Annotated in this window: 55 protein-coding genes; 33 read left to right on the top strand and 22 right to left on the bottom strand. The window is 67.6% G+C overall.

What is annotated here, in order from left to right; all coding sequences use genetic code 11:
* Positions 1 to 157 precede the first annotated feature (157 nt).
* Positions 158 to 2,854, bottom strand: coding sequence for an aconitate hydratase AcnA (gene acnA, locus AB5S17_RS18550; RefSeq protein WP_369242142.1), 2,697 nt, complete (start codon positions 2,852 to 2,854; stop codon positions 158 to 160).
* Between the two features lie 369 nt (positions 2,855 to 3,223).
* Here acnA and ccmA point away from each other — a divergent pair, with 369 nt between their 5' ends.
* The 7 genes from ccmA to AB5S17_RS18515 all read left to right on the top strand — a co-directional run bounded on the left by ccmA (position 3,224) and on the right by AB5S17_RS18515 (position 8,166).
* Positions 3,224 to 3,922, top strand: a complete 699-nt coding sequence (gene ccmA / locus AB5S17_RS18545) for a heme ABC exporter ATP-binding protein CcmA (protein WP_369242140.1) — start codon at positions 3,224 to 3,226, stop codon at positions 3,920 to 3,922.
* Entirely contained in the window at positions 3,919 to 4,578 is a 660-nt protein-coding gene (gene ccmB, locus AB5S17_RS18540) for a heme exporter protein CcmB (RefSeq protein WP_369242138.1), read from the top strand. Before ccmA ends, ccmB begins: the two co-directional genes overlap by 4 nt.
* A gap of 226 nt (positions 4,579 to 4,804) precedes the next feature.
* Positions 4,805 to 5,146 (top strand): ArsR/SmtB family transcription factor, encoded by a 342-nt coding sequence (locus AB5S17_RS18535; protein WP_369242136.1) that lies wholly within the window; start codon positions 4,805 to 4,807, stop codon positions 5,144 to 5,146.
* Positions 5,143 to 5,619 (top strand): SRPBCC family protein, encoded by a 477-nt coding sequence (locus AB5S17_RS18530; RefSeq protein ID WP_369242134.1) that lies wholly within the window; start codon positions 5,143 to 5,145, stop codon positions 5,617 to 5,619. Before AB5S17_RS18535 ends, AB5S17_RS18530 begins: the two co-directional genes overlap by 4 nt.
* Positions 5,616 to 6,491 carry an SRPBCC domain-containing protein gene (locus tag AB5S17_RS18525; protein ID WP_369242132.1) on the top strand — a complete coding sequence of 292 codons (876 nt, stop codon included), beginning with the start codon at positions 5,616 to 5,618 and terminating at the stop codon, positions 6,489 to 6,491. The genes AB5S17_RS18530 and AB5S17_RS18525 overlap by 4 nt, the downstream gene beginning before the upstream one ends.
* A 154-nt stretch (positions 6,492 to 6,645) precedes the next feature.
* On the top strand, positions 6,646 to 7,416 hold the full coding sequence (tam, locus tag AB5S17_RS18520; RefSeq protein ID WP_369242130.1) for a trans-aconitate 2-methyltransferase: 771 nt from the start codon (positions 6,646 to 6,648) through the stop codon (positions 7,414 to 7,416).
* Between the two features lie 42 nt (positions 7,417 to 7,458).
* Positions 7,459 to 8,166: an HAD family hydrolase gene (locus AB5S17_RS18515; RefSeq protein ID WP_369242128.1), complete on the top strand. Its 708-nt coding sequence runs from the start codon at positions 7,459 to 7,461 to the stop codon at positions 8,164 to 8,166.
* Positions 8,167 to 8,242: 76 nt separating this feature from the next.
* Here the strand turns inward: AB5S17_RS18515 and AB5S17_RS18510 are convergent, their stop codons facing one another.
* The 3 genes from AB5S17_RS18510 to AB5S17_RS18500 are packed head-to-tail and all read right to left on the bottom strand — an operon-like array spanning position 8,243 to position 10,743.
* A complete protein-coding gene (locus tag AB5S17_RS18510; protein ID WP_369242126.1) occupies positions 8,243 to 8,857 on the bottom strand; it encodes an alpha-ketoglutarate-dependent dioxygenase AlkB in 615 nt (204 codons plus the stop codon).
* Positions 8,858 to 8,908: 51 nt separating this feature from the next.
* Positions 8,909 to 9,892: a bifunctional riboflavin kinase/FAD synthetase gene (locus AB5S17_RS18505; protein WP_369242124.1), complete on the bottom strand. Its 984-nt coding sequence runs from the start codon at positions 9,890 to 9,892 to the stop codon at positions 8,909 to 8,911.
* Positions 9,889 to 10,743 (bottom strand): TIGR01459 family HAD-type hydrolase, encoded by an 855-nt coding sequence (locus AB5S17_RS18500; RefSeq protein ID WP_369242122.1) that lies wholly within the window; start codon positions 10,741 to 10,743, stop codon positions 9,889 to 9,891. Before AB5S17_RS18500 ends, AB5S17_RS18505 begins: the two co-directional genes overlap by 4 nt.
* 297 nt (positions 10,744 to 11,040) lie before the next feature.
* Between AB5S17_RS18500 and groES the strand changes: the two genes are divergently transcribed.
* From groES to AB5S17_RS18470, 6 genes are all read left to right on the top strand, one after another.
* On the top strand, positions 11,041 to 11,337 hold the full coding sequence (gene groES / locus AB5S17_RS18495) for a co-chaperone GroES (RefSeq protein ID WP_369242120.1): 297 nt from the start codon (positions 11,041 to 11,043) through the stop codon (positions 11,335 to 11,337).
* Positions 11,338 to 11,425: 88 nt separating this feature from the next.
* A complete protein-coding gene (groL, locus tag AB5S17_RS18490; RefSeq protein WP_369242118.1) occupies positions 11,426 to 13,078 on the top strand; it encodes a chaperonin GroEL in 1,653 nt (550 codons plus the stop codon).
* A gap of 205 nt (positions 13,079 to 13,283) precedes the next feature.
* Positions 13,284 to 13,466 carry a CsbD family protein gene (locus tag AB5S17_RS18485; RefSeq protein WP_369242116.1) on the top strand — a complete coding sequence of 61 codons (183 nt, stop codon included), beginning with the start codon at positions 13,284 to 13,286 and terminating at the stop codon, positions 13,464 to 13,466.
* Positions 13,467 to 13,751: 285 nt separating this feature from the next.
* On the top strand, positions 13,752 to 14,210 hold the full coding sequence (locus tag AB5S17_RS18480; RefSeq protein WP_369242114.1) for a (2Fe-2S)-binding protein: 459 nt from the start codon (positions 13,752 to 13,754) through the stop codon (positions 14,208 to 14,210).
* Between the two features lie 4 nt (positions 14,211 to 14,214).
* Complete coding sequence (locus AB5S17_RS18475; RefSeq protein ID WP_369242112.1) at positions 14,215 to 16,374, top strand: molybdopterin cofactor-binding domain-containing protein; 2,160 nt, start codon at positions 14,215 to 14,217, stop codon at positions 16,372 to 16,374.
* 20 nt (positions 16,375 to 16,394) lie between these two features.
* Positions 16,395 to 17,093, top strand: coding sequence for an Isoquinoline 1-oxidoreductase subunit (locus AB5S17_RS18470; RefSeq protein ID WP_369242110.1), 699 nt, complete (start codon positions 16,395 to 16,397; stop codon positions 17,091 to 17,093).
* A gap of 152 nt (positions 17,094 to 17,245) precedes the next feature.
* Here the strand turns inward: AB5S17_RS18470 and AB5S17_RS18465 are convergent, their stop codons facing one another.
* From AB5S17_RS18465 to AB5S17_RS18450, 4 genes are all read right to left on the bottom strand, one after another.
* A complete protein-coding gene (locus tag AB5S17_RS18465) occupies positions 17,246 to 17,500 on the bottom strand; it encodes a DUF1150 family protein (protein ID WP_369242108.1) in 255 nt (84 codons plus the stop codon).
* 36 nt (positions 17,501 to 17,536) lie between these two features.
* Positions 17,537 to 17,971 carry an Hsp20 family protein gene (locus tag AB5S17_RS18460; RefSeq protein ID WP_369242364.1) on the bottom strand — a complete coding sequence of 145 codons (435 nt, stop codon included), beginning with the start codon at positions 17,969 to 17,971 and terminating at the stop codon, positions 17,537 to 17,539.
* A 276-nt stretch (positions 17,972 to 18,247) separates the two neighbouring features.
* Entirely contained in the window at positions 18,248 to 18,760 is a 513-nt protein-coding gene (gene msrB, locus AB5S17_RS18455) for a peptide-methionine (R)-S-oxide reductase MsrB (protein WP_369242106.1), read from the bottom strand.
* A 260-nt stretch (positions 18,761 to 19,020) separates the two neighbouring features.
* Positions 19,021 to 19,542, bottom strand: a complete 522-nt coding sequence (locus tag AB5S17_RS18450; protein WP_369242362.1) for a fasciclin domain-containing protein — start codon at positions 19,540 to 19,542, stop codon at positions 19,021 to 19,023.
* A gap of 433 nt (positions 19,543 to 19,975) precedes the next feature.
* Here AB5S17_RS18450 and AB5S17_RS18445 point away from each other — a divergent pair, with 433 nt between their 5' ends.
* A complete protein-coding gene (locus AB5S17_RS18445; RefSeq protein ID WP_369242104.1) occupies positions 19,976 to 21,961 on the top strand; it encodes an MDR family MFS transporter in 1,986 nt (661 codons plus the stop codon).
* 42 nt (positions 21,962 to 22,003) lie between these two features.
* Here the strand turns inward: AB5S17_RS18445 and sbmA are convergent, their stop codons facing one another.
* The 7 genes from sbmA to AB5S17_RS18410 all read right to left on the bottom strand — a co-directional run bounded on the left by sbmA (position 22,004) and on the right by AB5S17_RS18410 (position 27,781).
* Positions 22,004 to 23,260 (bottom strand): peptide antibiotic transporter SbmA, encoded by a 1,257-nt coding sequence (gene sbmA / locus AB5S17_RS18440; RefSeq protein WP_369242102.1) that lies wholly within the window; start codon positions 23,258 to 23,260, stop codon positions 22,004 to 22,006.
* A gap of 144 nt (positions 23,261 to 23,404) precedes the next feature.
* Positions 23,405 to 24,376 carry a type I pantothenate kinase gene (coaA, locus tag AB5S17_RS18435; RefSeq protein WP_369242100.1) on the bottom strand — a complete coding sequence of 324 codons (972 nt, stop codon included), beginning with the start codon at positions 24,374 to 24,376 and terminating at the stop codon, positions 23,405 to 23,407.
* A complete protein-coding gene (locus AB5S17_RS18430) occupies positions 24,373 to 24,696 on the bottom strand; it encodes a phosphoribosyl-ATP diphosphatase (protein ID WP_369242098.1) in 324 nt (107 codons plus the stop codon). Before AB5S17_RS18430 ends, coaA begins: the two co-directional genes overlap by 4 nt.
* Positions 24,697 to 24,746: 50 nt before the next feature.
* Positions 24,747 to 25,535 carry an imidazole glycerol phosphate synthase subunit HisF gene (hisF, locus tag AB5S17_RS18425; protein WP_369242096.1) on the bottom strand — a complete coding sequence of 263 codons (789 nt, stop codon included), beginning with the start codon at positions 25,533 to 25,535 and terminating at the stop codon, positions 24,747 to 24,749.
* A gap of 472 nt (positions 25,536 to 26,007) precedes the next feature.
* Positions 26,008 to 26,568: a Uma2 family endonuclease gene (locus AB5S17_RS18420; RefSeq protein ID WP_369242094.1), complete on the bottom strand. Its 561-nt coding sequence runs from the start codon at positions 26,566 to 26,568 to the stop codon at positions 26,008 to 26,010.
* Positions 26,569 to 26,623: 55 nt separating this feature from the next.
* Positions 26,624 to 27,184: a Uma2 family endonuclease gene (locus AB5S17_RS18415; RefSeq protein WP_369242092.1), complete on the bottom strand. Its 561-nt coding sequence runs from the start codon at positions 27,182 to 27,184 to the stop codon at positions 26,624 to 26,626.
* A gap of 39 nt (positions 27,185 to 27,223) precedes the next feature.
* Complete coding sequence (locus AB5S17_RS18410; RefSeq protein WP_369242090.1) at positions 27,224 to 27,781, bottom strand: Uma2 family endonuclease; 558 nt, start codon at positions 27,779 to 27,781, stop codon at positions 27,224 to 27,226.
* A 188-nt stretch (positions 27,782 to 27,969) separates the two neighbouring features.
* On the opposite strand from AB5S17_RS18410, the gene dnaQ reads away from it, so the two are divergent.
* Positions 27,970 to 28,701, top strand: a complete 732-nt coding sequence (gene dnaQ / locus AB5S17_RS18405; RefSeq protein WP_369242088.1) for a DNA polymerase III subunit epsilon — start codon at positions 27,970 to 27,972, stop codon at positions 28,699 to 28,701.
* Between the two features lie 49 nt (positions 28,702 to 28,750).
* Here the strand turns inward: dnaQ and AB5S17_RS18400 are convergent, their stop codons facing one another.
* The 4 genes from AB5S17_RS18400 to AB5S17_RS18385 form a co-directional block, all read right to left on the bottom strand.
* A complete protein-coding gene (locus AB5S17_RS18400) occupies positions 28,751 to 30,142 on the bottom strand; it encodes a cytochrome c peroxidase (RefSeq protein WP_369242086.1) in 1,392 nt (463 codons plus the stop codon).
* 20 nt (positions 30,143 to 30,162) lie between these two features.
* Positions 30,163 to 31,794, bottom strand: coding sequence for a phospholipase C (locus AB5S17_RS18395; RefSeq protein WP_369242084.1), 1,632 nt, complete (start codon positions 31,792 to 31,794; stop codon positions 30,163 to 30,165).
* A gap of 261 nt (positions 31,795 to 32,055) precedes the next feature.
* The gene (gene secB / locus AB5S17_RS18390; protein ID WP_369242082.1) at positions 32,056 to 32,565 is read right to left on the bottom strand and encodes a protein-export chaperone SecB; all 510 of its coding nucleotides are present in this window, start codon (positions 32,563 to 32,565) and stop codon (positions 32,056 to 32,058) included.
* Positions 32,566 to 32,759: 194 nt separating this feature from the next.
* Complete coding sequence (locus AB5S17_RS18385; protein ID WP_369242080.1) at positions 32,760 to 33,299, bottom strand: FxsA family protein; 540 nt, start codon at positions 33,297 to 33,299, stop codon at positions 32,760 to 32,762.
* Between the two features lie 213 nt (positions 33,300 to 33,512).
* Here AB5S17_RS18385 and AB5S17_RS18380 point away from each other — a divergent pair, with 213 nt between their 5' ends.
* The 16 genes from AB5S17_RS18380 to lpdA all read left to right on the top strand — a co-directional run bounded on the left by AB5S17_RS18380 (position 33,513) and on the right by lpdA (position 49,571).
* Positions 33,513 to 34,229 carry a Tim44/TimA family putative adaptor protein gene (locus AB5S17_RS18380; protein ID WP_369242078.1) on the top strand — a complete coding sequence of 239 codons (717 nt, stop codon included), beginning with the start codon at positions 33,513 to 33,515 and terminating at the stop codon, positions 34,227 to 34,229.
* A 19-nt stretch (positions 34,230 to 34,248) separates the two neighbouring features.
* Positions 34,249 to 35,352, top strand: a complete 1,104-nt coding sequence (locus tag AB5S17_RS18375) for a murein transglycosylase A (RefSeq protein WP_369242076.1) — start codon at positions 34,249 to 34,251, stop codon at positions 35,350 to 35,352.
* Positions 35,349 to 35,891, top strand: a complete 543-nt coding sequence (locus AB5S17_RS18370) for a Smr/MutS family protein (protein WP_369242074.1) — start codon at positions 35,349 to 35,351, stop codon at positions 35,889 to 35,891. Before AB5S17_RS18375 ends, AB5S17_RS18370 begins: the two co-directional genes overlap by 4 nt.
* Positions 35,888 to 36,292: a helix-turn-helix domain-containing protein gene (locus AB5S17_RS18365; protein WP_369242072.1), complete on the top strand. Its 405-nt coding sequence runs from the start codon at positions 35,888 to 35,890 to the stop codon at positions 36,290 to 36,292. Before AB5S17_RS18370 ends, AB5S17_RS18365 begins: the two co-directional genes overlap by 4 nt.
* Before the next feature lie 347 nt (positions 36,293 to 36,639).
* Positions 36,640 to 37,602, top strand: a complete 963-nt coding sequence (gene mdh / locus AB5S17_RS18360) for a malate dehydrogenase (protein WP_369242070.1) — start codon at positions 36,640 to 36,642, stop codon at positions 37,600 to 37,602.
* 68 nt (positions 37,603 to 37,670) lie between these two features.
* Positions 37,671 to 38,861 carry an ADP-forming succinate--CoA ligase subunit beta gene (gene sucC, locus AB5S17_RS18355; RefSeq protein ID WP_369242068.1) on the top strand — a complete coding sequence of 397 codons (1,191 nt, stop codon included), beginning with the start codon at positions 37,671 to 37,673 and terminating at the stop codon, positions 38,859 to 38,861.
* Between the two features lie 54 nt (positions 38,862 to 38,915).
* Entirely contained in the window at positions 38,916 to 39,209 is a 294-nt protein-coding gene (locus tag AB5S17_RS18350; RefSeq protein WP_369242066.1) for a hypothetical protein, read from the top strand.
* Positions 39,160 to 39,552, top strand: a complete 393-nt coding sequence (locus AB5S17_RS18345) for a PIN domain-containing protein (protein ID WP_369242064.1) — start codon at positions 39,160 to 39,162, stop codon at positions 39,550 to 39,552. Before AB5S17_RS18350 ends, AB5S17_RS18345 begins: the two co-directional genes overlap by 50 nt.
* 32 nt (positions 39,553 to 39,584) lie before the next feature.
* Positions 39,585 to 40,496: a succinate--CoA ligase subunit alpha gene (sucD, locus tag AB5S17_RS18340; RefSeq protein WP_369242062.1), complete on the top strand. Its 912-nt coding sequence runs from the start codon at positions 39,585 to 39,587 to the stop codon at positions 40,494 to 40,496.
* 269 nt (positions 40,497 to 40,765) lie between these two features.
* Positions 40,766 to 43,750, top strand: a complete 2,985-nt coding sequence (locus AB5S17_RS18335) for a 2-oxoglutarate dehydrogenase E1 component (RefSeq protein ID WP_369242060.1) — start codon at positions 40,766 to 40,768, stop codon at positions 43,748 to 43,750.
* A gap of 52 nt (positions 43,751 to 43,802) precedes the next feature.
* Positions 43,803 to 45,413 carry a 2-oxoglutarate dehydrogenase complex dihydrolipoyllysine-residue succinyltransferase gene (gene odhB / locus AB5S17_RS18330; RefSeq protein WP_369242058.1) on the top strand — a complete coding sequence of 537 codons (1,611 nt, stop codon included), beginning with the start codon at positions 43,803 to 43,805 and terminating at the stop codon, positions 45,411 to 45,413.
* Between the two features lie 151 nt (positions 45,414 to 45,564).
* A complete protein-coding gene (locus tag AB5S17_RS18325; protein WP_369242056.1) occupies positions 45,565 to 46,323 on the top strand; it encodes an SDR family oxidoreductase in 759 nt (252 codons plus the stop codon).
* The gene (locus AB5S17_RS18320) at positions 46,320 to 46,826 is read left to right on the top strand and encodes a hypothetical protein (RefSeq protein ID WP_369242054.1); all 507 of its coding nucleotides are present in this window, start codon (positions 46,320 to 46,322) and stop codon (positions 46,824 to 46,826) included. The genes AB5S17_RS18325 and AB5S17_RS18320 overlap by 4 nt, the downstream gene beginning before the upstream one ends.
* Positions 46,823 to 47,521, top strand: a complete 699-nt coding sequence (locus AB5S17_RS18315; protein ID WP_369242052.1) for a DUF4241 domain-containing protein — start codon at positions 46,823 to 46,825, stop codon at positions 47,519 to 47,521. Before AB5S17_RS18320 ends, AB5S17_RS18315 begins: the two co-directional genes overlap by 4 nt.
* A gap of 170 nt (positions 47,522 to 47,691) precedes the next feature.
* On the top strand, positions 47,692 to 48,117 hold the full coding sequence (locus AB5S17_RS18310) for an MAPEG family protein (RefSeq protein WP_369242050.1): 426 nt from the start codon (positions 47,692 to 47,694) through the stop codon (positions 48,115 to 48,117).
* Between the two features lie 44 nt (positions 48,118 to 48,161).
* Positions 48,162 to 49,571, top strand: coding sequence for a dihydrolipoyl dehydrogenase (lpdA, locus tag AB5S17_RS18305; RefSeq protein WP_369242048.1), 1,410 nt, complete (start codon positions 48,162 to 48,164; stop codon positions 49,569 to 49,571).
* A 186-nt stretch (positions 49,572 to 49,757) separates the two neighbouring features.
* On the opposite strand, the gene AB5S17_RS18300 is transcribed toward lpdA, so the two are convergent.
* From AB5S17_RS18300 to AB5S17_RS18290, 3 genes are all read right to left on the bottom strand, one after another.
* Positions 49,758 to 49,967 carry a hypothetical protein gene (locus tag AB5S17_RS18300; protein ID WP_369242046.1) on the bottom strand — a complete coding sequence of 70 codons (210 nt, stop codon included), beginning with the start codon at positions 49,965 to 49,967 and terminating at the stop codon, positions 49,758 to 49,760.
* A 159-nt stretch (positions 49,968 to 50,126) separates the two neighbouring features.
* Complete coding sequence (locus AB5S17_RS18295) at positions 50,127 to 51,203, bottom strand: TraB/GumN family protein (protein ID WP_369242044.1); 1,077 nt, start codon at positions 51,201 to 51,203, stop codon at positions 50,127 to 50,129.
* 107 nt (positions 51,204 to 51,310) lie between these two features.
* Entirely contained in the window at positions 51,311 to 52,276 is a 966-nt protein-coding gene (locus AB5S17_RS18290) for a tyrosine recombinase XerC (protein WP_369242042.1), read from the bottom strand.
* Between the two features lie 229 nt (positions 52,277 to 52,505).
* Between AB5S17_RS18290 and AB5S17_RS18285 the strand changes: the two genes are divergently transcribed.
* Together AB5S17_RS18285 and AB5S17_RS18280 are read left to right on the top strand one after the other, a co-directional pair.
* On the top strand, positions 52,506 to 52,940 hold the full coding sequence (locus AB5S17_RS18285) for an OsmC family protein (RefSeq protein WP_369242040.1): 435 nt from the start codon (positions 52,506 to 52,508) through the stop codon (positions 52,938 to 52,940).
* 151 nt (positions 52,941 to 53,091) lie between these two features.
* The gene (locus AB5S17_RS18280; protein ID WP_369242038.1) at positions 53,092 to 54,444 is read left to right on the top strand and encodes an Nramp family divalent metal transporter; all 1,353 of its coding nucleotides are present in this window, start codon (positions 53,092 to 53,094) and stop codon (positions 54,442 to 54,444) included.
* The last annotated feature ends 476 nt before the right edge of the window (positions 54,445 to 54,920 follow it).

Here is a 54,920-nt window from a genome sequence, read left to right as displayed (position 1 = left end):
GGGACCGTAGTGATGGCATCGGACACCGACCACTCAATTGGAGGTGAAAGCACGCTTGTTCGGACGGCAAGATCGGGCGGGCGGGCAGAGTTAAAACGCGAAGGCCGCCGGAATGCAATCCGGCGGCCCTCCCAAGCGATTGAAATCGCGTTTCTTCTCAGGCGGCGAGGCGGCGCAGCACGTAGTGCAGGATGCCGCCGTTCCGGTAGTATTCCAGTTCGTCCAGCGTATCGATGCGGGCCTGGACCTTCACCGTCGAGACCGAACCGTCCGGCTTCTCGATCTTGGCGTCGAGGATCTGCCGCGGTTTCAGGTCGGCGAGGCCCTCGATCGTGACCTTCTCGTCGCCCTTGATGCCGAGCTTCTGCCAGGTCGTGCCTTCCTCGGCGAAGACGAAGGGCACGACGCCCATGCCGACGAGGTTGGAGCGGTGGATGCGCTCGAAGCTCTCGGCGATGACCGCCTTGACGCCGAGGAGCACGGTGCCCTTCGCCGCCCAGTCGCGCGAGGAGCCGGTGCCGTATTCCTTGCCGGCGATGACGACCAGCGGAACGCCCTCGTCCTTGTACTTCATCGCCGCGTCGTAGATCGGCATCTCCGCGCCGTCCGGCTGGTGCCGCGTGACGCCGCCCTCGACGCCCGGCACCATCTGGTTCTTGATGCGGATGTTGGCGAAGGTGCCGCGCATCATGACCTGGTGGTTGCCGCGCCGCGCGCCGTAGGAGTTGAAGTCGACCGGGCGCACCTGGTGGCTGACGAGATATTCGCCGGCCGGGCCCGACGCCTTGATCGAGCCGGCGGGCGAGATGTGGTCCGTGGTGATCGAATCGAGGAAGAGGCCGAGGATGCGGGCGCCCTTGATGTCCTCGACGGGCTTCGGCTCCTGGCCCATGCCCTCGAAGTAAGGCGGGTTCTGGACGTAGGTGGAGCGGTCGTCCCAGTCGTAGGTGAGCCCGCCGGAGACGGCGATCTTCTGCCAGTGCTCGTCGCCCTTGAAGACGTCGGCATAGCGGGTCTCGAACATCTCGCGCGTCACCGTCTGGCGGACGATCTCGGCGATCTCCTGCGTCGTCGGCCAGATGTCCTTCAGGTAGACGTCGTTGCCGTCCTTGTCCTTGCCGAGCGCGTCCTTGGTGATGTCCTTGAACAGCGAGCCGGCGATCGCATAGGCGACGACCAGCGGCGGCGAGGCGAGGTAGTTCGCGCGCACGTCCGGATTGACGCGGCCCTCGAAGTTGCGGTTGCCGGACAGCACCGAGCAGGCGACGAGGTCGTTCTTGTTCACCGCCTCGGAGATCGCCTCCGGCAGCGGGCCGGAATTGCCGATGCAGGTCGTGCAGCCATAGCCGACGAGGTTGAAGCCCATGGCGTCCAGGTCCTTCTGGAGCCCGGCCTTCTCGAGATATTCGGTGACCACCTGCGATCCCGGCGCGAGCGAGGTCTTCACCCACGGCTTCACCGTCAGGCCCTTCTCATGCGCCTTGCGGGCGAGGAGGCCGGCGGCCACGAGGACGTTCGGGTTGGACGTGTTGGTGCAGGACGTGATCGCCGCGATGACGACGTCGCCATGGCCGAGGTCGAAGTCTTCGCCCTCGACGGGGAAGCGGACGGTCTCGGCATCCGCGCCGGCCTTGCCGTTGGTGATCTCGGTCAGCGCCTGGCGGAACTTCGGCGCCGCCTCGGTCAGCGCGACGCGGTCCTGCGGGCGCTTCGGGCCGGCGAGCGAGGGGACGACCGTCGAAAGGTCGAGCGACAGCGTGTCGGTGAACACCGGATCCTGCGTCCCGTCCTCGCGGAACATGCCCTGTGCCTTCGCATAGGTCTCGACCAGGGCGATGCGATCCTTCTCGCGGCCGGTCGCCTCGAGATAGGCGATCGTGTCCTTGTCGATCGGGAAGAAGCCGCAGGTCGCGCCGTACTCCGGCGCCATGTTGCCGATCGTCGCCTGGTCTTCCAGGGTCAGGTTCGACAGGCCCGGGCCGTAGAACTCGACGAACTTGCCGACGACCTTCTTCTTGCGCAGCATCTCGGTGACGGTGAGCACGAGGTCGGTCGCGGTCGTCCCCTCCGGCAGCTTGCCCTCCAGGCGGAAGCCGATGACCTCGGGGATCAGCATGGAGATCGGCTGGCCGAGCATCGCGGCCTCCGCCTCGATGCCGCCGACGCCCCAGCCGAGGACCGACAGGCCGTTGACCATGGTGGTGTGGGAATCGGTGCCGACGAGGGTGTCAGGATAGGCGACGGTCTCGCCGTTCTCGTCCTTCGTCCAGACCGTCTGGGCGAGGTATTCGAGGTTCACCTGGTGGCAGATGCCGGTGCCCGGCGGCACCACGCGGAAGTTCTGGAAGGCTTCCTGGCCCCAGCGCAGGAAGGTGTAGCGCTCGCCGTTGCGGCCGTATTCGGCGTCGACGTTCTTGGTGAACGAATCCTTGTGGCCGAAGAAGTCGACCATCACCGAGTGGTCGATGACGAGGTCGACCGGGACCATCGGGTTGATCTTCTTCGGGTCGGCGCCGAGCTGGGTCGTCGCGTCGCGCATCGCGGCGAGGTCGACGACGGCGGGAACGCCGGTGAAGTCCTGCATCAGCACGCGGGCCGGGCGGTAGGCGATCTCGTAGCCGGCCTTGCCCTTGTCCTCCAGCCACTTGGCGACGGCGCGGATGTCGTCGGCGGTGACGGTGCGGCCGTCCTCGTTGCGCAGGAGGTTCTCGAGCAGCACCTTCATCGAGAAGGGCAGACGCGACACGCCGCTAAGGCCGTTCTTCTCGGCCTCCTTCAGGTCGAAATAGACATATGTCTTGCCGGCCGCGGTGAGCGTCTTCCTGGATTTGAAGCTGTCGGGGTGCTGGGACACGATGTTCCGTTCCTTCTCGAACCGAGTGATGAGTCCGAAGGGCGAACGGCCTTCATGCGCCGCGGATAGCGCTCGAAGATGCGGGTGCGACCATTTCCGCTGTCCGCCCTGACGCCCGTCGGTGCCATGCGGGCGCCTGAGATCGGCGCTGAAAGATATCCACGCCGGTCGCTGGAGTGGGTTGCGGCCCTTATAGGCAAGTTTGTAACGGCTATAAAGGGCGCCGTTGGGCGAATGGTTCGAAAATCCGAAACGGATCGAAAGAGGCGCAATGACAAGGGTATACGCGGCAACGAGCTCCGATTGCCGCCCCGGCGGGACGGGTCCTTGCCTGGCCCGGGGCGTGGCCGGCGAAGCGGGCCGCCCGCGGTGACGACGCTGTCGGTTTCGCTCGCCGGCCTCGTCGTCGGTCGGGGTGTGGCGGCCGTCGCCGGACCGTTCGACGTCGTGATTCGGGCCGGCGCCGCGCTGGTCGTGACCGGGCCGAACGGCGCCGGCAAGTCGACGCTCCTGCGCACGCTGGCGGGGCTGCTCCGACCGCTCGGCGGGACGGTGACGGTCGACGGCGCGGCGACGCCGGACGGCGAGCCGGCGGTCCGGCTCTCCGAGGTGTGTCACTATGTCGGCCATCGCAACGCGATGAAGCCGGGCGTCTCCGTCGGCGACAACCTCCTCTTCTGGGCGCGGTTTCTCGGCGGGACGGGGGCGGGCGTCGCCGACGCGCTCGGCGCCGTCGGCCTGCCCGGCATCGCGCATCTGCCTTTCGGCTATCTCTCCGCCGGCCAGCAGCGCCGCGCCAGCCTGGCGCGCCTGCTCGTCGCCGAGCGGCCGGTCTGGATCCTCGACGAGCCGACATCGGCGCTGGACGCTGCCTCGCAGGACCGCTTCGCTACCCTCGTCGGCGCACACCGGGGGAGGGGCGGCATCGTCGTCGCCGCGACGCACCAGCCGCTCGGGCTGGAGGATGCGGACAGCCTTTCGCTGGCGCCGTCGGCATCGGCCGTCAGCGCCGCCGGCCCCGTCGAGATCGACGAGGCCGCGCTCGACGCTGCGGAGGGCTGGCTGTGAGCACCGTCTTCGCGCGCGACCTGCGCCTCGCCTTCCAGGGCGGCGGCGGGGCGATGACCGGCGTCATCTTCTTCCTCGCGGTCGTCGCGACCGTGCCCTTCGGCGTCGGGCCCGACCTCAACCTCCTCTCGCGCATCGGCCCGGCGATCCTGTGGATCGGCGCGCTCCTCTCGGCGCTCCTCACCCTCGACCGCCTGTTCCAGGCCGACCGCGACGACGGCACGCTCGACCTTCTGATCACAGGCCCGACGCCGCTGCCGCTGACTGTGCTGGCGAAATGCCTGGCGCTCTGGGTCGCCTCCGGCCTGCCGCTGGTCGCGGCCTCGCCGCTGCTCGGCCTGTTCCTGGCGCTCAGCCCCCAGGCGATCGGCGCCGTGATGCTGACGCTCCTCGTCGGCACCCCGGCGATCGTCTTCATCGGCGCGGTCGGCGCCGCCGTCGCCGTGACGCTGCCGCGCGGCGGCCTGCTGGTCTCGGTGCTGGTCCTGCCGCTGGCGATCCCGGTCCTGATCTTCGGCGTCTCGGCGACCTACGGCGCCGTCAACGACCCGGACCCGTTCTGGCCGCCCTTCATGATCCTCTGCGCCCTGACGCTGTTCTTCGGCGCGCTCGGGCCCGTGGCCGCGGCAGGGGCGCTGAAGGCGGGGGCGGATTGAGGCGCCGGCGGAGGTTCGGCCGCAGGTCGCCCGCCGGCGCCTGGGGATGAGCGTTCCGATTCGACCGCCGATATCGGCCTGAATACCCGGGCCGACCCGGATTCGGGCGGCTCCGGAGGCGGCGGGCTCGATCGCCGGCGCCGCTGCCAGCGACCGCGGACAGAAACTTAGCCGATCGATGAAGTTTCCGCTTGCTTCGACGCTTGCTTCTGCGATACTTAGCTAAATGACTAAGCATTATCCCGATCTCTCGCTGCTGTTCCATGCGCTCGCCGATCCGACCCGTCGCTCGATCCTGACCCGCCTCGCCGAGGCGCCGGCCCGGGTGAGCGATCTGGCCGAGCCGACGGGACTGCGGCTGCCCACGGTGATGCGGCACCTGTCCGTGCTGGAGGAGGCCGGGCTGATCACCACGGCGAAGGACGGGCGGGTCCGCACCTGCGCCATCGTGCCCGAGGCGCTCGATCCGATGCGCACATGGCTCGATGAGCAGCGCGCCATCTGGGAAGCCCGGCTCGATCGACTCGATGCCTACGTGATGAAGCTGATGAAGGAGCGCGACAGATGATGCCGGATCTCGATGAAAAGACCGATTTGAGTTTCACCCGCACGCTCGCGGTGCCGCGGCACCTGATCTGGGAGTGCTGGACGAAGCCGGAGCACATTCCGCACTTCTTCGTCCCCCGTCCGCACAAGGTGACGAAAGTCGACATCGACCTGCGGGTCGGCGGCAGGTTCAACACGAGCTTCGCGGTCGACGGCACCGTGATGGACAATCATGGCGTCTATCTCGAAGTGGTGGAGGACGAGAAGCTGGTCTTCACCGATGCCTACACGGAAGGCTGGAAGCCGGCGCCCGACCCGTTCATGACCGCGATCCTGCTGCTGGCGGACGCGCCGGCCGGCGGCACGATCTACACCGCGATCGCCCGGCACCGGAGCCCCGAAAGCCGCAAGGCGCATGAAGAGATGGGCTTCTACGACGGCTGGGGCACGGTGGCGACGCAGCTGGAATCGTATGCGAAGGGCTTGCTCCCATGAGCGGCAGCTTCGCGACTCTGACCTTCGAGCGGGAGGTGGCTGCGCCGGTCTCCGTGCTCTGGCAGGCGTGGACCGCGCCGGCCGCACGCGCGGTCTGGGCCGCGCCGACGCCGGCGGTGACCGTCGAACATCTGGAGGCCGATACCCGCGTCGGCGGACGCGAGGTGTCGCTTTGCCGGCAGGCAGGCGAGCGCACCATCCGCTGTGAGGTCGGCTGGCTGGAGCTGCAGCCCGAGGCCCGTAGCGTGAACTACGAAGTCGTCGGCGCAGAAGGGCGGGCGCTATCGGCCGCGCTGGTCACGGCGGATCTCGCAGGCACAGGCGAGCGGAGCCGGCTCGTGGTGACGGTGCAACTGTCTTCTCTGGCCGAGAACATGGAGGCCGGCTACCGGGCGGGCTTCGGCGCTGCCCTGGGAAACCTCGCGGGCGCGGCGGAGCGGACCATGGTGCTGCAGCGGGTGATCCGGGCGCCGCGATCGCTGGTCTGGGGCGCCTGGATGAACCCGGAGACGCTGCCGCAATGGTGGGGGCCGGACGGCTTTTCCTGCGCAACGAAGCGGATCGACCTCAGGGCGGGCGGCGAATGGGTGTTCGACATGATCGCGCCCGATGGCACGGTCTTCCCCAACCACCATCGCTATGAAGAAGTCCGTCCCGAGGAGAGAATCCGCTATTCGCTTCACTGGGGTGAGAACGGGCCGAAGCATGCCGACGCCTGGGCCGCGTTCGAGGTTCGGGACGAGGCGACGGTGGTGACGCTCGGCATGATCTTCAGCACGGCTGCCGAGTTCCAGGAGGCGAGGGGCTTCGGGGCAGTCGAGCTCGGGCAGCAGACGCTGCGCAAGCTGGAGCGCTTCGTCGCGTCCCGATGAGTGCTGCCGCTTCCTGCCGGCTCGAGCAAGGTCGTCGGAACGGGCGGAGAGAGCCGGGGACGCAGGCCCTCCGGGGATCGGCGACAGAGGGAACGTGGCGGCTATGGTCGATCGCGATGACGCAAGAGCCGTCATCACGTGCTAACGAGGCTCCATGACCGACTGGAACGCCGACCTCTACCTCCGCTTCGCCGACGAGCGCACGCGGCCGGCCGCCGATCTCCTGGCGCGGGTGCGGCTGGAGACTGTCCGCCATGCCGTCGACATTGGCTGCGGGCCCGGCAATTCGACCGAGCTGATCGTCCGGCGCTTTCCCGATGCCGCCGTCGAAGGGATCGACACCTCGCCGGACATGCTGGAGAAGGCGCGGGCGCGGCTGCCGGGGGTGAGCTTCCGGCGAGCCGACGTGTCGGCCTTCCGGGCCGAGCCGCCGGCGGACCTGATCTTCGCCAATGCCGTGCTGCAATGGGTGCCCGACCACGAGCGCCTGTTCCCGCGGCTGATGGAGAGCCTTGCGCCCGGCGGCGTCCTCGCCGTGCAGATGCCGGACAATCTCGATCAGCCCTCGCACCGGCTGATGCGCGCGGTCGCGGCCGAGCCGCAGTTCGCCGCCAGGATCGGCGACGCGAACGCGGTGCGCACGCCGATCCCCTCGGTCGAGCAGTACTACGACCTGCTGCAGCCGCATGCGCGCTCGGTCGACATCTGGCGCACGACCTACATGCACGTGCTCCCAGACGCTCCGGCGATCGTCGAATGGGTCCGCGCGACTGGGCTGCGGCCGTTTCTGGAGCCGCTCGCCGAGCCCGAGCGGGCCGCCTATCTCGCCGCCTACACCGCGCGCATCGCCGCGGCCTATCCGCCGCGGGTGGACGGGCGGGTGATCCTGCCCTTCCCGCGCCTCTTCATCGTGGCGCAGCGGTAGCCCGGCTGGCCTGCGGCGACGGGGAGGTCTAGTCTCCGAGGCATGGCCGCCACCCCGCATCTCACCACCATCGGCTTGGACGCCGACGACACGCTCTGGCAGAACGAGGCGATCTTCCAGTTCACCGAGGCGCGCTTTTGCGAACTCCTGGCGGAGCATGCCGAGGGGGAGGTGGTCTCCGCCCGGCTGCTCGAGGCCGAGCGGCGCAACCTTTCCCACTATGGCTTCGGGGTGAAGGGCTTCGTTCTGTCGATGATCGAGACGGCGCTGGACGTCACCGACGACCGGGCCTCGGCCACAATCGTCCGGCAGATCCTCGATGCCGGCCGGGACATGCTCCAGCACCCGGTCGAGACGCTGCCGGGCGTTCCCGAGACGCTGGAGGCGCTGGCGAAGACGCATCGCCTCGTCCTGATCACCAAGGGCGACCTCTTCGACCAGGAGCGCAAGCTCGCCGCCTCCGGTCTCGGCGACTTCTTCGACGCGGCCGAGATCGTCAGCGACAAGACGGCCGGGACCTACGAGCGCGTCTTCGCCCGTCATGGCGACGGCCCGGGGCGGGCGATGATGGTCGGCAATTCGCTGAAGTCCGACGTCCTGCCGGCGATCGCCGCCGGCAGCTTCGGCGTCCATGTCCCGCATGCGCTGACCTGGGCGCTGGAGCATGCCGAGGCGCCGGAGAACGAGCCGCGCTTCCGCCGGGTCGAGCAATTCGCGATGCTGCGGGACGTCGTCGCCGCGCTCGGATGAGCGACGGCGTAGGCCATGAGTACCGCGCCGATCCCTGCTGCAGCCTCGCGCCGGTCGCCAGCCGGTTTTTCGGCGCTCAGCGCGGCCGGCTCACCCGTCTCAGCGTCAGATTGATCCGGCCGCCATTCTTCAGGAGCGTGGAGGTCGCGGGATAGATCCTGTCGACGCCGTGATAGACGAGCCGCCCCTCGCCGCCGAGGATGACGACGTCGCCCGAGGCGAGGCGGATCGAGGCCGTCTTGCCGCCCTTCGTCGTCTGGCCGATGCGGAACAGGCAGTCGTCGCCGAGCGAGACCGATACCACCGGGGCGGCGAGATCCGCCTCGTCGCGGTCCTGGTGCAGGCCCATCCGCGCGGTGTCGGCATAGAAGTTGACGAGACAGGCCTCAGGCTCCGCGTCGTAGTCGGCGACCTCGTGCCAGAGCCGCATCAGACTGTCCGGTATCGCGGGCCAGAGCGCGCCGGTGATCGGATGGGACGGCTGATAGCGGTAGCCGGCCTGGTCGGCGACCCAGCCGAGACTGCCGCAATTCGTCATCTTCACCGAGAACGGCTTGCCCGTACGCGGCATCACCGGCTGGAACAGCGGCGCTTGCGAGACCACCGCGCGGATCGCCTCGACCAGCGCCCGCTGCGCCTCCCGGTCGAGATAGCCGGGGATGTGTTTCACGCCTTTGGGGAGAATGGCCATGGCGGGTGAGCTATGACCGGTCGGGGCAAACGTCCAGCCGTCGCGGCGCGGTCAGAACGCGATCACCCGATCCAGCTCTCCGAGCGGCGACACGCCCGCGAGCAGCGCCCGCGCCTCCGCCGAATCCCGGTCCATCTGTTCGACCAGCGCCTCGGCGCTGGCGAACTTCTCTTCGCCGCGCAGGAAGCCGAAGAGCGAGACGTCGACCGTCTCGCCATAGAGGTCGCCGGAGAAGTCGAAGAGGAAGGTCTCGAACAGCGCCGCGCCGTCGTCGAAGGTCGGGCGGCGGCCGAAGCTCGCGACGCCGTCGTGGAGCGTCCCGTCGGCGCGGCGCAGGCGGACGGCGTAAATGCCGAACTTCAGCATCGTGTCGGGTTCGAGCGTGATGTTGGCGGTGGGATAGCCGAGCGTGCGGCCGAGCTGCGCGCCGGTCTGCACCGTGCCGCGGATCGTCCAGCGATAGCCGAACAGGCCGGCGGCCGCGGCGACATCGCCGTCCCGCAGCAGCGTCCGGATGCGGCTGGAGGAGACGGTCTCGCCGCCCTCGTCCTGGAAGGCCGGCACCAGCGTCGCGCCGAAGCGGTGCTTCTCGCCGGCCGCGACCAGCGTCTGCGGCGTGCCGCCCCGCTTGGCGCCATAGTGGAAGTCGAAGCCCGCGACGACATGCGAGGCCCCGAGGCAGCCGACCAGCACGTCCTCGACGAAGGCGTCCGGGGACAGCCCCGCGAAGTCCCGGTCGAAGCGCTGCTCGACCACGGCGTCGAAGCCGAGCGCCCCCAGGAGCCGCGCCCGCATCGGCGCCGGCGTCAGCCGGGCGACCGGCCGGTCCGGCGCAAAGACGCTGCGCGGATGCGGCTCGAAGGTCAGGCAGACGAGCGGGCGGTCCTTTGCTTCGGCGATCTCGCGCGCCACCGACAGCACGGCCTGATGGCCGCGATGCACGCCGTCGAAATTGCCGATCGCGACGACGCCGCCGGAAAGATCGGCCGGCAGCGGCTCGCCGCCGGGAAGGCGCGCGATCGCCGGACGCTTCATCCGAGCGCCGCCATGAAGTAGCGGGCCGACAGCCCCTTCTCGGAAAGCACGCGCGACACGACATCGGCGGCCGGGGCCGAGCCGAACTCGGCGCCGTGGATGCCGTGCGTGATCAGCAGCGTGTCGCAGCCGAAGTCGTTGGCGCCCTTGACGTCGGTCATCAGCCCGTCGCCGATGGCGAGGATCGCGGCGCCGGGCTCGACGGCGCCGGCCTTCATCGCCTGGCGGTAGATCGGCGGATGCGGCTTGCCGGCGAGTTCCACCGTTCCGCCGGCCGCAGCGTAGTCGCGGGCGAGCGCGCCGGCGCACCAGATCAGCCGCTCGCCCCGATGAACGACGATGTCCGGATTGGCGCAGATCATCGGGATGTCCCGCGCCTTCATCCGGGCGAGGAGATCGCGGTAGTCCTCCGGCGATTCTTCCTCGTCATGGTAAAGACCGGTCGCGACCGCCGCGCTGGCGTTGTCGAGCGCGTCTGTCCGCTCGACAGCGAGCCCGTCGAAGAGGTCCAGATCCCGCTCCGGCCCGATATGGAAGATCGGGCCGCCGGCCTCGGCGATCAGCGCGCGGGTCGCATCGCCCGAAGTGACCACCGCATCGTAGGCCTCGCCGGAGAGGCCAAATCCGGCGAGCTGGGCGATGACGCCCGAGGCCGGCCGCGGCGAATTGGTGAGGAGCACGACGGTGACGCCGCGCGCCCGCGCCGCCGTCAACGCCCGCTCGGCGGCCGGGTGCTTCTTCTCGCCATTGTGCACGACACCCCAGATGTCGCAGAAGATCGCGGCATAGTCGCCGCAGACCTCGTCGAGGGCGGCGAGCTTCCGGGGCTCTTGCGAATCGTATCGGTCCATGCGTTTTCCGCGGGAAGTTGCCGGTGGCCGAGGCGATAGAGGCGGGCCGGCGGCGGGTCAAGGCGGGCGAGCGGCCGCCGGGGAAGGTCCCGTCGCGGATGCGGATCAAGGCCGCTGCGCTGCAGGCGGCCTGCCACATAATCAGCACGGAAATTTGCTGACACGCGATCTTGACAGGAGCTGCCGCCCGTCACTATCTCCACCCTGTTAGCACTCTCGATCGGTGAGTGCTAAACTTGCTTCAGCCGGATGCCCGACGGGGTCCGGCGTTTCGTCCAACGAAGGGTTCAAACGAACATGGCAGCTGTGAACTTCCGTCCCCTGCACGACCGCGTCGTGGTTCGCCGGGTGGAGTCCGAGGCCAAGACCGCTGGCGGCATCATCATCCCGGACACGGCGAAGGAAAAGCCGCAGGAAGGCGAGATCGTCGCCGTCGGCTCCGGCGCGCGCGACGAATCCGGCAAGGTCGTCCCGCTCGACGTCAAGACCGGCGACCGCGTCCTCTTCGGCAAGTGGTCCGGCACCGAGGTCAAGCTGAACGGCGAAGACCTGCTCATCATGAAGGAATCCGACATCATGGGCGTCGTCGCGTAAGTCGCGGCCGTCCGATCGGTTCTGTTCCAGCAATTGACGAAACCCGAAACGGCGCGGCCTGCAAGGCGCGCCCTGGAGAGTTACGAACATGGCAGCTAAAGACGTAAAGTTCGGCCGCGACGCGCGTGAGCGCATGCTGCGCGGTGTCGACATCCTCGCCGACGCGGTGAAGGTGACCCTCGGCCCGAAGGGCCGCAACGTCGTCATCGACAAGTCCTTCGGCGCGCCGCGCATCACCAAGGACGGCGTCACCGTCGCCAAGGAGATCGAGCTCGAGGACAAGTTCGAGAACATGGGCGCCCAGATGGTGCGCGAAGTGGCCTCGAAGACCAACGACAAGGCCGGTGACGGCACGACCACCGCGACGGTCCTCGCCCAGGCGATCGTCAAGGAAGGCGCCAAGGCGGTTGCCGCCGGCATGAACCCGATGGACGTCAAGCGCGGCATCGACGCGGCCGTCGCCAAGGTCGTCGAGGCGCTCGGTTCGGCCGCCCGCTCGATCGACACCTCGGACGAGGTCGCCCAGGTCGGCACCATCTCGGCGAACGGCGAGAAGGAAATCGGCGAGATGATCGCCGCCGCCATGCAGAAGGTCGGCAACGAGGGCGTCATCACGGTCGAGGAAGCCAAGACCGCCGAGACCGAGCTCGAGGTCGTCGAGGGCATGCAGTTCGATCGCGGCTACCTCTCCCCGTACTTCGTGACCAACGCCGAGAAGATGGTCGCCGAGCTCGAGGACGCCTACATCCTCCTGCACGAGAAGAAGCTGTCCAACCTGCAGGCGCTGCTCCCGGTCCTCGAGGCTGTCGTCCAGTCGTCGAAGCCGCTGGTCATCATCGCCGAGGACGTCGAGGGCGAGGCGCTCGCCACGCTCGTCGTCAACAAGCTGCGTGGCGGCCTGAAGATCGCCGCCGTCAAGGCTCCGGGCTTCGGCGACCGCCGCAAGGCCATGCTCGAGGACATCGCGATCCTCACCGGCGGCCAGGTCATCTCCGAGGACCTCGGCATCAAGCTCGAGAACGTCACGCTCGACATGCTCGGCCGCGCCAAGAAGGTCTCGATCACCAAGGAAAACACCACCATCGTCGATGGCGCCGGTGAGTCCGAGCAGATCAAGGCCCGCGTCGGTCAGATCAAGGCGCAGATCGAGGAGACCACCTCGGACTACGACCGCGAGAAGCTCCAGGAGCGCCTGGCCAAGCTCGCCGGCGGCGTCGCGGTCATCCGCGTCGGCGGTGCGACCGAGGTCGAGGTGAAGGAGAAGAAGGACCGCGTCGACGACGCCCTCAACGCGACTCGCGCGGCCGTCGAGGAAGGCATCGTCCCGGGCGGCGGCGTGGCGCTGCTGCGCGCTTCGAACGCCGTGGACCTCAAGGGTGCCAACTCCGACCAGGACGCCGGCATCTCGATCGTGCGCAAGGCGCTGCAGGCTCCGGTCCGCCAGATCGTCACCAACGCCGGTGCCGAGGGCTCGATCATCGTCGGCAAGATCCTCGAGAACTCCTCGCTCTCCTTCGGCTACAACGCCGCGACGGGCGAGTATGGCGACATGATCCAGATGGGCATCGTCGACCCGGTCAAGGTCGTCCGCTCGGCCCTGCAGGACGCGGCTTCGGTCGCCGGCCTGCTGGTCACCACCGAGGCGATGATCTCGGAGGCTCCGAAGAAGGAGTCCGCCGGCGCCGGCGGCATGCCCGGCGGCATGGGCGGAATGGGCGGCATGGGCGGCATGGACTTCTAAGTCCCGCCACCTGGATCCATCCGGTTCCATCGAGGGGGGCTCGGCATCGCCGGGCCCCTTTTTCATTGGCGGGAGGCGACGGACCGCTCGGCCGGACGCGTCTTCGACGGCTGGCGCACACAACCGGTGCCGGCTACGGAACCCGTTTTGTTTTCAGACCGTTATTCTTTCGACACGGCAATCATGCCGAACGGAGGATTTTCCGATGGTCGACAAGAACGAAGTCAAGGGCGGCGCCAAGGAAGTCGGCGGCAAGCTCAAGGAAGCCGCCGGCCGCGCGACCGGCAACCGCGACATGGAAGTCGAAGGCCAGGCCGATCAGGTCGAGGGCAAGACCCAGAAGAACTACGGCAAGGTCAAGGATGCGGTGAAGGATCAGACGCACTGATCGCAACTCGTCCGTAAAGTCCGAAGGGCCGTCCTGCGACAGGGCGGCCCTTTCTTTGTTCCGGGACCTCCGACCGCGAGCCCGGAGCCACCGTCACGCGGTGCGTTTGTCCGGCGCCGGCCAAACACATTGTTCACGCCGAGGTGAGGGAACCTTTTGGCCGCCCGCTTGCCGCGTCCGGTGAAGTCGTTAGTTTAGACTTCATCGAAATTGAAAGCCGCGCCGACGAGCTGCGGCGTGATGCGGATGACGATGGCTCCTTGCAGCCGTCGACGGGAGGCGCCCTTGATCACCTTCACCCTGAACGGCGAGAAGAAGACCTTCGACGGCGACCCCGACACGCCGCTGCTCTGGGTCATCCGCGACGCCGAAAAGCTGACCGGCACGAAATACGGCTGCGGCATCGCCCAGTGCGGCGCCTGCACGGTGCATCTGGACGGCATGACCCGGCGCTCCTGCGTCACCCCCATCTCCAGTGTCGACGGCTCGACCGTCACCACCATCGAGGGGATCGACGGCAAGGAGGCGAAGGCCGTCCAGGCGGCCTGGCAGGCGATCGACGTGCCGCAGTGCGGCTACTGCCAGTCCGGCCAGATCATGTCGGCGGTCTCGCTGCTGCAGTTCAACCCGAAGCCCAGCGACGACGACATCGACGGGGCCATGGCCGGCAACATCTGCCGCTGTGCGACCTACAAGCGCATTCGGCAGGCGATCCACGACGCCGCCAAGACGCTGGAGGGCTGAGACCATGGGCATCCAGGCCATCAACACCACCCGCCGCGGCTTTCTCGCCGGCACAGGCCTCGTCATCGGCGTCGCGCTCGCCGGCCGGCACGCCCGCGCCGCCGAACTCATCCAGGGCGCCCCCGAGGGCGTCCAGGGGCCGCACGAGGACCTCAACGCCTTCGTTCGCGTCGCTCCCGACGGCACGGTGACCGTCCTCTCCAAGCACATCGAGATGGGCCAGGGGCCCTATACGGGCCTCACCACGCTGGTCGCCGAGGAACTCGACGCCGACTGGTCGCAGATGCGTGTCGCGGCGGCGCCGGCGGACGACGCGGTGTACAAGAACCTCGCCTTTGGCCTGCAGGGCACCGGCGGCTCGACTTCCATCGCGGAGTCTTATGAGCAGATGCGTAGGGCCGGCGCGACGGCCCGCGCGATGCTGGTCGCCGCCGCGGCGGACGCCTGGGGCGTGCCGGCCAGCGAGATCACCGTCGAGAAGGGCCGCATCCGCCACGCCGGCAAGAACAAGGAAGGCGGCTTCGGCGAGTTCGCCGACAAGGCCGCCACCATGGACGCGCCGTCCGACGTGAAGCTGAAGGACCCCAAGGACTTCACGCTGATCGGTACCGACCGCCACAAGATCGACACCGACGAGAAGACCAACGGCAAGGCGGTCTACACGCTCGACGTCCTCGCCGACGACATGCTGATCGCGATGGTCGCCCATCCTGACCATTTCGGCGCCACCGTGCGCGGCTTCGACGACGCGGCCGCGCGCAAGGTCAAGGGCGTGGTCGACGTGAAGGCGATCCCGCAGGGCGTCGCGGTGTTCGCCGAGAACACCTTCGCGGCGCTGAAGGGCCGCGAGGCGCTGAAGATCAACTGGGACCTCACCCATGCCGAGACCCGGTCGAGCGAGGAGATCTACGCCGACTACCGCAGCGGCTTCTCCGCCAAGGGACTTCAGGCGACCAACAAGGGCGACGTCGACAGCGCCTTCTCCGGCAATGGGATCACCAGCCTCGACGCCGAGATGATCTTCCCCTTCCTCGCCCATGCGCCGATGGAGCCGCTCGACGCGGTGCTGATCCAGGCCAAGGACGGCTCGATCGACTGCTACAACGGCGCGCAGTTTCCGACGCAGGACAAGGCGGCGATCGCCGACGTGTGCGGCGTCGACGCCTCGAAGGTGCGCGTCAACATGCAGCTCGCCGGCGGCTCCTTCGGCCGCCGCGCGCAGTTCGGCTCGCCCTACATGCGCGAGGCCGCCGCGGCGTTCAAAGCCTCCGGCATGAAGCGCCCGATGAAGCACATGTGGACGCGCGAGGACGATATCCGCGGTGGCTTCTACCGCCCGATCTACGTCCACTCGATCAAGGGCGCGATCGACAAGGACGGCAACATCGTCGCCTGGGATCACAAGATCGCCGGCCAGTCGATCATGAAGAAGAGCGATCTCGACGAGACCACTGTCGAGGGTGCCGCCGACATGCCCTATGCGATCCCGAATCTTCGCGTCGTCGGCTACCAGCCGGAGCTGAAGGTGCCGATCCTGTGGTGGCGCTCGGTCGGGCACACCCATACCGGCTTCGCGGTGGAGACCTTCCTCGACGAGCTTCTGGATCGCGCCGGCAAGGATCCGGTGCAGGGACGCCTGGCGCTCCTGAAGGACCATCCGCGCGAGGCCGGCGTCCTCCAGAAGGTGGCGGAGATGGCCGGTTGGGGCTCCACCCCGCCGGACGGGCGCCAGCGCGGCGTCGCCGTCCACAAGAGCTTCAACACCTATGTCGCGGAAGTCGCCGAGGTGTCGATCGGCGAGGGCGGCATGCCGCGGGTGCACAAGGTGTGGTGCGCGGTCGACTGCGGCGTCGCGGTCAACCCGAACATCATCAAGGCGCAGATGGAGGGCGGCATCGGCTACGGTCTCGGTGCCATCCTGTTCGACCAGATCACCCTCGGCCAGGGCGGCGCGGTGGTGCAGTCGAACTTCGACACCTATCGCTCGCTCAGGATCAACGAGATGCCGGACGTCGAGGTGGCGATCATCAAGTCCAGCGAGGCGCCGACCGGCGTCGGGGAGCCGGGCGTACCGCCGATCGGCCCGGCGGTTGCCAATGCCTGGCGCAAGCTCACCGGCCAGCCGGTCCGGCGCCTGCCGATCGTCAGCGCCCTCACCGCGTAACCCAAGCGAGACCAGACGAGATGAAGAAACATACCCTTGCCGGCCTTTCGGCCGGCATCGCGTTCTTTGCCGCCGCGGCGCTCGTGCCGACGATCTCCGGCGCCCAGGACCGCGCGCCAGAGGCACCGGAGCCCTCGACGCCGGCGGTCGCGCCGCTGTCGCAGACCAAGCCGAACACGCTGAAGCCCGTCTCTGCCTTCAGCAACATCAAGGACGAGACGGAGCGCTCGATCGCGATCTTCGAAGAGACCGGCAAGGTCATCCTCAACCCGCGCTGCGTGAACTGCCATCCCGCCGGGAATTCGCCGCTGCAGGGCGACGACATGCACCTCCACCAGCCGCCGGTCCGCCGGGGCGATGCCGATTTCGGTGCGCCCGGCATGACCTGCAACACCTGCCACGGCCAGAAGAACGTCGATCTCGTCGCCCAGTCGGCAACGATCAAGTCGATCCCGGGCAGCCCGGACTGGCGGCTCGCGCCGAGCTCGATGGCCTGGCAGGGCAAGACGCTCGGCCAGATCTGCCGGCAGCTGAAGGACAAGAACCGCAATGGCGGCCTGACGCTGGCGCAGCTCGTCGACCACATGGCGCATGCCGACATCGTCGCCTGGGGCTGGCACCCGGGTGCGGGACGCCAGCCGGTGCCCGGCACGCAGGAAGAGTTCGGCAATCTCTACAGGGCCTGGGTCGCGACCGGCGCACACTGCCCGCAGAGCTGAGCGCGCCTCGCGGAAGCGAAGCGGGCGCCGATCGACCATCGACCAACAAAAAAAGCGCCGCAGCCGGGTCCCGGCTGCGGCGCTTGCGATCTGATGGTTCGAACCGGTGCGGGCCGCTGTCAGGTGAAGGCCACCGGACCAGCCCCGCGCGATCAGTGGATGCTGACCGTCTGAAGCTCGTTCTCGGACGCGCTCTCGAGAATGCTGCCGCGATCGTCCGAGACCGCGAGCGGCGTCCCGTCGGCGGAGAACAGCGCCCACAGGTTCAGCCCCGGCTGGATCGCCTGGGCGGCGGGAAAGCGGGCCCGGATCTCGTCCGAGGTCATCCGCCTGAGATAGGCGAGATGGCCCTCGCCGATGGCGGCGAGATCGCTCTCGGTGATGGTGTTCACGATACTCTCACTCATAATCCGTCTCCTTGGACAGGCAAACGCGAAACCCGGTCATTCGTTGACCGCGATCTCGATCCGTCTGACGACGCGCTCTGGCTCGGGCTTGGCCAGATCGATGAACAGAAGGCCGTTTTTCAGCTGTGCGCCGATCACCCGCATGCCGTCGGCCAGAAGGAAGCACTTCTGGAACTGCCGCGCGGCGATCCCGCGATGCAGGAACTCGCGCTCGACGTCCTCGGCCTGGCGGCCGCGGATCATCAGCTGATTTTCCTCGGTCGTGACGTCGAGATCCTCGGGCTGAAATCCTGCGACAGCCAAGGTTATGCGGATCAGGTCGTTCGCACCGTCCTCGCCCTGCTTCGGGCGGATCCGCTCGATATTGTAGGGCGGATATCCGTCGCCGCCCTTGGCGATCCGTTCCAGCGTCTTCTCGACGCTGTCGAAACCAAGCAGCAGCGGGCTGGAGAAAGGGGTCATACGACTCATCGGTCTCACAAAGTCCTTGATCAAGCGACTTTCCGCGGAGCGGCCCGTCAGCGGCACCGCCCCGTCCCGACCATCATATGGCGTTGCCGAGCCCAAGCTTCAATCCGCCGCGTCGATCTCGCTCAAGCCGCGATGGTCGCGCGCAATCCTTTCCAAACCGCCAAGACGGCCGCCTCCTCAAACCCGCGAAAACCGGTTGCGGCCGAGCCAGGTAGGCCGGCCGACAGAGTGGCTCCTCGGGGGGCTCGCACAGGCCGCCGCGACAGCCGAGCCATGTCAGGACGCCGTGGTCGCGCCCGGCTTGAAGTGCAGCGCGACGCCGTTGATGCAGTGGCGCTTGCCGGTCGGCGGCGGCCCGTCGTCGAAGACATGGCCGAGATGCCCGCCGCAGGTCGCGCAGTGGACCTCGGTGCGCGGCACGATCAGCGAATAATCCGACCTGGTGGCGACGGCATCCTCCGAGACCGGCTCAAAGAAGCTCGGCCAGCCAGTGCCGGAATCGAACTTGGCCTCCGAGGAATAGACGGCCGTGTCGCAGCCGGCACAGTGGTAGAGGCCGGCGGTCTTGTTGTGGTTCAGCGGGCTGGAAAACGGCCGCTCGGTCGCCGCCCGGCGCAGGACCGCGAACTCCTCGGGCGTCAGCTTCTTCTTCCACTCGGCCTCGCTCATCTCCACCGGGAAGCTCTCCTTCGCCCGGGCGCCGCGCGATTGCAGGAGGAGGCCGCCCCCGGCGCCCGCTGCCGCCGCCAGGGCCGCGACACCGCTCGCTAGAAAGCCACGTCTGTGCATCTCGATATCTCCTTGTGAAGCCCGGCCCGCGATCACTCACGCCCGGGCGATCCCCCGTTCAACGCGCGGCTGCGTCTACCGCACTGTCTCCTACTTCGTGGCGAGAGCAGCGTTTCGAACGCGCGATCACGAACAAATGAGGTCTGGCCGACCCTTCCGACAGCTGCGGGACCCGAAAATGCCCGAAGCCCCGCGCCGGCAGGCCGGCACGGAGCAGGTTCAGCTGCGGCACGCGAAGACTTTGGCCGCGCCGGACGGCGTCACTTCGGCATCAGCACCGAATCGATGACGTGGACGACGCCGTTCGACTGCATGACGTCGGCCTGGGTGATGGTCGCGCCACCGCCGGACGCGTCGATGACGACGAGGTTGCCGCCGTCCATCTTGAAGGTCAGCGGTTCGCCCTCGACGGTCTTCACCGTGTAGCTGCCGCCGTTGTCCTTGGCCATCTTCATCAGATCCGCGGAGGTCTCGGTGCCCGGGATCACGTGATAGGTCAGGATGTTCGTCAGCTTCTTCTTGTTCTCCGGCTTCAGCAGCGTCTTGACCGTACCCTTCGGCAGCTTGTCGAAGGCGGCGTTGGTGGGCGCAAGGACGGTGAAGGGGCCCTTGCCGGACAGCGTCTTGACGAGGCCCGCCGCCTTCACCGCCGCAACCAGCGTCGTCAGGTTCTTCGCCTTGGAGGCGTTCTGGACGATGGTCTTCTTCGGGCTCATCGGCGCGCCGCCGACCATCGGCATGTGCGAGGACATCTTGCCGGACTGCATCGAGCCGGAGGACATGCTCGACCCGTTCTGCGCATAGGCGCCCGGAGCGAGAGCGAGACCGCCGACGGCGAGGCAGGCGGCGAATGCGCCTGCGCGCGTGAATGCGTTGATCATGTCATTCTCCCTGTGTGGTCTGATTCAGGCCCTCCCGGCCAGGAGGATGGCGCAGATACGGAGGCGGCTTCCGCCGGGATGGCCGGGCGGACATCACGCTTTGTTCATCGCCCGGCGGCACCGATCGACCTGCCGGCCGCAGTCGCCCGCCTTTGAGCGACCGGGTCGGCGGATTGCGAGGGACGATCCGGGCGAGCCTCGCAGCGGCCCGGTGCGGGCCGATCGGCTGCCGCGACGGATCAAGCCCGGCGCCGGAACGTTCGTCCCTCGCTTGCTCCAAAGCTTTGCATGCCGCCCGCAGCAGCTTTCCGCGGGCGTAAAGGACGTTCGATCGATGCCGCAACCAGCTCCCTCGACCGCGCCGCAGGCGCCCCTCCCGCCGCAGCCCGTGCGCACCGTATTCGGGGCGCTGATGCTGGTGATGCTGCTCGCCTCCCTCGACCAGACGATCGTCTCCACCGCACTGCCGACGATCGTCGGCGAGCTCGGCGGGCTGGAGCACCTGTCGTGGATCGTGACGGGCTATCTCCTCGCGACGACGATCGTCACGCCGCTCTACGGCAAGCTCGGCGACGTTCTCGGGCGCAAGATCGTCCTGCAGACCGCGATCGTCCTGTTCCTCGCGGGATCGGCGCTCTGCGGGCTCAGCGCGTCGATGGGGCAGCTGATCGCCTTTCGCGCCGTCCAGGGGATCGGCGGCGGCGGTTTGATGGTCACCACCATGGCCGTCGTCGGCGACATCATTCCGCCGCGCGAGCGCGGCCGCTACCAAGGCCTGTTCGGCGGTGTCTTCGGCCTGTCCACCGTGCTCGGACCGCTGATCGGCGGCTTCTTCGTCGAGCACCTCTCCTGGCGCTGGATCTTCTACGTCAACCTGCCGCTCGGCATCCTGGCGGTGGCGGTGATCGGCTGGGCCCTGCGCGCGCCCGGCCAGCGGCGGCGGCCGCGGATCGACGTCGGCGGCGCGGTGCTCCTGGCGGTGGCGCTGACGGCCCTGGTGCTGCTCACCAGCCTCGGCGGGCACACCTTTGCCTGGACCTCCGCCCCGATGCTCGCACTGGCCGCGGCGACGATCGCCGCGATCGGCGGCTTCGTGGTCGCGGAGCAGCGGGCGGCCGAGCCGATCCTGCCGCTGGAACTCTTCGGCAACCGGGTCTTTGCCGCCTGCTGCGCAGTCGGCTTCATCGTCGGTCTCGCGATGTTCGGCTCGGTCACCTACATGCCGCTCTTCCTGCAGGTCGTGCGCGGCGCCAGCCCGGCTCATGCCGGCATGCAGATGACGCCAATGATGGCGGGGCTGCTGGTCTCCTCGATCATCAGCGGACGGATCATCAGCCGCATCGGCCGCTACCGGTTCTTCCCGATTGCCGGCACCGCGCTGACGACCGTCGCGCTCGCGCTTCTGGCGACGCTCGGAACGCAGACCGCCGCCTGGACCGCCTCGGCCTACATGCTGGTCCTCGGCATCGGCCTCGGGATGGTCATGCAGGTGCTGGTGCTGGCGGTGCAGAACGCCGTCGACTACCGGCATCTCGGCGTAGCGACCTCGGGGACGACGCTGTTCCGCTCGATCGGCGGCTCGGTCGGCGTCTCGCTGTTCGGCGCGATCTTCGCCGGAGACCTCGCCAGCCGACTGGGCCAGACTGGGCCTGGAACGCTTATCGCCGCGCATGATCCCGCGGCCATCGCGGCGCTTTCACCGGCCGCCCGGGCGGCTTATCTCGACGCGTTCGTCGGCGCTCTGCATCCGGTCTTCTGGGCGGCGGCCGGCGTCGCCCTTCTCGGCTTCGCCCTGACCTGGCTGATCGAAGAGGTGCCGCTGCGGGCCGTCGTGCGCGAGGAGACGATCGGCGAGAGCCTGGCAATGCCGCACGACGCAACGTCGCTCGAGGAACTCGCCAGCATCGTTTCGCAGCTGGAGCGGCCGGAGAAGCGCTGGACCATCTATCAGCGCGCGGCCAACGATGCGGATGTCGATCTGGAGCCGGACGCGATCTGGCTGCTCGTCCAGCTGTGCCTCGCCGACCGTCCGCTCGCCCCGCAGGAGATGGCCGCTCGCTTCAAGATACCGGAGGAGCGGATCGACAGCCTCTTCGGGCGCCTGCGAGCCGGGGCGCTCGTCCACGATGCCGGCGAGAACCGGCTCTTGCCGTCGAAGGAAGGCCGGCAGACCTTCGATCGGCTCGCCAAGGCCCGGCGCGCGCGGCTCTCCCGTCTCCTGGAGCGCTGGGATCCCGACAGTCATGCCGAGGTCCAGGCGCTGCTCGACCGTCTGGCGCGCACGCTGCTCTCCGACCCGCCGTCCCTGCGCACGACATGAGGCCGTGCCGGTGCCGATGGGCGTAGCCACGCGACCGCAGCGCTACTCCGCCGCGCTGCCCTGCCGGGCCAGCCAGCGCTGGTCGATCTCCGGCAGCGGCTCGTCGTAGATCGCCGCCTCGAAGCCGCGCAAGCGCTTGTAGATCGACAGGAGCTCGACGATCGTCGTCCAGGAGTTGACGAGATACTGGAACGACGAGCGGACCTCGCCGAAGGCGTTGAGGATCTGGTTCATCGCGCCGAGCGTGATCGCGCCGGCGGCGATCGTCGGGGCGAGGATGATCATCGGGAAGACGGCGTCGGTCTGCAGATAGCCGAAGCGCGCGACGTTGAAATACATGTAGTGGAAATAGAGCCGGAAGTAGTTGCGGCGCACATTGGTGAAGAGTTCGGCGACGGTCGGTGGCTGCGCCCGGGAGGCGTCGTCCTCGCCGTAGACCAGTTCCTTGCGGTAGGCCGCCTCGACACGCTGGTTGCGGAACTCCAGCCCCGGCAGCTTGATGCCGATGATCGCCAGAAGGCTGGTGCCGAACGCCGCCCAGACGATCGCCGCGATTACCAGGGCATAGGGCACGTCGCCGACCAGCGGCAGCCGGGTGATGTTCTTCGAGAGAACGAGCAGCACGGGGAGGAAGGCGATCAGCGTCATCACCGATTGGACGAGGCTGGTGCCGAGGTCCTCGGTCGTGGTGGAGAACCGCATCGTGTCCTCCTGGACGCGCTGCGACGCGCCTTCGATGCGGCGAAGCTTGCCCCAGTGCGACATGTAGAAGTTGTTCATCGCCGTGCGCCAGCGGAAGATGTAGTGGCTTACGAAGAAGTTGGTGAGGACGCTGACCGTCACGCCGACCAGCGCCAGACCGGCGAAGGTCAGCATCTCGGCGTAGAACGCCCCCACCGTCACCGGCTTGGTCTTGGAGAGCGCCGCCTGGATCAGGTCGTAGAACGGGCCGTACCAGGCGTTGACTGCAACGCTCACCTGGACCTGGAAATAGATGGTGAAGAGGATCAGCGCAGAGCCGAGGATCGACCAGTTCAGCCAGGGATGCGGCGAATAGAGCCGCCAGAAGGCGTAGAAGGCGCCGACGAAGGCAGCGAAGTAGATGTAGAACCAGAGGAACGGCGTCGTCCAGAACAGCTGGATGCCGATCACCGGCTCCAGCCCCGGCGCGAAGGGCGGCATGCCGAGATCCGCGCCGAGCCTTTCGCCCACCGTGTACCACAGCCCGATCGCGATGGCCGTCCAGAGGACGACGGAGATGAAGAACAGCTTCGGCTTCGGGAAGAAGGAGACGAACAAGACCAGGTCCTTGTCAGGGGCGTCCGCAGCCCGGCACTCGCATCCCGTGCGTCGGACCGCTCGCAAAATCGGCGCTATCTAAACGCTGCGGCGGCGAAAGGCGCTATGAAATCTGCGTAATGCGTCGGGGTTTCGCCGCGGGCCTCAAAGCTTGCGCAGCGCCACCTGTTCGATCCGGTGGTTGTCGCCCTTGCGCAGGATCAGGTCGGCGCGCGGGCGCGTCGGCAGGATGTTCTCGTGCAGGTTCTTCGCGTTGATCTCGGTCCACAGGCCGTTGGCGATCTCCAGCGCCTCCTCGTCTGTGACCTTGGAGTAGCGGTGGAAGAACGAGCCCTCCTTGCGGAACGCGGTCGCGCGCAAGCTCATGAAGCGATCGATGTACCAGCGCCGGATCGCGGCCTCTTCGGCGTCGATGTAGATCGAGATGTCGAAGAAGTCGGAGACGAAGGGGATCGCCTTGCCGTCCCGCGGCATCTCGCGCACCTGCAGCACGTTCAGCCCCTCGAAGATCAGGATGTCCGGCCGGTCGACGACGACCGTTTCGCCCGGCACCACGTCGTAGACGAAGTGCGAATAGACCGGCGCCTCCACCTTCGGCCGCCCGGCCTTGATGTCGGAGAGGAAGCGCAGGATCGCGCCGACATCGTAGCTTTCCGGGAAGCCCTTGCGCTGCATCAGCCCCTCCGCCTGGAGCACGGCGTTGGGAAAGAGGAAGCCGTCGGTGGTGACGAGGTCGACCTTCGGCGAGGACGGCCAGCGGGCGAGAAGCTCCTTCAGGATGCGCGCGGTCGTGGATTTGCCGACGGCCACCGATCCGGCGATGCCGATGATGAAGGGTGTCTTCTGCCCGGCGCCGTTGCCGGAGAGAAAGCGCTGGCGCTGGCGGAACAGGAGCTGCGAGGATTCCACATGCGCCGAAATGAGGCGCGAGACCGCGAGATAGATGCGCGCGACTTCCTCGAGATCGATCGGGTCGCCGAGCGAGCGCAGCCGCTGGACCTCGTCCTCGCCGAGGGTCAGCGGCGTGTCGGCGCGGAACTTCGCCCATTCCTCGGCGGAGAAGACGCGGTAGGGCGAGTATTTCGCCGGCGCCAGCTGATCCATCACGCCGTTCATGACGCGCCGCGGCCGGCCTTCTCCTCGAGGCCGGTCTGGGCGGTGCGCCGTCCGAGCTCCGCCATGACCGCCGAGAGCGGGACCTGCCGCAGGTGCAGCGCGACGAGGAGATGGTAGAGCAGGTCCGCCGTTTCCGAGGTCATGCGGTCGCTATCCTCCGACACGGCGGCGATCACGACTTCGGTCGCCTCCTCGCCGAGCTTCTTCGCGACGTGCGCGACCCCCTTGCGGGCCAGCTTGGCGGTGTAGGAGGCCGCATCGCCGGAGCTTGCGCGCGCGGCGACGATCGTTTCGAGATCGGCGAGGGTGAAGTCAGTCATGATGCCTTCCGGTCTGTCGGCGCGGGCGCAGCGCCGGCCTGGCGGAGCCCTCAGGCTGCCTTGTCGAGCCGCATGGGAATTCCGGCCGCGGCCATATGCGCCTTTGCCTCACCGATCGTAAAGGTTCCGAAATGGAAGATCGAGGCGGCGAGCACGGCGGCGGCATGGCCCTCGCGGATGCCGGCGGCGAGATGATCGAGCGTGCCGACGCCGCCGGAGGCGATCACCGGCACCGAAACGGCGTCCGCCACGGCCCGGGTGAGGTCGATGTCGAAGCCGGCCTTGGTGCCGTCGCGGTCCATCGAGGTCAGAAGGATTTCGCCGGCGCCGAGCGCCACGACGCGGCGGGCGAAGTCGACGGCGTCGATGCCGGTCGCGCTGCGCCCGCCATGGGTGAAGATCTCCCAGCGGGGTTCGGCATTCCCGGAAGCTGCGACACGGCGCGCGTCGATGGCGACGACGATGCACTGGTCGCCGAACTTGTCGGCGGCCTCGGCGACGAATTCCGGCCGCTTCACCGCGGCGGTGTTGATCGACACCTTGTCGGCGCCGGCGAGCAGGAGCCTGCGCACGTCCTGGATGGCTCTCACGCCGCCGCCGACGGTGACCGGCATGAAGCACTGCTCGGCGGTGCGGGCGACGACGTCGAAAATCGTCTCGCGCTCGTCGGAGGAGGCGGTGATGTCGAGGAAGCAGAGCTCGTCCGCCCCTGCCGCATCGTAGGCCTTGGCGGCCTCCACCGGATCGCCGGCGTCGACCAGGCCCTCGAAGTTGACGCCCTTGACCACGCGGCCGTCCTTGACGTCGAGGCAGGGGATGATGCGGGCCTTGAGGGTCATCTCGTTACTCCTCCCTCACGGAATGATGTTTTCCGAAAAGGGGGCGAAATACATGACAAAGGAGAGCCTCTTCCGCATATCTGGAAACCATGCACTGCCTAAGGTTTCCTCCTTCATATGCGAGGGTGAGCCGAGTCGGCCGCTTGAACCAGACCTCGACTGTCTTTCCTTTCGTAGCATCGCGGAGGGCAGACTGATCACGCAATTCGTTCTTTTTGAGCGTTCTTTTGGATGTCAGTCCCAGCATTCCGATGATGGGCAACCATCTGGCTGTCACGCTGTTGCGTGTTTCTCCGACTTTCAGTGCTACACCATCAGTGAACGCTATATAAACGACGTCTTTCGTGCGACGTGCGGATTGTGAGATCCGCTGATCTTCTACTGATAGATCAGCCGTTAGGCTGAACGATATTCCCAACTCAAAGCCAAGCTCCTCCGGCTTAGGCGCGGCGCGATCTGAAGACATGGCCGCTTATGCGATGCCACGATAGAGTTCGGCAAGAGGAATGCTGATCTCGAAGCCGGACAGATCCAGCACCTCGTCTGCGCCGGTGATCATCTCCGGCTTGCCAAAGGTGCCATCGTCGCCGCGCGACCAGAGCCAGACGCGCGGCTCGTCCTGCGAGAGGACGAGGTAGTGGAGGAGGGTCCTGATCTCTGTGTACTCCTGAGCCTTTTCTCCGAGGTCGGTGGTGCGGGAAGAAGGCGACAGGATCTCCGCCGCAAGAACCAGCTCGCGCGCGATCAGGTCCTGTCCCGCGGTGTTCGCGTTGACCCGATCCACGAACACGTCGGGGAAGCGGACGCCGGACCGCGTGCGGACCGCGAACTCGGCAGCACCGACGTCGTAGCGATCGAGATCGAGCCGGTTGCCGAGCGTCATGAGCAGCTTCGACGCCAGACGGGCATGGTTTCTCGACACTCTGACCAATTCGACGATCCTTCCTCGGACGAACTCGAACCGACCGTCTTGCGTACCGGCCCAATCCAGGAAGTCGTCGACGGTCTTCACCGCAGGCGCATGGATGTTCACGACAGGCCTCCCTTCTGCTCGACGCCTTTCGGATCAAGGACTATGGCCGCCATCGCTAGACGATGCCTCGATAGATGTCGTCGAGGGGCATTCGAAGGCCGAGGCCGGGCAGTTCCAGAACCTCGTCCGCGCCGGTGATCATCTCCGGCTTCCCGAAGGTGCCATCGTCGCCGCGCGACCAGAGCCAGACGCGCGGCTCGTCCTGCGAGAGGACGAGGTAGTGCCGCAATGTGCCCAGCGCCGTGTACTCCTGTGCCTTCTCGCCGAAGTCGGCGGCGAGGGATGAGGGGGAGAGGATCTCGGCGATGAGCAGGGACTGGCCGGTCGCGAGGCTCTGACTGCTGTCGCCGCCCCGAGGCGTGACGAGGACATCCGGGTAGCGCACGCCGAACGGCGTCCGGACTGCATAGTCGGCCCCGGTGACGACATAGCGCGAGGGATCGAGCAGCGACTTCAGCAGAAAGCCCAACTGCATCATCAGTTCGGCATGCCGCTGCGTGCCGCCCGTCATCATCTCGATGATCCTTCCTCCGACGAATTCACGCCTTCCTTCGCGGCCCTCGTTCCAGCGCAGGAAGTCGTCGGCGGTACGGATCGCGGGTGCCTGAACGTTCATCAACTGTCCTTTCCGGAGAGGCGGGAAGATGACGCACGCTTAGACGATGCCGCGATAGATGCCGGCGAGCGGAAGGCGGATCCCGAGGCCGGACAGATCCAGCACCTCGTCCGCGCCGGCGATCATCTCCGGCTTCCCGAAGGCGCCGTCGTCGCCGCGCGACCAGAGCCAGGCGCGCGGCTCGTCTTGCGAGAGGACGAGGTAGTGCCGCAGCGTATCGAGCGCCGTGTACTCCTGTGCCTTCTCGCCGAAATCGGTGGCGAGGGAGGAGGGCGACAGGATCTCGGCGACGAAAAGGGCTCTATTGGTCGCTAGACTCCGGTCATCACCCTCGTCGTCTGGCTCGACCAAGACGTCGGGATATCTTACCCCGAGCGGCGTGCGCACCGCATAATCGGCGGCGGTCACGGAGAATCTCTCAGGAAGCATCGATTGCAGAGCCGTGGCGAGCCGCAGCATCATCTTGGCATGCCGTCGGGTGCCGCCCGTCATCATCTCGACGATCCTCCCCCTCACGAACTCGCGCCGTCCCTCCCGTCCCTCGTTCCAGCGCAGGAAGTCATCGACGGTGCGGATGGCGGGTGCCTGGACGTTCATCGCGGCTCCTCCAGAAGAGATCCTCCGTACCCGGTCGTCCTCTCGGTCCGGACGCGGGGCACTTTCCAGCACTGGGGACGAACATAGTCGATCGCAGTCGCTTGTGGAACGACGGGGCGACCGCTCCGCCGGCCCTTGATCGGCCGTCACGATTTTGCGACGGATGGCGGCGGCAGGGAGCGGCAACCATGCGCGAGATCGTCTTCGACACCGAAACCACCGGCCTCGACCCCTCGGTCGAGCGGGTGATCGAGATCGGCGGCGTCGAACTCTGGAACCACATTCCGACCGGCAAGACCTATCACGTCTTCATCCGGCCGGCCGGCCGCAAAGTCGATCCCGCCGCCTTCGACGTGCACGGCATCTCGGACGAGTTCCTGGCGGACAAGCCGCTGTTTTCCGAGATCGCCGACGAGTTCCTGGCGTTCTTCTCGGGGGCCCGGCTGATCGCCCACAATGCCGCCTTCGACATCCAGTTCCTGAACGCCGAACTATCGCGGATCGGCCAGCCGCCGATCGATCCCGGCCTCGTCGTCGACACCCTGCCGATGGCGCGGCGCAAGTTCCCGATGGCGCCGGCGACGCTCGACGCGCTCTGCTCGCGTTTCTCGATCGACACCTCGCGGCGCGACAAGCATGGGGCGCTGCTCGATTCCGAGCTCCTGGCGCATGTCTATATCGAGCTGATCGGGGGCCGTCAGGCGGCGCTCGGCCTCAGCGTCGAGACCGGCGGGGGACGAGAGGGCGGCGAGGGCGAGGCGGTGCGCGTCGGCCCGCGCCCGGTGCCGCTGCCGCCACGCCTGACGCAGTCCGAGATCGCCGCGCACCGCGCCTTCGTCGAGACGCTGGGCGAGGATGCCGTCTGGTGGCGCTATCTGCATCGGGCGGCGCCGGAAGCTGCGGCCGCCGAGGCGGGGTGAACGACCGCTGGGGCAGGAGGCCCCGACGGAGACGGCTTAATTGCAGGCGCTATCGCCGCGCGGATGCTGCTGCCGGCGCCGAACCAGGCGGCGTCCGAGCCCTGTAGCCGTCGGTCAGCGTCTTCAGGAAGGCGACGACGTCGGCGATCTCCTGCTCCGTCAGGGCCGGCCTGTCGCCGCGCTTTGCGTCGAGCGGCGGGTCGATCCGGTCGAGATTCGGCCAGTACTGCTTCGGCAGGTCGTCATAGCGGGCGACGCTGCCGTCGGCGCGCTTCGGATAGACCGCTTCCGGCCGCGTCTCACGGTCCATGTAGAAGCGGACGACGTCGGCGAGACGGGTGTAGACGCCGTTGTGGAAGAAGACGTGGCGGAGCGCGACATTGCGCAGGGTCGGCGTCTTGAACAGCCCGCAATTGGCCGGCTGCTTCGCATAGATGTCGTGGCGCATCGGCCCGCAGATGCCGAGGTCGTGGTAGTTCGGATCGGCATTGGCCGGGATCTTCGGATTGCGCGGCACGCCGAGCGCCTCGAATTCGTAGTCGGTGAAGGCCGGCATCGTGCCGTCCGGCGCCACCGTGTCGAGATGGCAGGCGGCGCAGTCGCCCTTCTTCTCGTCGTCGAACAGCGTCAGGCCGCGGGCCTCCTGCGGCGTCAGCTTCGCCTCGCCCCGCAGATAGGCGTCGTACTTGCTGGTGAACGGGTGGAAGCTGACATCCTCGAACTCGAAGCGCGCGAGTGCGAAGGAGGCCTCGTCGAAGGCCTGGCCCGGATCGTCGAAGACGGTGTCGCCGAAGAGCTGCTTGAAGGTCTTCGCATAGGGGCGCTGCTCGAGCTTGGCGAGGAAGGCGGCCGGCGAGGCATTGGCCATCTCGAAGGGCGACATCAGCGGGCCCTGCGGCTGTTCCTCCAGCGTGTCGGCGCGCCCATCCCAGAAGAAGGCGCCTTGCGGCACCATGTCCGCCGCGCTGGAATTGGCCTTGCCGCCGGCCGTCGGTGTGCCGGACAGCGGGCCGACGCGCGGCGCGGTCGGTCTGTCGGCGGCCGAGGTCACGGCGCCGCCGGCGCCTTCCACTTCGCTCGCCGGTTCCGGACCGACCGAAAAGGGCGGCGTCAGGTTCATGTAGGTGAGCGAGGGCGTCGCGCGGATGCCCGGCCGATCGAGGTGCGGGCCGCCGATCTCCACCGGCCGGTCGTTGGCCGGCCCATAGGCATGGGCCGGGTCGTGGCAGCTGGAACAGGCCTGCCTTCCGGACGCCGACAGCGCCGGATCGAAGAACATCGTGCGTCCGAGACGCGCCACGGCGCTCAGCGGCTGCGCTCCGGGTGGCTGAGCCGGACGGGGCTCCGGCGAAGCCGTGGCCGCGCTTGACCGCAGCGCCGCGCCCGTGAACGTCAGGCTCACGAGCGCGGCGGCTGCGCCGAGAAGGATCGGGCGCCTCATCGGTGTCTCGCGTCGAGGCCTTACTTCGGCTCGCCGGTCGAGGGATCGAGGATCAGCTTGTCGCTGCGGGCGTTCTTCCAGTCGAACATGCCGTCGAGCTTGCCGGCCTTGGCGTCGAACGAGCCCTGACCGATGCGCTCGCCGCCGAGCCAGTTGTCCTCGACGAAGGCGATCACCGAGGTCTGGTCGGTCAGCGTGTGGTCGACATAGTTCTTCCTGGCATAGGGCGAGACGACCAGCAGCGGCTGGCGGGTGCCGTAGCCGCAGCGCCCGTTCACCGGCTTGCCGGCGACGCCGTCCAGCGGCGTGCCTGTGCCGCAATGGTCGCCGTCGAGAACGTCGAAGCCGGGCGTCGCCGACGGGTTCACCACCGCATGGGCGTGATCGTACCAGCCGTCGGAATCGTCCCAGAGGATCACGATCGCAGTGTCCTTCCAGTCGGGAGAGCTCTCGATGGCGTTGACCGCATGGGTGACGAAGGTCTGCTCGTCCAGCGGGTCGGAATAGCCGGCATGGCCGTCCTGGTAGCCGGCGGCCTTCAGGAAGCTCACCGTCGGCAGGTTGCCGGCCTTCAGCGCGGCATAGAAGTCGGTCATGTCGTACTGGTGGTTGGCGCCGCCGTCGTGGCTGGTGCCGATCGCGTCGACCGAGGACGGCCGCTTGTGCTCGGGATTGGCGGTCGAGGCGTAGTACTGGAACGGCTGGTGGTGCGGGATGTAGTCGACCTCGGTCACCTTGGTGACGTCGGACTTGGTCGAGCGGGCGCAGCCGGTGGTGCCGTTCGGATTCTTCGCGGTCAGGTCGAAGCCGCCCTCGAAGAAGCCCCAGCTGATGTTCTTCGCATTAAGCAGATCGCCGATGTTCTTGCCGGACATCATCGCGGTCTTGCCCTTGGAGCAGACGTCGCCGGTCGGGTCGAGATCGGAAATCATCGTCCAGTTGCCCTGGCCGTCGGGCACGACGCGGCCGCCGTCATAGCTGCCGTCCTTGTCCGTCGTGTAGCCCTTCGGCAGGATCATGCCGTTGGTCTGGCCGGAGATCAGGTTGATCGCGCCGGGCGTCGACGGGCCGAAGGTGGTCGAGAAGGACCTGTCGCTCATGGCGAAGTTCTGGGCGTAGTTCCAGAGCGCCGTGACGGTGTTGCCGTCATAGTAGCCCATCACCTGGCCCTTGGTGGAAAAGGTGCCGGCGCCGCCCTTCGAGCCCTTGCCGGTCTCGAGCGGGAAAAGGTCCATCTTGAAGCCGTCGAAGGCGGCCTGCTCGGCAGTGTAGCCGTGGTTCTGGTCGGCGGTCGCCGCCTGGCTGCGATCGAGCCGGAAGGGCAGGGCCGCATCCGGGCCGTTCTTCGCGTTGGTCTTGTTCGGATTGCTCTTGATCAGGTTCGCATGCTCGAGCGTGTCGACGCTGTCGTTGCCGGACAGGCCGGGCGTGCCCTTCGCCGCGGTGAACGTCGGCTCGCCGTCCGGATTGGTCGCGTGCGGATAGGTGGCGAAGTAATGGTCGAAGGAGACGTTCTCCTGGAAGATCACGACCAGGTGCTTGATCGGGGTCGAGGTGTCGGCGGAGCTGTTGGCCGCAAGGGCGCTGCCGGAGAGGGTGAGCGCCGCGACGCCGGACGCCAGCGCTGCCACACTGCGCGAAGCACGAGCCATGATGGAGTTTCCTTCGGATGGTTGCCGGAAGCCTAGAATGGGCTGCAGGAGGCGGGGTAGCAACTGCGCATGACACTTGCGTTGCAGCGGCTGCCGCACGGCGAAACCTTACGGAAGATTAATGATTCTAGGTCGTTGAGAGTAGCCGGCGGAATCCCGTTGCCACGGTACCTGCCCGGCAAAAGAAAAAGGCCGATGCGACGGGATCGCATCGGCCTTCTGCATATTCGGGTTGTCCGTCGTCGGAACGGCGGAAGAGCCTCAGCTAGTCTGCACCTGCTGACGCGCCTGTTCCTCGGCCATGCGCTGCTGGAACAGCTTGGCGAAGTCGATCGGGTCGATCATCAGCGGCGGGAAGCCGCCATTGCGGGTGACGTCGGCGATCACCTGGCGCGCGAAGGGGAACAGCAGGCGCGGGCACTCGATGAACAGCATCGGCAGGAGATGCTCCTGCGGGAAGTTCTGCAGCCGGAAGACGCCGCCATATTCGAGCTCGACATGGAACAGCCGGTCGGCGCCTTCGCCGGCGCTGGCGTTCAGCGTCAGGCGGACGTCGAAGTCGCCGTCGGCATCGTTGAGGGCGTTGGCGCCGACATTGACGCCGATGTTGATCGACGGGCCGCGCGGCTGGCCGCGGAGAATGCCCGGCGCGTTCGGAGCCTCGAAGGAGAGGTCCTTGATGTACTGCGTCAGGATGTTGATCGTCGGCTGTGCGCCGTCGGCGTTCTCATCCGCGCCATTGGCGCCGTTCGCTTCGCTCGTTTGCGACATGATCGACCTTTCTGCTTGGCTTGTCTCTGCCTGGCTGGCGACGGCCCGAAGAGGCGGGCGCTTCGCGGATCTGCCGGAGCGCGCGGAACCGCGACGGGACCCGGCGCCCCGCTTTCGCGGCGAGCGCTACCATGCGACGCGGCGTCACCACAAGGCGCAAGCGCCCAGCGCTCTCGGCCGATCGGCTGGACCGGTCAGTGCAGCGTCCGGTCCGGCGGGATGTCAGGACCGGACGCGCCACGGTTCCAGGGCGACTGCGGGTCGGGGTGGCGATGGTAGTCGTCGCCCGACAGGTCGACCACGTCCGGGCCCGAGCGGCGCGGCTGCGGCCCCGTCGAGGTGCCCCCCGCGGCGGCGCGGAAGCCGCTGCTCGTCACGACCGTCATGCGGCTCTTCAGGGCGGACCAGACCGCCTGGCGGACGGCGGGCACGAAGAGGAGGAAGCCGAGCGTGTCGGTGACGAGGCCGGGCGTCAGCAGCAGGACGCCGGCGACCGCGATCATCACGCCGTGAACGAGCTCGCGGCCGGGCAGACGCCCCGCGGCGATCTCCGCCTGGATCCGCCCCAGCGTTCCCAGGCCCTGGCGGCGCAGCAGCGCCGAACCGATGGCGGCTGTCAGGATGACCAGGCCGAGCGTCGGCCACAGCCCGATGAGATGGCCGACGAGGATGAACACCGCGATTTCGAGCACCGGGACGAGCAGGAGCGCGAACGGGATAAGCGCGAAGGGCATGGACGGTCGTCTCCGTTTCCTTTACCGGCAGCCGCTCCACCGGGAAATCGCCCGGGCCTCTTGGTGGCGGCCCCGAGCAGGTGGTACGGATGTCGCCAGGAATGCTGCGTCAAGTAGATAGGCATCCCCGAAGCGCATTTGAATGCGCCGCGACCGACCTCTATATGAAAGTCGGTTGCAGAGCGAAATGACGGTTCGAGGTGACGACGCGCGATGAGTTTCGGGACGATCTTCTTCATAGTGCTCGCGGCGATCGTCCTGTTCCAGCTGCGCAACGTGCTGGGCCGCAGGACGGGCCATGAGCGGCCGCCCTTCGACCCCTATTCGCGCCCCGAGCGGCCGCGCGAAGAGGTGGCCGGCAACGGCGCCAACGGCAATGTCGTGACGCTGCCGCAGCGGCGCGGGTCCGAGGAGGGCGAGGGCTATGCCCGCGTCTCCTACGAGGCGGTCGACAAGGTGGCCAAGCCCGGCTCCGCCCTGAACGTGGAACTGCGGCGCATCCGCGACGCCGATCCGAACTTCGAGCCCGGCGAGTTCCTGGAAGGCGCCAAGGTCGCCTACGAGATGATCGTCAACGGCTTTGCCGACGGCGACCGGCAGCTTCTGAAGAACCTTCTGTCCGCGGAGGTCTACGACGGCTTCGAACGGGCCATCGCCGAGCGCGAGCGGCTCGGCCAGCGGATGCAGTCCTCCTTTATCGGGATCGACGATGCGGCGATCATCTCGGCCGAGCTGAAGGACCGCGAGGCGCTGGTGACAGTCCTCATCGTCTCGCAGCTGATCTCGTCCGTGCAGGACGCATCCGGCGCGGTGCTCGACGGCGACCCGGAGACGGTCGTCGAAGTGCGCGACATCTGGACCTTCGCCCGCGATACCCGTTCGCGCGATCCGAACTGGAAACTCGTCGGCACCGAATCCGAAGAGAGCTGATACCGAAGCGATCGCGACCATGGCCGTCTTCGAGCGTTTGAGCTTTGCCGATCTGCCCGGTTGGGCCGAGGCGGATCATCGGCTGGCGCTCGAGGCCTTCGTGCGCAGCGCCCGCCGCCTAAGCGGCGGCGCGTTTCCGCGGGGCGAACTCGGCATCGATCCCGCCGCCTTCGGCGCGGCGGCGGAGGCGGCCCTTGCGGGCAGCGATGCGATGGAACCCGCGGAGGCACGCGGCTTCTTCGAAAAGCATTTCGTGCCCATGCGCATCCACCCGGGCGACGCCCGGGGGACCGGCTTCGTCACGGCCTATTACGAGCCGGTGGTCGAGGCCTCGCCGGTGCGCACCCAGCGTTTCCGCTTTCCGCTCTACGGCGTTCCGGACGATCTCGTGAAGGTCGACGACACGAACCGGCCGGCGGGCCTCGACCACGACTTCCGCTTCGCCCGCCGCCTGCCGGACGGCAGCCTCGCCGAGTACCCAGACCGCGCCGCGATCGAGGCAGGGTTTCTGGCCGGGCGCGGCCTCGAACTCGCCTGGCTGGACGATCCGGTCGAGGCGTTCTTCATCCATGTCCAGGGATCGGCCCGCCTGCGCCTTCCGGCCGGCCGCGACATGCGGGTCGGCTACGCCGCCAAGACCGGCCATCCCTTCACCGCGGTCGGCCGCATCCTGGTCGAGACGGGCGAGCTGACGCGGGAGCAGGCCGACATGGACGGCATCCGCGCCTGGCTCGGCGCGCATCCGGACCGGGTGCGGGCGCTCTTGAACCGCAACCGTTCCTTCATCTTCTTCTCGGAATTTCCGGTCGCGGACGCGGATCTGGGTCCCGTCGGCGCCGCCAAGGTGCCGCTGACGCCGCTCGCCTCGATTGCGGTCGACCGGCTGCTGGCGACCTACGGCATTCCCTATTTCATCTCGACGCCGGACCTCGTCATCGAGGGGAAGGCCTTCCGCCGACTGATGATCGCGCAGGACACAGGCTCGGCCATCCTCGGTCCCGCACGGGCCGACATCTTCATCGGCTCGGGCGCTGCCGCCGGCGCCGTCGCCGGCCGTGTTCGCCACGCCGCCGACTTCGTCGTCCTGCTGCCGCCGGCTCTGGCGGAGAGGCTGGCGCGATGAGGAGGCGCCGCGGCCTGTCGGCCGACGACGCGCGCGTCTGGGCCGAGGTCGCGCGTTCGGCGACGCCGCTGCAAGGGAAAGCCCATCCGCCGGTGCCGAAGCCGCCGCAAGCGCCGGCGGCCAAGCCCACGCTTGCCGAGGGCAGGCTTCCGGCGCCGGCCGAGCAGCCTGTCTCCCCGGCGGCGGAGCGGGCGCGCCGGAGCCTGACGCAGCATCCGATCGAGCGGCCGACGCGGCGCAAGATCGCCAAGGGGCGCCTGGCGATCGAGGCGAGGATCGACCTGCACGAGATGACCCAGGCGCGCGCCCACGACGCGCTGATCGGCTTCCTCCGGCAGGCACAGGCGATGGGGCTTCGCCATGTCCTGGTGATCACAGGGCGCGGCTCGGCCTTCGGCTCGCGCGGCGTGCTGCGGCGCGTCGTGCCGCAGTGGTTTTCCGGCAACGAATTCCGCCCCCTCGTCTCCGGCTTCGACAGTGCCGAGCGGCATCACGGCGGGGAGGGCGCGCTCTATGTGCGCGTCCGCAAGCGCCTATGACGCCGTTCGGCGAACGCGTGCGGGCGCTGCGCAAGGAAAAGGGCGTCACCCAGCGCGACATGGCCGCCGCGCTGAACGTCTCCAGCGCCTATCTCTCGGCGCTCGAGCACGGCCGCCGCGGTCGCCCGACCTGGGATCTCCTGCAGCGCATCATCGGCTATCTCAACGTGATCTGGGACGACGCCGAGGAACTGGAGCGCCTCGCCGAAATCTCGCACCCGAAGGTGACCGTCGAGACCGCCGGTCTCGGTCCGGAGGCGACGGCGCTCGCCAATCGCCTGGCCGAGACGATCGCCATTCTCCATCCCGACGACATCCGCCGGCTGCTCGCCGAGGTCGAAGCCGCCGGCGCGCGGGCCGAGGCGGCGCAACGCCTGCGACGGGAACGCAGCCGAAGGTGAGAACATGCGGGGCCGCCTTGCAGCCGCCATCGACAGCTTCGATTTACGTTTACGTAAGAGCAAAATAATCTAACCGATTGGATTTCCTGACCCCGCTTTTTGAATGTTGCAAGCCGGGGACAACGGGTCTAAGCCAGCCCGCGACGGTGGCACCGTTGCAGCGCAAACAGCCTCATCGCGGCTTCATCCGGTTGTCGGGAAAGCCTGCGACAGGATCGCTGCGGCCTTGCCGGCCGGGTTGGATTCGGCGAGACGGGCCGGTGCTCGAATTTGCTGCATCTGCGAAATCCTGGACGCCGCCCGGCCCCCGGCCGCGACGCGGCCGCAGTTGACGGAGGAAAGACACCTTGGCGCGTAGCAAGATCGCACTCATCGGCTCGGGCATGATCGGCGGCACCCTCGCCCATCTCGCCAGCCTGAAGGAACTCGGCGACATCGTCCTCTTCGATATCTCCGAGGGCACGCCGCAGGGCAAGGCGCTGGACATCGCCGAATCCGGACCGGTCGAGGGCTTCAACGCCAGCCTGTCCGGCGCCAACGACTATTCCGCCATCGAGGGCGCGGACGTGTGCATCGTCACCGCCGGCGTGCCGCGCAAGCCCGGCATGAGCCGCGACGACCTTCTCGGCACCAATCTGAAGGTGATGGAGCAGGTCGGCGCCGGCATCGCCAAATACGCGCCGAACGCCTTCGTGATCTGCATCACCAACCCGCTCGACGCCATGGTCTGGGCGCTGCAGAAGTTCTCCGGCCTGCCCAAGGCCAAGGTCGTCGGCATGGCCGGCGTGCTCGATTCCTCGCGCTTCCGCACCTTCCTCGCCGAGGAATTCAAGGTGTCGGTCGAGGACGTCACCGCCTTCGTGCTCGGCGGCCACGGCGACACCATGGTGCCGCTGCCGCGCTATTCGACGGTCGCCGGCATCCCGCTCACAGACCTCGTCAAGATGGGCTGGTGCTCGAACGAGCGTCTCGGCGAGATCATCCAGCGCACCCGCGACGGCGGTGCCGAGATCGTCGGCCTCTTGAAGACCGGCTCGGCCTACTACGCGCCGGCCGCCTCGGCGATCCAGATGGCCGAAGCCTATCTGAAGGACAAGAAGCGCGTCCTGCCCTGTGCGGCCGCCCTGAAGGGCGAGTACGGCCTGAAGGACATGTATGTGGGCGTTCCCTGCGTCATCGGTGCGGAGGGCGTCGAGCGCGTCATCGAGATCGACCTCGATGCCGACGAACGGGCGCAGTTCGACAAGTCCGTCGGCTCGGTCAAGGGCCTGATGGAAGCCTGTCAGGGCATCGCGCCGAACCTGAAGTAAGCCTCTCCCGGGCCGCTCGATCGAGCGGCCCGCTCCTTATTCCCGAGCCTCTCGAGGACCCGTATCCCATGAACATTCACGAATACCAGGCCAAGGAAGTCCTGAAGAGCTACGGCGCGCCGGTGGCTGCGGGCGTGCCCATCACCAGCGCCGACGAGGCCGAGGCTGCGGCGAAGAAGCTTCCCGGCCCCCTCTACGTCGTGAAGAGCCAGATCCATGCCGGCGGGCGTGGCAAGGGCAAGTTCAAGGAGCTCGGTCCCGACGCCAAGGGCGGGGTGCGGCTCGCGAAGTCGGTGGCCGAGGTGGTCGCCAACGCCAAGGAAATGCTCGGCCACACGCTCGTCACCAAGCAGACCGGCGAGGCCGGCAAGCAGGTGAACCGCCTCTACATCGAGGACGGCGCCGACATCGACCGCGAGCTCTATCTCTCGCTGCTGGTCGACCGCTCGGTCGGCCGGATCGCCTTCGTCGCCTCGACCGAGGGCGGCATGGACATCGAGACGGTCGCCGAGGAGACGCCGGAGAAGATCGTCACCGTGGCGATCGATCCGGTCGCCGGCGTCACCGCCGCCGATGCCGAGAAGCTCTGCTCCGCCCTCAACCTCGGCGGTGCCGCCAAGGTGGACGGGATGCAGCTCTTCCCGATCCTCTACAAGGCGTTCACCGAGAAGGACATGAGCCTGCTCGAGATCAACCCGCTGATCGTCATGACCGACGGACATCTGCGCGTGCTCGACGCCAAGGTCTCGTTCGACAACAACGCCCTGTTCCGCCACGAGGACATGAAGGCGCTGCGCGACGAGACCGAGGAGGACGCCAAGGAGATCGAGGCGTCGAAGTACGACCTCGCCTATGTGGCGCTCGACGGCGACATCGGCTGCATGGTCAACGGGGCCGGCCTCGCCATGGCGACGATGGACATCATCAAGCTCTACGGCAAGGAGCCGGCGAACTTCCTCGACGTCGGCGGCGGTGCCAACAAGGAGAAGGTCACCGCGGCCTTCAAGATCATCACCGCCGACCCGAACGTGAAGGGCATCCTCGTCAACATCTTCGGCGGCATCATGAAGTGCGACGTCATCGCCGAGGGCGTCGTCGCGGCGGTCAAGGAGGTCGGTCTGAAGGTGCCGCTGGTCGTGCGCCTGGAGGGCACGAATGTCGACCTCGGCAAGAAGATCCTCAACGAGTCCGGCCTCGCCATCACCGCGGCCGACGACCTCGACGACGCGGCGAAGAAGATCGTCGCGGCGGTGGGTTGAGCGGGTACACATAATCACACATATTGATCCTGTGTGATTATGTGGAGGTGAGCCATGAAGAACGTCACCCTCGCCATGGACGAAACGCTTCTGGAGCGCGCTCGCGCGCTCGCGGAACGGCGCCACACGACGCTCAACGCAATGGTCCGGTCGCTGCTCGCGCAGGAAGTCGAGCAGGACGCGCGGATCGAGTGGGCTCGTGCCGGCATGCGGAAGCTGATGGAAGAGTCGACGCTCGAGTTCGAGCCCGGAACGAACGTGAAGGAGCTGAGCCGTCGTCATGGCGCCGATGAGCTTCATGGACACCAATATTCTGATCTGGGCGGCGGAGAGGCGTCCGATCGATGAACGCAAGACGTCCATCTCGCGCGACATCGTGCTGGGCAACATCTTCGGCGTTTCGGCTCAAAGCATCGCCGAATTCGTCAACGCCTCGACACGGGCAAAGGTGGAACTGCCGGTCGATCAGATCGAGCGCTGGATCGAATTTCTCTCTTCGATGCCGTTCACTGTGGTCGATGTCGACATCGTCCGGCGGGGACTTTGGCTTCAGCAGCGCTACCGCATCCAGTATTACGACGCCGCGCTTCTCGCGGCGGCCGAGCGCCTCGGCGCGCCGATCTTCTATTCGGAAGATCTCAACAACGGTCAGACCTACGGGTCTGTCCGCGTCGTCAATCCATTCCTCTAAGGCCGACTGACCGCAAGGAGTCGAACACGCCCATGTCCATTCTCGTCGACAAGAACACCAAGGTCATCGTGCAGGGCCTGACCGGCAAGACCGGCACCTTCCACACAGAGCAGGCTCTCGCCTATTACGGCACGCAGATGGTCGGCGGCACGCATCCGAAGAAGGGCGGCGAGATGTGGGAAGGCCATGCCGGCGGCAAGGCCGTGCAGCTGCCGATCTTCACCTCCGTCGCCGAAGCCAAGGACAAGACCGGCGCCACCGCCTCGGTGATCTACGTGCCCCCGGCCGGCGCCGCCGCCGCGATCGAGGAGGCGATTGACGCCGAGGTCGCGCTGATCGTCTGCATCACCGAGGGCATCCCGGTGACCGACATGGTCAAGGTCAAGGCCAAGCTGGAGAAGTCGAAGTCGCGCCTCATCGGGCCGAACTGCCCGGGCGTCCTGACGCCGGAAGAGTGCAAGATCGGCATCATGCCCGGCAACATCTTCAAAAAGGGCAATGTCGGCATCGTATCGCGCTCGGGAACGCTTACATACGAGGCGGTCTTCCAGACCACCAACGAGGGCCTCGGCCAGACCACGGCCGTCGGCATCGGCGGCGATCCGGTGAAGGGCACCGAGTTCATCGACGTCCTCGAGATGTTCCTCGCCGACGATGCCACGCAGTCGATCATCATGATCGGCGAGATCGGCGGCTCGGCGGAGGAGGACGCGGCGCAGTTCCTCAAGGACGAGGCGGCGAAGGGCCGGAAGAAGCCGATGGTCGGCTTCATTGCCGGCCGCACTGCGCCGAAGGGCCGCACCATGGGCCATGCGGGCGCGGTCGTCTCCGGCGGCAAGGGCGGCGCCGAGGACAAGATCGCCGCGATGGAGGCGGCGGGCATCCGCGTGTCGCCGTCGCCGGCCCAGCTCGGCAAGACGCTGGTCGAGGTCCTGAAGGGCTGAGACGCGGGAAGGCTGCGGCGGTAAAGTCTGCCGCAGCGGCATTTTGAGCCGTTCAGCGGGCGCGATCGCAAAGAAATCGCAACGCATCGCGCGCATGAACGGTTGGCGGGCAGGAAGGAAAAGTGGCGCGACGGGCTCCCGCGCCACGGCTTTGCCCAAGACGGAGTCCAACGGGTCCCGAACGACGATGCCCGGCCGGCAGGCGGCCGCCGGGGTCGGCGCGGACAATGACAGGAGGCGGCGCGCGCGGCGCGTCGCAAACGGCACCGATGGCACGCAATCAGGCGAACGAGAACTTCGCGCTCACCTCCTTCCTCTATGGCGGCAATGCTGACTACATCGAGGAGCTCTACGCCCAGTACGAGGCGGATCCCTCCTCGGTGGATGCCGGATGGGGCGATTTCTTCAAGGAGCTGAAGGACGAGAAGCGCACCGTCCTGAAGAATGCCGAAGGTGCCTCCTGGGCGCGCCCGAACTGGCCGATCACGCCGAACGGCGAACTCGTCTCCGCGCTCGACGGCAACTGGGGGCCGGTCGAGGCGCGAATCGAGACCAAGGTCAAGGCGAAGGCGCAGAGCGCCGGCGTCGACCTCTCCTCGGAGGCGGTGCACCAGGCGACGCGCGATTCGGTGCGCGCGCTGATGCTGATCCGCGCCTACCGCGTGCGCGGCCATCTCCACGCCAAGCTCGACCCGCTCGGCATCGCCAAGCCCGCCGACGACGACTACAACGAGCTGTCGCCCAAGGCCTACGGCTTCACCGAAGCCGACTACGACCGCAAGATCTACATCGACAACGTGCTCGGCATGGAGTTCGCGACCATCCGCCAGATGGTCGACATCCTGGAGCGCACCTACTGCTCGACCTTCGGCATCGAGTTCATGCACATCTCCAACCCGGACGAGAAGGGTTGGCTGCAGGAGCGCATCGAGGGGCCGGACAAGGGCGTCGCCTTCACCGACGAGGGCAAGCGCGCCATCCTCAACAAGCTGATCGAGGCGGAAGGCTTCGAGAAGTTCCTGGACGTCAAGTACAAGGGGACCAAGCGCTTCGGCCTCGACGGCTCGGAGGCGCTGATCCCGGCGCTGGAGCAGATTATCAAGCGGGGCGGCCAGCTCGGCATGAAGGAGATCGTGCTCGGCATGGCGCATCGCGGCCGGCTGAACGTGCTCTCCCAGGTGATGGGCAAGCCGCACCGGGCGATCTTCCACGAGTTCAAGGGCGGGTCGTTCAAGCCCGACGACGTCGAGGGCTCGGGTGACGTCAAGTACCACCTCGGTGCCTCCTCGGACCGCGAGTTCGACCAGAACAAGGTGCATCTGTCGCTGACCGCGAACCCCTCGCATCTCGAAATCGTCGACCCCGTCGTGATGGGCAAGGCGCGCGCCAAGCAGGACGCGCTGGCCGGCCGCGCGCGCAACGAGATCGTGCCGCAGGAAACGCGGGCGCAGATCCTGCCGCTCCTGATCCACGGCGATGCGGCCTTCGCCGGCCAGGGCGTCGTCGCCGAGTGCTTCGGCCTGTCGGGCCTGCGCGGCCACCGCGTCGCGGGCACGGTGCACTTCATCATCAACAACCAGATCGGCTTCACCACCAATCCGCGCTTCTCGCGCTCCTCGCCCTATCCCTCGGACGTCGCCAAGATCGTCGAGGCGCCGATCTTCCACGTCAACGGCGACGATCCGGAAGCGGTGGTCTATGCGGCGAAGGTCGCGACCGAGTTCCGGATGAAGTTCCACAAGCCGGTCGTCATCGACATGTTCTGCTACCGGCGCTTCGGCCACAATGAGGGCGACGAGCCGGGCTTCACCCAGCCGATCATGTACCGGACGATCAAGGACCATCCCTCGACGCTGGAAATCTACGCCAGGAAGCTCGTCGCCGAAGGCATGCTCACCGAGGAGCAGGTCGAGGAGCGCCGGGCCGAGTGGCGCCAGACGCTGGACGAGGAGTTCGAGGCCGGCCAGTCCTACATGCCGAACAAGGCCGACTGGCTGGACGGCGCCTGGTCGGGGCTTCGCAAGGCCGAGCAGGAGGACGAGCCGCGCCGCGGCGTCACCGGCGTCCCAATGAAGACGCTGAAGGACATCGGCGCCAAGCTCGTCGCCGTGCCGGACGGCTTCAACGTCCACCGCACCATCCAGCGCTTCCTCGACAACCGCTCGAAGATCTTCGAGAGCGGCGAGGGCGTCGACTGGGCGACGGCCGAGGTGCTCGCCTTCGGCACGCTCGTCACCGAGGGCCATCCGGTCCGCCTGTCCGGTCAGGACTCCGAGCGCGGCACCTTCTCGCAGCGCCATTCGGTGCTCTACGACCAGGAGACCGAGGACCGCTACATCCCGCTGGCGAACCTCGCCAAGGGCCAGGCCGTCTACGAGGTCATCAACTCGATGCTCTCGGAAGAAGCCGTGCTCGGCTACGAATACGGCTACTCGCTCGCCGAGCCGAACGCGCTGACGCTCTGGGAGGCGCAGTTCGGCGACTTCGCCAACGGCGCGCAGGTGGTCTTCGACCAGTTCATCTCGTCCGGCGAGCGCAAGTGGCTGCGCATGTCCGGCCTCGTCTGCCTGCTGCCGCACGGCTATGAGGGGCAGGGGCCGGAGCACTCCTCCGCGCGCCTCGAGCGCTTCCTGCAGATGTGCGCCGAGGACAACATGCAGGTCGCCAACTGCACGACGCCGGCGAACTACTTCCATATCCTTCGGCGCCAGCTGAAGCGCGAGTTCCGCAAGCCGCTGATCCTGATGACGCCGAAGTCGCTGCTGCGCCACAAGCGGGCGGTCTCGACCCTGTCGGAGATGGCGGGCGAGACGAGCTTCCATCGCCTGCTCTGGGACGATGCGGAGATGCAGAAGGATTCGCCGATCAAGCTCGTCAAGGACGACAAGATCCGGCGCGTCGTGATGTGCACCGGCAAGGTCTACTACGACCTCCTGGAGGAGCGGGAGAAGCGCGGCGTCAACGACGTCTACCTGCTGCGCCTCGAACAGCTCTATCCGTTCCCGGCCAAGGCGCTGATCAACGAGCTCTCGCGCTTCAAGGGCGCCGAGATGGTCTGGTGCCAGGAAGAGCCGAAGAACATGGGCGCCTGGGCCTTCATCGATCCGTATCTGGAATGGGTGCTCGACCACATCGGCGCCGAGACCCGGCGCGTGCGCTACACCGGCCGCCCGGCTTCGGCCTCGACCGCGGCCGGCACCATGGCGAACCACCTGAAGCAGCTGGCGGCCTTCCTCGAGGATGCGCTCGGCTGACCGGCCGCCGCCCCGACTGAACACGAAGAACCCGAAAGACGAAACGAGAGCGATGAGCACCGACATCAAAGTCCCGACGCTGGGCGAGTCCGTCACCGAGGCGACGGTCGGCCAGTGGTTCAAGCAACCGGGCGACCGGGTCGAGCTCGACGAGACGATCGCCGAGCTGGAGACCGACAAGGTGACGGTCGAGGTGCCGGCGCCGGCGGCGGGCGTCCTTCAGGACATCACGGTTCAGGCGGGCGAGACCGTCGAGGTCGGCGCGGTGATCGGAGCGATCGGCGAGGGCCAGGGCAAGGCGCCCGGTGACGTAAAGCCGACGCAGAAGGCCAAGAGCCAGGCCGCCAAGGCGGACGCGGCGTCAGACACGACCGCCGACTACGGCGGCGGCGCCAAGGGCGATCAGAAGGCGCCGGCGGCCTCCGGCAATCTCGTCGCGGTCAACGTGCCGGCGGCGGGCGAGTCGGTCACCGAGGCGACGGTCGGCCAGATCTTCAAGAAGGTCGGCGACGCCGTCGCGGTCGACGAGTCGCTGCTGGAACTCGAGACCGACAAGGCTGCGCAGGAGATCCCGTCGCCCGTCGCCGGCGTCATCCGCGAGATGGTCGTCAGCCAGGGCGACGAGGTCCAGGTCGGCGCGCTGCTCCTGAAGATCGAGGAAGGCGCTTCGGCCGGGTCCGGCAATGGTGCCGCCGCTCCGCAGCCGAGTGCCGGCGGGACCGACCAGCATCCGCGGCGCGCCGCCGAGGCGGAGGCGAACGGCGGCCGTCCGCCGGCGCCGTCCGCCCGCAAGATGATGGAGGAGAAGGGCCTCTCCTCCGGCGATGTCGAGGGCTCGGGCCGCAAGGGCCAGGTGCTGAAGGGCGACGTCCTGGCAGCGATCGCCCGCGGCGCGCCGTCGACCACGCAGGAGCGCCCGGCAGAAGCCAAGGCGCCGCGCGCGCCGTCGTCGCAGAGCGACGAGGCTCGCGAGGAGCGGGTGAAGATGACCCGCCTGCGCCAGACCATCGCGCGCCGGCTGAAGGACGCGCAGGACACCGCGGCCATGCTGACCACCTTCAACGAGGTGGACATGACGGCGGTGATGGAACTGCGCAAGAAGTACAAGGACCTGTTCGAGAAGAAGCACGGCGTGAAGCTCGGCTTCATGGGCTTCTTCACCAAGGCGGTCTGCCATGCGCTGAAGGAAGTTCCGGCGGTCAACGCCGAGATCGACGGCACCGACCTCGTCTACAAGAACTACGCCCACATCGGCATGGCGGTCGGCACCGACAAGGGCCTCGTCGTTCCGGTGATCCGCGACGCCGACCAGATGACCGTCGCCGAGGTCGAGAAGGAACTCGGCCGCCTCGCCAAGGCGGCGCGCGACGGCAAGCTCGCCATGGCCGACATGCAGGGCGGCACCTTCACCATCACCAACGGCGGCGTCTACGGCTCCCTGATGTCGACGCCGATCCTCAACGCGCCGCAGTCCGGCATCCTCGGCATGCACAAGATCCAGGAGCGGCCGATGGCGATTGGCGGCCAGGTGGTCATCCGCCCGATGATGTACCTGGCGCTCTCCTACGACCACCGGATCGTCGACGGCAAGGAAGCCGTGACCTTCCTCGTCCGCGTCAAGGAGAGCCTGGAGGATCCGGAGCGCCTGGTGCTCGACCTGTAGCATTGCCGGCGATCCGGGAATGATCCGAGAAGGCCGCGGCTTTGTCCGCGGCCTTTTTGTTTTCCGCTTCCGGAGGCGCAGGACGTTGCGGAGTCTGCAGCTCCATGTTTATGTTATGTTCTGAAGTTGGCGTCGAGCGATGGGCGGGCCGATGAACGACAGGGTGATGATCGTGACGGGCGGCTCGCGCGGAATCGGTGCCGCGACCGCGGTCCTGGGGGCCGCCGTTGGCTACGCCGTCGTCGTCAACTATGCGTCGAACCGTGACGCCGCGGACGGTGTCGTCGCGACGATCGAAGCTGCCGGCCGCAGGGCGATCGCCGTGGCCGCCGATGTCGGCTTCGAAGCCGATATCGCCGAGTTGTTCGAAGCGGCCGACCGGTTCGGCACGCTCACGGCCCTCGTCAACAATGCCGGCATCGTCGATCAGGTCATGCCGCTCGCCGAGATGAGCGCCGCGCGCATCGAGCGGATGCTGCGCGTCAACGTCACCGGCAGCCTCCTCTGCGCCCGTGAGGCGGTGCGCCGCATGTCGACCAAGCGCGGCGGCCGGGGCGGCGGCATCGTTAACGTCTCCTCCGTCGCGGCCAAGCTCGGCGGTGCGGGGCAGTATGTCGACTACGCCGCGTCGAAGGGCGCGATCGACACCTTTACCGTCGGCCTCGCCAGGGAGGTGATCGACGAGGGCATCCGGGTTTGCGCGGTGCGTCCCGGCATCATCGACACCGACATCCATGCCTCCGGCGGTCAGCCGGACCGGGTGGCCGAGATGGGCCCGGGCCTGCCGATGCGGCGCGCCGGTACGGCCGAGGAAGTGGCGCGCGCGATCCTCTGGCTTTTGTCGCCCGAGGCGAGTTATTCAACAGGTGCAATCCTCGATGTCTCCGGCGCAAGGTCTATCCTGCCATGATTGAAACAAAGCGCATCCTCGCGGGCCTGTCGGCCGCGACCGTTCTCGCCGCCGCGGCACCGGCTTCCGCGGCCGGTCCCGCGAAGTATCTCGACAACCGCTCGACGGCGGTGACGCTGGTCCGATCGCTCTACAACGCCGTCAACCGCCACGAATATCTGCGCGCCTGGAGCTATTTCGCCGACAGCGCCGGGCAGGGCAGCTTCGACAGCTTCGCCAAGGGCTACGAGAACACCAAGAAGGTGCGGGTGAAGTTCGGCAAGCCGATGGACGACGGCGCCGCCGGCTCGATCTACACCAACCTCCCCGTCGTCGTCGAGGCGACGACAACCGACGGCAAGAAGACGGTGTTCTCCGGCTGCTACGAGACGCGCCTCGTCCAGCCGGCGGTGCAGGCGACACCGCCGTTCAAGCCGCTGCAGATCGTCAAGGCGAAGCTCCAGCCGGCGACGGGGGCGTTCAAGGCGACCGAGGGAAGCTGTCCCGACGGCGGTCTCGGATGACGGTGCGCGGGCGCGAGCCGCCGGAGGGCTACGCGTGGCGAGTGCTGCGCCATCCCCGGCTGTCGGACCGCACCCTCGTTCGCTATGGGCTCCGCCGGCTGACGCTCGGCACGCTCGAACTGCCGACCGGTCGCATCCTGGTCGGCGACCCCACCGCCTATACGAAGGATCTCGTTCCGCTCGCAGAGCGCGTCGCGCCCGGCCGCTATCCGGTTTACGCCTACCAGAAGAGTTTCACCTACGACAGCTGGGATCATTTCATCCTCGCGCTCGTCGAACTCCGGATCTCCGACGCGCCGCCCGCCTCCCATGCCTTGGCACTTCGTGAGGGACAGGGACCGGAAACCGACATCTACGACGCCAGCTATGCGGTGGAGGCGGCGGCCGGCTGCTTCTGCGACGCCGCGGCGAAACCCCATCTCGTTTACGCCGAGGAGAATTACGATCCGGAGGGTGACGACGACGTCAATCTCCTCGATCTCGCCTTTGCGAGCGACGAGGGCTTGGAACACCGGTTCAAGAGCACGGACCTCAACGCCTTCTTCTTCCGCACCGGCGACGGCGACGGCAGCTATCCCTGCTACTGGGCCTACGATTCGTCCGGTGCGCCGGCGAGGCTGATCACCAGTTTCGGCATCGTCGAGAAGGAGTTCGAATGGGAGGCCGGCTTCCCCGAACCGTTCCGGGCTCCGTGACCTGCATCTGCCGTCGGCCGTGTTGCGGGGCCTGAGGGTCGCGGCGGGAAGGCGACAGGGCGAAGGGGCTTTCTGTCGTATCGGCTGCGGCTCCGCTGCCGTTTGACATATTCCGCTGGGGAATGCTCTCTGGCAGGGTGCGCCTGTCTTTCCCGACCGGAGTGACCGTGATGGACACCACCACGCCTGCCGCCGCCCTCAGCATGCCGACCGAGCTGTGGCTGCTCGGATGGTCGGTCGTTCTCGCCCTCGTCATGCTGGCAGTCCATATCCTGACGGCGACACCAGACCTCGGGCTCAGGACCGCCGTCAGTCCGCGCGACGACAATCCGCAGCTCTCCGGCGTCTTCGCCGGCCGTGCGAAGCGGGCCTGGTCGAACTTCATGGAGACCTATCCGCTGTTCGTCGCGCTGACGCTCGGCCTCGTCGTCTCCGGCCAGACCGGCGGGATCGGATTGTCGGGCGCCTGGCTGTGGTTCTTGGCGCGTTTGGTCTATGCACCCGTCTATTATGCGGGTATCCCCTGGCTCCGAACCCTCGTCTTCGTCGGCTCGATCCTCGGGCTGATCCTCATGGTCTTCGACCTCCTTACCTGACGGGCCGGAGAGGTCCGTCCCGAATCTGACAGGACTTCTTCCTCATGGCTGACACTTTCGATCTCGTCGTCATCGGCTCGGGCCCCGGCGGCTATGTCTGCGCCATTAAGGCGGCGCAGCTCGGCCTCAAGGTCGCCTGCGTCGAGAAGCGCAAGACCTATGGCGGCACCTGCCTGAACGTCGGCTGCATCCCGTCGAAGGCGCTGCTCTACGCCTCGGAGCGCTTCGAGGAGGCCGGTCACTCCTTCGCGACCCTCGGCATCAAGGCGACGCCGGAGCTCGACCTGCCGTCGATGATGTCCCACAAGGACAAGACGGTGAAGTCGAACGTCGACGGCATCGCCTACCTCTTCAAGAAGAACAAGATCACCGGCATCACCGGCACCGGGAAGATCAAGTCGGCGGGCGTCGTCGAGGTGACCAGGGAGGACGGGTCTACCGAGACGCTGCAGACGAAGAACATCTGCATCGCGACGGGCTCCGAGGTCGCCGGCATTCCCGGCGTCGACGTCAAGTTCGACGGGAAGGCCATCGTCTCCTCGGACGACGCCATCGCGCTGGACAAAGTGCCGGAGAAGATGGTCGTCGTCGGCGGCGGCGTCATCGGCCTCGAGCTCGGCTCGGTCTGGTCGCGGCTCGGCGCCAAGGTCACCGTGGTCGAATATCTCGACAAGGTGCTCGGGCCGATGGACGGCGAGGTCTCCTCGGCCTTCCAGAAGCTCCTGGTCAAGCAGGGGCTGGAATTCCATCTCGGCGCCAGGGTCACCGGCGTCGCGGCCAAGGACGGCGGCGCCTCCGTCACCTTCGAGCCGGCCAAGGGCGGCGAGGCGCAGACCCTCGACGCCGACGTCGTGCTCGTCGCCACGGGCCGCAAGCCGTACACCGACGGCCTCGGCCTCAAGGAAGCCGGCGTCGCGCTGGACGATCGGGGCCGGGTCGAGATAGACGCCCACTTCAAGACGAATGTCGACGGCATCTATGCCATCGGCGACGTGGTGAAGGGCGCGATGCTCGCCCACAAGGCCGAGGACGAAGGCGTCGCACTCGCCGAGATTCTCGCGGGCCAGGCCGGCCACGTGAACTACGAGGCGATCCCCTCGGTGGTCTACACCTCGCCGGAAGTCGCCTCGGTCGGCCGGACCGAGGAGGAGCTGAAGAAGGCGGGCGTTGCCTACAAGGTCGGCAAGTTCCCCTTCATGGCCAACGGGCGTGCCCGGGCGATGCTCCAGACCGACGGCTTCGTGAAGGTGCTCGCGGACGCCGAGACCGACCGGGTGCTCGGCTGCCACATCCTCGGCGCGGACGCAGGCGACATGATCGCCGAAGCCGCGCTCTTGATGGAGTTCGGCGGCGCCTCGGAGGATCTCGCCCGCACCAGCCACGCCCATCCGACCCTGTCGGAGGCCGTGCGCGAGGCGGCCTTCGCGGCCTTCGCCAAGCCGATCCATATCTGACGGCCGCCTGCCGGGCCGCGGGACGGCCCGCTCGGCGCATCCGCGTGCAGGGAGCGTCCTCCTCTTCGGGAGGGCGCTCTTTTGCTATCCGGCTGCGCAGGACCTCGTTCTATCTCGCTGCGGAAGGCCGTGGACCTCTCCGCCTTCCTCCGGGGATCGTCGCATCTGCCCGTGGGCCTGGCCGGATCAGCCCTTGTCTTGCTTCACCACCGTCTCGGCCTTGGCCGGTGCGGCCGTCGCCGGAAGCGACGGCAGGTCCGACCGCGTGGTCTGGGCGGTCTCGATCGGCGTCATCGGCGCCTCGGTCCCGGCCGTACGCTGGAAGTCGCAGGCCAGCGCGCCGGCGGTGCCGGAGATCAGAAGGCCGAGGGTCGTCACTGCGAATATGGCTCTCATGGCATTCGCTCCGCGGTGTGTGTCGAACGCAGCGATGCTACCCCTCCTTCCGCAGGGTGAACAGCAACGGCGAGGTCGCGAAGGAGTCACGTTTGCGTGGGCTGCGGGGCAGGCAGCTCCGTGGCGGCCGGGGCGTCGCCCACCGTGCGCTCCCGGCCGTCAGTCCGCGCGCGTGACCGTCCAGCCGTCCTTGCGCAGCAAGGCGACGACGCCCTTCTCCCCCGGAAGATGCAGCGCGCCGACGGCGACGAAGGCGCCGCCCTTCGAAAGGATCGGCTGCAGGCGCTCGGCCATCCGGACGTTGCGGTCGGTGACAACCCGTTCTTCGAAGGCGGCATCGCCTTCCGTGGTCCCGACGATGAGACCGCCATTCGGCACTGCGGCCTCGATTGCCGGCATGATCATCGCGATGTCGCCCTTCAGATAGAGCGAGATCATCGTCTCCAGGATGTCCGGCATGCGGTTCTCGACCTGAAGCGTCGCCACCAGGCTGTCGGCCTGCGTCTTCAGCGGGATCCCGGCGAGCGCGGACAGCTGCTCCTCCGCCGTCTCCAACCCTTCGACGGGCTTGCCGGCGGCCTTCGCGCGCTTGGCGAGTTCGACGTCGAGCACCGGCTCGCCGGATTGCTTGCGCTCGGTTTCGCAGGCCGGCAGCATGAAGGACGCCGAGGTGAACCAGGGCTGCAGCGTCTGGATCGTCGAGAAGGGGATCCCCCGCTTCTTCAGGGCCGCCTCGACCGCCGCCTTCTCCTTGGCATCGAGATAATCCGACAGGGTCTTGCCGTCCGGAAGGTTCAGGATTTCCGGATGCAGCAGCAGGGCCGCCATCGCCTTCTTCTGGTCGAGCACGTCCGTCGTCTCGATGACCAGCGTCTTCGCCTTGTCGAAGGCGGTTTCGGCCGGCCCGGACAGGGTGAGCACGCGCGGATCGGTGAGATGCATGGTGCCGAAGATGTAGGACGGGGGAAGCCCGTCCTTCTCGATGCGGAAGAGCTTGCCGGCGCCGTTCGGCACGGCCTTCGCCTTGGCTTCCACGCCGGCGAGCTTGCCGTCCGCGCGAAGCGCGTCGACGAGATTCTTTCCGTGACAGGTGGCATCGGCGGGCTTGTCCTCGGCGCGTGCGGCGACGAGGCCGACGAGGAGGCAGGCAAGGATCAGCCCGGGAACGGCAAGGCCGAGCCGGAACAGGATCTTGCCGAGCTGATCGAGGCCGAAGCGGTGGAAAATGTCGCTCATGGGCGTGCCCTTGTCGTGTCCGCTTCGAGAGATAGGGACGAAAAGCGACCAAAGCCTGAAACGCGGACCGGCTGGCCCGCATTTCGCCGTGGCGGACCGGCGACGACTCACGGAGCGCTGCGGCCCCGCCGCCGCGCGCGCGGATGCGCCGACTGGTAGACCGACATCAGCCGGGCGGAATCGACGGCGGTGTAGTTCTGCGTCGTCGACAGGCTGGCATGGCCGAGCAGGTCCTGGATCGTCCGGAGATCCCCGCCCGCCGACAGGAGATGCGTCGCAAAGGAGTGGCGCAGCGCGTGCGGCGTCGCCGATTCGGGCAGGCCGAGCGCGCCGCGCAGGCGGGCCATGTTCCGCTGGACGATCTGCGCCTTCAGCGGTCCGCCGCGGGCGCCGCGAAACAGCGGCTCGTCCGCCGCCAGCGCGTAGGGGCACAGCCGGCGATAGTCCGCCACCGCCTCAAGCACGGCGGGAAGCAGCGGCACGATGCGCGTCTTGCCGCCCTTGCCGAGGATCGGCATCGCCCGCTGCTGCGGATCGGTCAGCGCATCGCCGGGCAGGGACAGCGCCTCGGAGATGCGCAGGCCGCAGCCGTAGAGCAGCGTCAGCACCGCCACGTCGCGCGCCGCGATCCACGGCTCCACCGCAAAGCTGCCGGCCTCTTCCGCGACCTCGACGGCATCGTCGACGCTGAGCGGCCGCGGCAGCGACTTCGGCTGCTTGGGCGCGCGCATCGCCCGCGCGCCGGCGGAGGAGGCGAGGCCCTTGCGCTCGAGATGGCGCAGGAAGGAGCGCACGCCGGCAAGCCCGCGGCCGAGCGATTTCGCGCCGACGCCGTCGCGGCGCCGCGCGGCGAGGAAGGCGCGCAGCTCCGCCGCCTTGACGTCGGCGAGATCGGCGAGCGCGGCGGGGCGGCCGTGATAGCCGGTGAGGAAGGTCAGGAACTGCCGCAGGTCGCGCTCATAGGCGGAGATCGTATGGTCGCTGGCGCCGCGCTCGTTCGACAGCGCCGCGAGCCAGGCGGTCTTCTCGTCGAGCACGGCGCGGTCGGCGTGAACGAGCAGGGCCTCAGTCATTCAACTCTCCGTCAAGCGCGCCGCGACCGGCGTCCCGCAGGAAGCGGTGGTGCGCGCATGTTCCTGCCGGTGAACGGGAATTCTCGCAAGGCCGGGTGAACGGGCGGTTTCGACGCAGATCCTTCGGAAATGGCTCTGCCGCCTTAGATGCGATGGCGAAGGTCCGGACCGGCCGCCGGGAACGGCGGGCGCGGTCCGGTCCGTCCAACGCGAACCGACGGAGATTTTCATGAAACGGCATGCCACCGCCATCTGGAAGGGCGCCCTCGCCGACGGCACCGGCGCGATCACCACCCAGTCCGGCGCGTTAAAGGACCAGGGCTATTCCTTCAAGGCGCGCTTCCAGGACGAAAGCGGCAAGTCGGGCACCAACCCGGAAGAGCTGCTGGCCGCCGCCCATGCCGGCTGCTTCGCCATGCAGCTCTCGCATTTCCTCGCCGAGAACGGCACGCCCGCCACGGAGCTGAAGGCGACCGCGGCGGTGAATGTCGAGCAGGTCTCCGAGGGCTTCGAGATCAAGGGGAGCGCCATCACGCTGGAGGCCAAGGTCCCGGGCGTCGATCCGCAGACGTTCGACGACCTGGCGAACAAGGCCAAGGCCGGCTGCCCGGTCTCCAAGGCGCTCGGCGCGATCACCGTGACGCTCGACGCCAAGCTCGTCTGAGCGGACGATCCGGGCGGCGCCGGACCGACGAGAGGTCCGTCGCCGCCCAGGCATCCGCACGCCGGCCTCGCGCGCGGCTGCAGGGGCAGGGGGAACCATCCGCCCGGCCGCTTGTATCGCTTACGACGAGAAACATGCGCCGGGAGTGCGGGTGAAGAACGACAGCTACGGAACCGGATCGGGCCTCGGCTTCCGCTCGGAAGCCGGCGAAGCCTCGCTTGGCGAATCCCACCGGTCGGTGGCGGTCGGATCCGGCAGCGTCCTCAAGCGGTTCGCCGCCTTCCTCGGTCCCGGCTTCCTCGTCGCCGTCGGCTACATGGACCCCGGCAACTGGGCGACCTCGCTCGCCGGCGGATCGGAGTTCGGCTATACGCTGCTCACCGCCGTCCTCCTGTCCTCGCTGATGGCCATCCTCCTGCAGGCACTCTGCGCGCGGCTCGCCATCGCCACCGGCCGCGATCTCGCCCAGGCCTGCCGGGACGCCTATCCGAAGCCGGTCTCCCTCGGCCTGTGGCTGCTCGCCGAAATCGCCATCATCGCCACCGACCTCGCCGAGGTCATCGGCACCGCCGTCGGTCTTCAGCTCCTGTTCGGCCTGCCGCTGGTCTGGGGCGTCCTCGTCACCGCGCTCGACGTCTTCCTGATCCTCTTCCTGCAAGGGCGGGGCTTCCGCTGGATCGAGGCCTTCGTCACCGCGATGATCCTGGTCATCGCGATCTGCTTCGTCGGCGAGCTCGTCCTGGCGCAGCCGGCGATCGCCGCGATCTTCGACGGGCTCCTGCCGACGCCGGAGATCGTCACCGACAGCCGGATGCTCTATCTCGCGCTCGGCATCCTCGGGGCGACGGTGATGCCGCACAACCTCTACCTCCACACCGGGATCCTGCAGACCCGCGCCTATCGCGAGGACGAGGCCGGGCGGCGGACGGCGATCCGCTTCGCGACGCTCGATTCGACCATCGCGCTCTCCTTCGCCTTCCTGGTGAACGGCGCGATCCTGATTCTCGCGGCCGCCGCCTTCCATGACCGCGGCGCCGGCCCGATCACGGATATCAGCCAGGCGCACGGCCTCCTGCAGCCGCTGCTCGGCGCGGCGATCGCGCCGGTCCTGTTCGCGATCGCGCTGCTCGCCTCCGGCCTCTCCTCCACCATCACCGCGACCATGGCCGGACAGATCGTCATGCAGGGCTTCCTGCGCATGCGCATACCGCTGGTGGCGCGCCGGCTGGTCACGCGGGGCATCGCGATCGTGCCGGCCGCCGCCGGGATCATCCTCTACGGGTCGAAGGGCGCGGGCGAACTCCTGGTGCTGAGCCAGGTGGTCCTGTCGCTGCAGCTGCCCTTCGCGGTCGTGCCGCTCGTCCAGTTCTCGGCGGAGCGGCGGAAGATGGGCGCCTATCGCGCCTCCAGCTGGATGCTGGTCCTGGCGGGGGCGATCGCCGTCCTCATCGTCATCCTCAACGCCAAGCTGGTCTACGACTTCGCCGTGACGGGCACGGCCTGACCCGCGCCCGCCTGCTGCAGGCCTCCCGCTTCCGGCGCCCGGGAAACCGTCCGCCGGGGGAGCGCGCGAAAAGGCCAGCGGATTCAGTGCGCTCATCCGGGATGACGGGCGGATGACGCGAGGGAAGGAACGATCTCAAGGGGTTAGGCCGATTCCGGAAAAAATCGCTGCACTGCACTTTTTCGAAAAAAGGCTGTTGACTTGGAAAGCGGGCAGGGCCTATAAGCCACTCATCGACGGCGAGGGCGCCGCCGGCGAGCCAAACAGCTCGCTCCGGAGTTGGCCCAGCCGCTGAGTTTCAGAAGAGTTCGCCGGCAACGGCAAGGTCTTCAAAAGGGTGGTTTCGACGGAAGTCGTGATTGGCCCACCGCCGACTGATGTCGGCGTGTTATTTGACATTGTGATATGAGAGAAGAAAGAGAAGCGTGGGCGGCGGTAAGTCTGCGGCTCTGCTGGACCGGTATCCTTTCCGGATT

Origin of the sequence: Jiella sp. M17.18 (genome assembly GCF_041027365.1) — a bacterium.
Classification (GTDB): domain Bacteria; phylum Pseudomonadota; class Alphaproteobacteria; order Rhizobiales; family Rhizobiaceae; genus VKMB-3413.
Note: the sequence above shows the minus strand (reverse complement) of the source record. Positions and strands in the feature narration are given on the sequence as shown.

What these genes read in the sequence shown, in the direction of transcription:
- AB5S17_RS18505 (WP_369242124.1), bottom strand. Translation starts at nt 9,892, where the DNA reads ATGAAGCGTCCGGCGATCGCGCGCCTTCCCGGCGGCGAGCCGCTGCCG.
- AB5S17_RS18525 (WP_369242132.1), top strand. Translation starts at nt 5,616, where the DNA reads ATGAGCGGCAGCTTCGCGACTCTGACCTTCGAGCGGGAGGTGGCTGCG.
- AB5S17_RS18365 (WP_369242072.1), top strand. Translation starts at nt 35,888, where the DNA reads ATGACGCCGTTCGGCGAACGCGTGCGGGCGCTGCGCAAGGAAAAGGGC.
- AB5S17_RS18320 (WP_369242054.1), top strand. Translation starts at nt 46,320, where the DNA reads ATGATTGAAACAAAGCGCATCCTCGCGGGCCTGTCGGCCGCGACCGTT.
- groL (WP_369242118.1), top strand. Translation starts at nt 11,426, where the DNA reads ATGGCAGCTAAAGACGTAAAGTTCGGCCGCGACGCGCGTGAGCGCATG.
- AB5S17_RS18510 (WP_369242126.1), bottom strand. Translation starts at nt 8,857, where the DNA reads ATGGCCATTCTCCCCAAAGGCGTGAAACACATCCCCGGCTATCTCGAC.
- AB5S17_RS18400 (WP_369242086.1), bottom strand. Translation starts at nt 30,142, where the DNA reads ATGAGGCGCCCGATCCTTCTCGGCGCAGCCGCCGCGCTCGTGAGCCTG.
- AB5S17_RS18290 (WP_369242042.1), bottom strand. Translation starts at nt 52,276, where the DNA reads ATGACTGAGGCCCTGCTCGTTCACGCCGACCGCGCCGTGCTCGACGAG.
- sucD (WP_369242062.1), top strand. Translation starts at nt 39,585, where the DNA reads ATGTCCATTCTCGTCGACAAGAACACCAAGGTCATCGTGCAGGGCCTG.
- AB5S17_RS18475 (WP_369242112.1), top strand. Translation starts at nt 14,215, where the DNA reads ATGGGCATCCAGGCCATCAACACCACCCGCCGCGGCTTTCTCGCCGGC.
- AB5S17_RS18300 (WP_369242046.1), bottom strand. Translation starts at nt 49,967, where the DNA reads ATGAGAGCCATATTCGCAGTGACGACCCTCGGCCTTCTGATCTCCGGC.
- AB5S17_RS18430 (WP_369242098.1), bottom strand. Translation starts at nt 24,696, where the DNA reads ATGACTGACTTCACCCTCGCCGATCTCGAAACGATCGTCGCCGCGCGC.
- AB5S17_RS18310 (WP_369242050.1), top strand. Translation starts at nt 47,692, where the DNA reads ATGGACACCACCACGCCTGCCGCCGCCCTCAGCATGCCGACCGAGCTG.
- odhB (WP_369242058.1), top strand. Translation starts at nt 43,803, where the DNA reads ATGAGCACCGACATCAAAGTCCCGACGCTGGGCGAGTCCGTCACCGAG.
- AB5S17_RS18500 (WP_369242122.1), bottom strand. Translation starts at nt 10,743, where the DNA reads ATGGACCGATACGATTCGCAAGAGCCCCGGAAGCTCGCCGCCCTCGAC.
- AB5S17_RS18465 (WP_369242108.1), bottom strand. Translation starts at nt 17,500, where the DNA reads ATGAGTGAGAGTATCGTGAACACCATCACCGAGAGCGATCTCGCCGCC.
- AB5S17_RS18335 (WP_369242060.1), top strand. Translation starts at nt 40,766, where the DNA reads ATGGCACGCAATCAGGCGAACGAGAACTTCGCGCTCACCTCCTTCCTC.
- sucC (WP_369242068.1), top strand. Translation starts at nt 37,671, where the DNA reads ATGAACATTCACGAATACCAGGCCAAGGAAGTCCTGAAGAGCTACGGC.
- AB5S17_RS18410 (WP_369242090.1), bottom strand. Translation starts at nt 27,781, where the DNA reads ATGAACGTCCAGGCACCCGCCATCCGCACCGTCGATGACTTCCTGCGC.
- AB5S17_RS18530 (WP_369242134.1), top strand. Translation starts at nt 5,143, where the DNA reads ATGATGCCGGATCTCGATGAAAAGACCGATTTGAGTTTCACCCGCACG.
- AB5S17_RS18345 (WP_369242064.1), top strand. Translation starts at nt 39,160, where the DNA reads ATGGACACCAATATTCTGATCTGGGCGGCGGAGAGGCGTCCGATCGAT.
- AB5S17_RS18385 (WP_369242080.1), bottom strand. Translation starts at nt 33,299, where the DNA reads ATGCCCTTCGCGCTTATCCCGTTCGCGCTCCTGCTCGTCCCGGTGCTC.
- AB5S17_RS18415 (WP_369242092.1), bottom strand. Translation starts at nt 27,184, where the DNA reads ATGAACGTTCAGGCACCCGCGATCCGTACCGCCGACGACTTCCTGCGC.
- AB5S17_RS18535 (WP_369242136.1), top strand. Translation starts at nt 4,805, where the DNA reads ATGACTAAGCATTATCCCGATCTCTCGCTGCTGTTCCATGCGCTCGCC.
- AB5S17_RS18470 (WP_369242110.1), top strand. Translation starts at nt 16,395, where the DNA reads ATGAAGAAACATACCCTTGCCGGCCTTTCGGCCGGCATCGCGTTCTTT.
- AB5S17_RS18485 (WP_369242116.1), top strand. Translation starts at nt 13,284, where the DNA reads ATGGTCGACAAGAACGAAGTCAAGGGCGGCGCCAAGGAAGTCGGCGGC.
- AB5S17_RS18315 (WP_369242052.1), top strand. Translation starts at nt 46,823, where the DNA reads ATGACGGTGCGCGGGCGCGAGCCGCCGGAGGGCTACGCGTGGCGAGTG.
- AB5S17_RS18515 (WP_369242128.1), top strand. Translation starts at nt 7,459, where the DNA reads ATGGCCGCCACCCCGCATCTCACCACCATCGGCTTGGACGCCGACGAC.
- AB5S17_RS18350 (WP_369242066.1), top strand. Translation starts at nt 38,916, where the DNA reads ATGAAGAACGTCACCCTCGCCATGGACGAAACGCTTCTGGAGCGCGCT.
- AB5S17_RS18450 (WP_369242362.1), bottom strand. Translation starts at nt 19,542, where the DNA reads ATGTCCTCCGGCTCGATGCAGTCCGGCAAGATGTCCTCGCACATGCCG.
- tam (WP_369242130.1), top strand. Translation starts at nt 6,646, where the DNA reads ATGACCGACTGGAACGCCGACCTCTACCTCCGCTTCGCCGACGAGCGC.
- groES (WP_369242120.1), top strand. Translation starts at nt 11,041, where the DNA reads ATGGCAGCTGTGAACTTCCGTCCCCTGCACGACCGCGTCGTGGTTCGC.
- AB5S17_RS18375 (WP_369242076.1), top strand. Translation starts at nt 34,249, where the DNA reads ATGGCCGTCTTCGAGCGTTTGAGCTTTGCCGATCTGCCCGGTTGGGCC.
- AB5S17_RS18380 (WP_369242078.1), top strand. Translation starts at nt 33,513, where the DNA reads ATGAGTTTCGGGACGATCTTCTTCATAGTGCTCGCGGCGATCGTCCTG.
- AB5S17_RS18285 (WP_369242040.1), top strand. Translation starts at nt 52,506, where the DNA reads ATGAAACGGCATGCCACCGCCATCTGGAAGGGCGCCCTCGCCGACGGC.
- secB (WP_369242082.1), bottom strand. Translation starts at nt 32,565, where the DNA reads ATGTCGCAAACGAGCGAAGCGAACGGCGCCAATGGCGCGGATGAGAAC.
- hisF (WP_369242096.1), bottom strand. Translation starts at nt 25,535, where the DNA reads ATGACCCTCAAGGCCCGCATCATCCCCTGCCTCGACGTCAAGGACGGC.
- dnaQ (WP_369242088.1), top strand. Translation starts at nt 27,970, where the DNA reads ATGCGCGAGATCGTCTTCGACACCGAAACCACCGGCCTCGACCCCTCG.
- AB5S17_RS18395 (WP_369242084.1), bottom strand. Translation starts at nt 31,794, where the DNA reads ATGGCTCGTGCTTCGCGCAGTGTGGCAGCGCTGGCGTCCGGCGTCGCG.
- AB5S17_RS18445 (WP_369242104.1), top strand. Translation starts at nt 19,976, where the DNA reads ATGCCGCAACCAGCTCCCTCGACCGCGCCGCAGGCGCCCCTCCCGCCG.
- AB5S17_RS18325 (WP_369242056.1), top strand. Translation starts at nt 45,565, where the DNA reads ATGAACGACAGGGTGATGATCGTGACGGGCGGCTCGCGCGGAATCGGT.
- lpdA (WP_369242048.1), top strand. Translation starts at nt 48,162, where the DNA reads ATGGCTGACACTTTCGATCTCGTCGTCATCGGCTCGGGCCCCGGCGGC.
- coaA (WP_369242100.1), bottom strand. Translation starts at nt 24,376, where the DNA reads ATGAACGGCGTGATGGATCAGCTGGCGCCGGCGAAATACTCGCCCTAC.
- AB5S17_RS18295 (WP_369242044.1), bottom strand. Translation starts at nt 51,203, where the DNA reads ATGAGCGACATTTTCCACCGCTTCGGCCTCGATCAGCTCGGCAAGATC.
- AB5S17_RS18370 (WP_369242074.1), top strand. Translation starts at nt 35,349, where the DNA reads ATGAGGAGGCGCCGCGGCCTGTCGGCCGACGACGCGCGCGTCTGGGCC.
- AB5S17_RS18460 (WP_369242364.1), bottom strand. Translation starts at nt 17,971, where the DNA reads ATGAGTCGTATGACCCCTTTCTCCAGCCCGCTGCTGCTTGGTTTCGAC.
- msrB (WP_369242106.1), bottom strand. Translation starts at nt 18,760, where the DNA reads ATGCACAGACGTGGCTTTCTAGCGAGCGGTGTCGCGGCCCTGGCGGCG.